The following is a 57,671-nucleotide window of genomic DNA, read 5'->3' on the forward strand; positions in this document are numbered from 1 at the left end:
TTTCCACGTATCGGCCATCATTTCATCAAGCCCTCGGCTAGCCGACCAGCCCAGGTCCTTTTTTGCCTTCGAGGCATCGGCCCAGAAGGCAGGCAAATCACCCTCACGCCTTTCGGCAAACCGATAGGCAATCTTCCGTCCCGTTACACGCTCAAATGCCTGGACGATATCGAGCACTGAATAACCTTGGCCCGTTCCAAGATTGAAGTAGGCGATGCCTGCCACCGACAGGCGGCGCAACGCAGCGACATGACCCTCGGCAAGGTCCATGACATGCAGGTAATCGCGTATGCAGGTGCCGTCATCGGTGGGGTAGTCCTGGCCAAAGATGGCGAGCTCGGGAAGTTTTCCTACCGCAACCTGTGCAATGAAAGGCATCAGGTTATTAGGGATACCCAGCGGGTCCTCACCGATCAGCCCGGAAGGGTGGGCACCGATAGGATTGAAGTAACGAAGCGAAGCGACGGACCAAGAAGCATCGGCCGTACAGATGTCCTCGAGCACCTGTTCGACCATGGCCTTGGAGCGTCCATAGGGGTTAGAGCTGTTACCGCGAGGGTACGTTTCGCGATAGGGTACGGGAGCATTGGCCCCGTAGACGGTGGCGGACGAACTGAATACCAGCTTCTTGACGCCGGCCTTCTGCATGGCCTGGCAAAGACTCAAGGTGCCCTCTACGTTATTCTGGTAGTAGGCGAGCGGTGAGCGGACACTCTCACCTACCGCTTTCAGGCCTGCAAAGTGGATCACCGCGGCAATTTCAAAACGTGTAAATATCCGCTCAAGCTCAGCACTGTCCCTGACATCTCCGCAAACGAAATCTATGGCACCATCCGTCAAGGCTTCAACGCGACGCAACGCTTCTTCCGACGAATTGCAAAGGTTATCCAGAACGACGACTTGGTAACCACCTTCGAGCAGCGCCAGCACGGTGTGTGAGCCGATATAGCCCGCCCCACCCGTCACCAGAATGGTGGGAGAAGTGTCACCTATTTGCATATTAATACCCAGCCTCTCTATTCACCGGCGTAACAGGCTCTCGCCCCGACAACAGCGCCAGTGCATTGGCATGGAAGACCTCGAGTGCACGCTCAAGGTAAAACGGCGTAGTACCCGATACATGCGGGGTGACCAGCACATTTTCGTGTTTCCAAAGTGGCGAGCCTTCAGGTAACGGCTGCCATTCGAAAACGTCCAGAGCGGCTCCCTTCAGGATGCCGCTGTCGAGGGCGTTCAACACGGCGTCGCCGTTCACAACACCACCACGTGAGATGTCGACCAGTACCGCGCCAGGCTTCAGGCGGGAAAGAAAAGCGGCGTCTACCAGACCACGTGTTTCCGGCGTCAAAGGCAAACACACAACCAGATAATCGGAGCGTGAGAGCTCCTGGCCAATATCTTCCATTGCGACAACACGGTCGACATTAGGTACTTCCCGAATATGGCGAAGAGTCCCCACTACCTCCATATCAAACGCCTTCGCTCGCTGGGCCAGCGCCGTACCAACATGTCCCAAACCCAGAATGGTCACACGGCGTCCGGTCAGCTCATTCAGCCAGGTACGCTTCCATTCGGCCCGCTTGGACTGCTCATGAAACCGATTGAACTGCTTAGCGAAGTACAACATGGCACCAATGGCGTACTCACTCATGGGAGCGCCATGAACACCGCTGCTTTTGGTCAGAAAGGCATTGGCCTTATCGAAATCCATTTCCCATATTTTTTCCACACCGGCCGAGAGAAAATGAATCCAGCAAAACCTCTCCAGTTTGTTCAGTGCCGCCGCTAGCCAAGGAAGCGTCGGCGTGATCACGGCATCATAAGAACGAGAGGCGTACACCTCCTGGGCACTCCCGGCAAAATCGATCGTGGCAGCAGGATACCATTCACCCAGTCGCTGAAGGACCAACTCACGCTGATCCTGCAGCACCTCTTCCTTCTGTAAAAAAAGGATACGTTCAAGGGAATCTAACGCCATTTATCTACTCACCTGCTTTCGGCCAAGACGAAACGCCCGCTCGGCCAGGATTTGATGGTTTTCCAGCAGGGCTTCCTGATCGCGAGCACGCCACTGCTGCTCAGCATCAGTCAGTGCAGCAATCTCGCGTGGGAAATCAATCGACTGCAGCAGTTCTGCAGCGGTTGCGGCGCCAGAATGAAATGCACGCGAGAGGATGACCCAGCGAGAATCCAACCGCACATGCTCGCCAATGACGTTTTCCGCCGGCAGCTCGCCCTGACCGATCCTGGCGATGCCACCAATACCCCAGGTAATACCCGCTTGCTCAAGTTGCTCAGATGCGGCGTCGAACAGCCGTCCAGCCATGGGTTCGAACAGAAAGTCCAAGCCCAGGCTCAATGAAAGATCATTCAGCCCGAAATGGACTTCATCTCGCCCCGGGACAAGCAGCGGCAGCCAGTCCGCCAGCCTTACCAGTGCTGGCGCTGTCTCTGCTAGGAAGGTAACCGGCACGCGCTGCCCTACCAGTTCCAGGAATTCAGCGACGTCATGCCGCGAAGTGAACATGGGCAACATGAGACGCTGCGCACCATGGTTAAGCGCAGCCTCGATCTCAGCTGTAGTACCATCATGCAGTGGGTTTATGCGTACCATCAGCTCAGCTTTTCGCAACACCTTGGCAATAGCCTCAATATCCGCCAGGGTATGCGCCGCTTTGTGAGTATCCAGGTGGCCTTGTCGCTGGGCCTTGCCGTTGACCTCCTGGTCCAGGAAGATCCTATCGACGCCATGCTGCTCGATATATTCCGCGACATCAGGGCTGGCGGTGATCATCATACGCTTGATCATTGTTGCTTCATCGCCTCCTCGACATCCTGGTCACTGGGTGCCCTACCCCCGAGACTCTCCCGGTAAGCTCTCCAGTTCAATCCCTCTCCGCCATAGAGGCCGCTGCCCTTGAGTACAACTACCACGGTCCTGAAGATCAGCCGCAGGTCATAGAAAAAATTCTGCTTGCGAACATATTCAGCATCGAAGGCCAACTGCTGCAGCCATCCCAAGCTGCGCCGCCCTTTTACCTGAGCCAGACCGGTCAAGCCAGGCCGAACGTCAAAGCGGATAAGGCAGCCAGGCGGTATCACCTCGATCTGCTCCATCAGTATTGGACGCGGGCCCACAACGCTCATGTCGCCCTTCAGGATATTGATCAGCTGCGGCAACTCATCAATGCTGGTCGCCCGAAGGAAACGTCCGGCCCGGGTGATCCTATTGTCCTCACCGGAGCTCACGACCTGTTCACTGTTTTGGTCAATGCTGTCAGCAGGCCGGTCGATCATGGTACGAAACTTGAAGATCATGAAAGGCTGGCCGTTGAGCCCCGCACGCCGCTGCTTGAACATGACAGGGCCCTGGCTATCGAGCTTCACCCAGAGCGCTACGAGCAGCAGGAGAGGAGCAAGCACCAGCAACGCACAGCCACTGGCAACGATGTCAAAGAGACGCTTGGCGGCCAAATTCATGTGCACTCCTGCTCCACGGCATGGCGTTCAACCGGCCCGGTCAGCAACATGGCTTCCATGATGACGCGGTTGACCTTGCGCACGTCGTAGTATTTCTCTACCAGTTCAACGCTGGCCTCGCCCATCGTGGCCACCATCTCGGGCTCATGAATGAAGCGCTCCATCGCATCAGCCAAGGGCGCACTGGTTCTTGGAGCCACCAGGAACCCATTGATGCCCGGCTCCACCGTTTCTCGGCAGCCAGGTGCATCGCTGGTGATGATAGCGCGCCCCATGCTCATCGCCTCGAGCACAGAACGCGGCGTACCTTCACGATACGAAGGCAGTACAAATACAGAGCATTCGCTGATCCAGGGCCTTACATCCTCCACGCCTCCGACAAACTCGACGGCGCCCTCCCTTTTCCAGCGTTCCAGATCCTGAATGTCACAGGCATGAGGAAGGCTGGGATCGTGCGGGCCCACGGCCACGAACCTGACCTGAGGATACCGCTGCTTCAAAAGGTTGGCGGCTTCGCAGAACTCCGCTATTCCCTTCTCGCCAAGCAGCCTGCCGATAAACAGGAACGTCAGGGGGCCTTGAGGCAACGGCTGGCGAGCGAAGCGCGCCATATCGACGCCGGAACCGTAGGTACGAACGGCTTTTGTCGCCTTAGAAAGAATCCGCTTGTCGGTGAATTCCTTGAGGTCATCGGGATTTTGGAAGAAAACCCTGTCATTACAGGAAAGTCCGGCACGGTAAAGCATGCTGAGAACTCGGCGCAGCCGGCGTGTCCTTGGTGTGTCGGTGGTAAAAAGATGACCAAGGCCTGTAATCATTGAATAAATACGTGGCACCCCAGCCATCTTCGCCGCTAGGCTGCCGTAGATGACGGGCTTGCTGGTATAGCTGAACACTACACTAGGCCTGATTTTTCTGATCAGCTTGTAGAGCTCATGAAGAGTCCTGAGATCATGCATAGGATTTACGCCAGTACGCCCCATGTCGATCGGATAAATGGCAATGCCTAATGCTTCGACATCAGGTAAATAATCCGCAGTAGGGACAGCCGCCCCTACTTCGAGGCCCTGCGCAAGCATTTCACGGATCAGATCACCACGATTAGCCATTAGCGAGCGGGCATTGCCTGCAATAATCAGAACATCCACAATTAAGCTCTCCTTAGCTTGATTTTGAAAGTGTGGAATGTCGACGCTGCGAGAATCAAGAATAAAGCCAGCAGCTTAGTCTTGTGGCGGATGGCCGTACCCACGTTGGTTACACCAATCGCGAAGATGAAGGTCAGTGCGCCAAACATGAATAACATTGCAACACATTCTTCCCTGTTTTTCAACGTATCCCAACCTTTGTAGACACGCCAAGCCATGAACAAGTAAAGCATGGAGGACACTACCCCGAGCAGATGCCTCGGGCTGCGCAAGTCCCAGGGAAAGGGAGAAAAATGAAAGTAGACAATACGTGCGGGAATCAACCATGGCTGCGTATAAGGGTTACCTTGCGCAATGAAGCTAGGATAAGCGGAGCCACCGGTCGCCTCGCGCGAGAAACGCGATTCAATTGCGGAACCAACGCCTCCTTCCCCTTCTCCGCCGACTTCAATACCTTTACCGAGCGAAATACCACCACCAAAGGCCACCATTCCAAGCGAAAGTACAAGCATGGTGGATGATAGCAACACCTTCAGCGCATCATGATAGCTAGCCCGTGTCGTATCCGTCTTGAAAACGGTACGGTAAAGAAAAAATGTGAGGTACGCTGCTACGCCGACAAAAGCACCGATCCAGCCGGGGTGAAACGCCACGGCACCGCCGAAACAGAGGCAAGCCCAGATAATACCTAGGTATGACCTACCAGAGACCCATTTGACGAAAAAGTACAAACCAAGGATAAAAAACATGATTGCCACTTCCTCGCGCATCGCGAGAATGGAATTAAAAGCGGCAAAGGGATACAGAGCTAGCACAAGCGCCACCATGATTCCCGCGCGTTTACCCCACAGCTGATAAGCGATAATGGCAGAAACGGCGACGACCACGTGACCGAAAAGAAAGCTGAATGCCGGCAATATAGAATAAGATACGCCAACCAGTTTTTGAACTACCGCACCAAGCCAAGCATAAAAATGCGAATGAGTCACATCCACTATGTCCATGAGATGAGACCATTCGAACTGAGACCAATAACGTGCCGTATTATTGAAGCGCGACGCATCATCTGTCGCACCTGGTGGACGAAAGATACGAAAGTAATCCAAGAGGAAGAGTACTAGTCGTGTAACATAGGCCAGAACAAGTGGCCAGAGCAGCCAACGATGCAAAACGGCAACCCACAAGCAGTATACAGCCGTAAATGTGAACAAAATATAGACAAATAGCAGTCCGGTCGTCATGGATGCACCATTGGTTCAGAGGCTATGGTAGAGGTCCAGATGCTTGTCTACCGATTTTGAAATCGTATAGATTTCCGAGTTATTGATCGCATTACGATGATAACGCAGCCTGGCAGAATAATCGTTTAACATTTTTTTCAATGCATCCGCATAGGCTTCTACCTCAACGCCAACGACCAGACCATTATCCACTTTCTCGACGATTTCGGAACACCCGCCTACATCGGTGACTAAAACAGGCAAGCCTGTCAAGGTGGCCTCGATCTGTGCAATGGGCAAACCTTCCCACGCTGAGGACATTACAAAGACATCGGCTTCTTTAAGCAGACTCGAGACATTGTCGACATTGCCCAAAAAGTCGAGGCGTTCCGCGATACCAAGCTCGGACGCAAGTTGACGCAATTGAGCGTCTTCTGGGCCGCTACCAGCAAGCAGCAGCCTGTAATTAGCCGAGTCGATTCTGCTCAAGGCATTGAGCAATAATGCCAAATTCTTCTGCTCCGACAAACGTCCGACATAAAGAAGAGTGACCAATGCTCTGTCGGGATAATTCTCTATCGGCACGAGGCGAGCTGCATCCACAGCATTGTCTATGTGGTGAACATCACGCGTGGCCACCTGTTTCAACAATGAGGTGCATGCGTTACAAATTCCTACATAAGCATGGGTCCTGCGATCCAAAAAACGGTATAGAATCGGATTAGCCCTAAGCTTAATGTTATGATGGGTATAGACTCGCTTTACGCGAGGCAAAAAAGCGGAAAAAATTGCCGCGTAATATAAGTGGGAATGAATCAGATCAGGCTTGAAGGCACGCTGAAACTTACGCAGCGCGGCCACGCCCTTTAATGGATTCCGTCTTGCGCGTGCGCCGACGAAACCGAATTCGATACCATTATCGCGCAATTCTGCTAGGAACTTGTCCTCATAAGACTGCTCGCGGCCTGCCTCTTCTGCGCGATCTAGGAAAGCTATGAAAACCCTATGTCCCCGCTTTCTCATCTCGATCGAAATATCTTTTACATAAACTTCTGCTCCACCAGCCGCAGCTGAGGAAATTACGTGCATGATATTCATTTTATAGGGCCTACAGAGAGCACTTACCATAAAGATAGGCGAGCCATTCCTTGAATCGTGATGGCGGCGAATGATGAAAGGCGCGGGTCAGGTGATAAGCCACCTTCTTGCGCTCTTGCCCATCGGCGCGCATGCTCTTAGCCAATCTGAGCTCACAACTTTTCCGCCTTTTTTTCAATTCATGAGGTGAAAAATATTGGTTCTCTTCGGCCTTGTCCAAAAAACGCAACAAATTATTATAAGTTGCCTGATAATTATTGTTACGTGTCAGAGAATTATCTCGGTAATTTCTTATAAAGCCTGGGCCGACATTTCCTTTACAGAGCCAGCCCGCCTTGGCGAGCCTGATGATGACATCAAAGTCTTCATTATGAACTAGCGCTTCGTCGAATCCTCCGATTGCTCGCAGTGCCTCTGTTCTGAACACATAGGTATGAACCCCGCCGGGTATACCACCCTCCTTGCCCACTTGATCCGTGTTGATGAGTCCATCTGCATCCTGATAGGAATGCAGCTTATTCATGGGCATCTTGAGATAGGTGCCATACACGCCAAAGTAGTTAACGGGCAAGGCCTGAAGGACTTCTTCCTTATTGTTTAGATTTTCCGGAAGCAGCTCATCATCAGAGTCAAGAAAGGTGACAAACTCGCTGGTGGTATTTTCTAGGCCAAAGTTTCTGGCAGAGGAAGGCCCACCATTGCGCTTTTTCAGGCAACGCAATGTCACTTCACTCTCGGCCAAAAATTTATCAACGACTTGCTGAGCCACAGAGTTATTGGACCCATCATCCACCACGAGAACGGCAGCGGGCAACAGGCTCTGCTCTAGAGCAGAAGCCACTGCCTTTTCAAGAGTCGCAAGCTCGTCATTGTAGGTCGTAATAATTACTGTGGTTCTTCCATGGGGCCTGATGCTATTCATATATCTTCCATAATATTTTGCATCATTTTTTCAATTCGAATGAAGATGGATGCGGCAGCAGATCGTTAAAATACTCCAACATCAATTTCTTGCTTTCGGCAAAGTCTTCTTCGTTGAGAAAATGACTGTCATTGAAGCAGACAAAATTAGCCCTTTGGGCCTTCATCTGCACAAGCTTCCCCTTGAGCTCTTCGAACGAAGAATAATTAATCAAATGACAGCCCTGGGGCACCTGGGGATAAAACTCACCTTTAGCCAAGGCATGGAATCGGAATATATATTGTGAAAGCGTGTCCTTTGTTCTAAATTTTTTTCCGAGCGTATATTGCACCTTCTCCTGATAGCTTTCCTTTGCATCCACCAGATTACTCTTCAGATAAGGCTGGGGATGATGATGGATTTCAAACAAGGGATAATGCTTAAGCCTAAGAAATAATGCATTAAGAACAAGGTTTTTTAAGCCGTAGCGGAAATTGAGCAGCTTGGAAAATTTCTCTCTAAGCCCCCAGTCGGAGAAAGTTTCCTTCGAAACAACCTGCATCATTTGTTCATGCAAACGATGAGAAAAATCTTGCGCGTGCATCAAAGGAACAATTTTCAGGAAATCGCAGGGCACATCGCTCTTGAAAAAAAAATCTTTAGAAACGGCATTTACTACAAACATGTCATCATTGAAATAGACAAACTTCTCCGATAAGCCTGGAATCCTATCAAAGTTCATCTCGATAGTTCCACTATTGAATACAGGCAAAAATTCCTGATTTTCGAAAATATCCTCATGCTTTACCAAGCGCACCTTGCCAGAGTCAATATTGAGCCAATTCGGATAATGACCAAAAGTAACAAGATGGATATGACGCACCCAAGGCATGAAGGTCTCAATGCCCCGAAAAATGTACATCAAGTTATCCAGGCTCTTGAAACGTTGCAAAGAAGTCTCTTTTTTCTTGGCCATGGAGGGCGCGTAATGGCGATAGAGCGTGAACCATTCTGGATCGTCTCCATCTACCCACGTAATCACGACATCGACAGGGTCATTATCCTTCATTTATCAATCAGGCCTTATGGTTGGCTGGCTCAGTCTTTTCGGAATAGATCTTCATGCTATCCAAACCAATATTGGAATTATACCAATTCTCATAAACTTTTTTATCGAGCAAAACGTCGGTCAGGAAATGTCCGAAAACCTCCTTAAGCTCCGGATTCTTCTGGTAGCGAAATGACTGCAAATATACTCGCATCAAAACGACACGCAGCTGCAAGGAAATATCAAAATTTTTTGACAAAACTCCACGTTTGTCAAGTTCGCATAGGTACTGTCGTAGCATGTCCGCATCGAATTCAAACCTGTTTTTTTCTATTACACACAGGTTCAGGACATCGATAAATACCCACTTCCTTTCCAGCGTGACGCTTTCAAAATCTAAAAACCAAGGCGACCCATCCTGATCCGAAAGCACGTTGTTGTTAACGTTCAGATCGTTATGCATCAAAAGGGCGCGCTGGTTCTTGCCCTGCTTGATTTCTGCAGAAATCAGGAAAGCAACGATTTTGAAGAAATACCAAGGACTATATGAATTCAAGCTGAACGACCACCTCAACACTTTTGCCGTCGAACTTCTGACAAAACGTGTCACGATTCGCTTCAATCCTGAATGGGTAATGGAAATATCGGAAAGATTGAACTCCAGCAAGGCCGACAAAACCCTCTCCTTGCTGACCAGCTCCTTATTCCAGCCTTGTTCCGCTTGGATAAATCGAAGCAGGAGAAAATTTTCATGATCCGTTTTGATAAGCTGAGGGTAACGAAAAGCTGCGAACCGGTTTTCTGGCAACTGCTCATATACCATCATTTCGTTATCGAATGAGGTATCCCCACCCAGAAGCTTTCGCGCAAGTTTTTGATACCAATAGTTCGCTTCAGAGCGCACCTTGAGTATGGTTTTGTTGCCTTCCGAGCTCCTCAGGAAAGCACACTTACCGACTCTTTGAAAACCAATATCGGAGAGAAAGTTCACTATCTTCATGAGGTGCACCATAAAATCAGCGTCGACCGTTCAGTCGCTGTTCAGCATTTTTCCGAGTCTATTGTCTTGATCTGAAAGCATCTGTTCGTACAGCAATACGAGGCGATCGTTGAGATTGTCGAGATGAAACTCCTTTTCGACTTTTTTTCTACCTTCTCGCCCAAAGGCGACACGCTTATCCGGATTTTTCAGGAGTTCTATAAGCTTGTTCGCGAGGCTCTGGCTGTCTTGTTCCGGCACCAAATAGCCTGACACGCCATCTTCTACCAATTCGGGAATCCCGCTGTGGAAGGTCGAAAGCACCGGCATCCCGCTCGCCATGGCTTCCATTAGGGCAACGGGTATTCCCTCTTGGTCCCCGTTGCTGGCTGTCACGCTGGGCAGCAAAAAGATATCGGCATTCTTCAACAGGCTCTGCACCTCGTCGTGGGGGAGAGCGCCATGGAGATTGATACGACTCTCCAAACCCAAGGCCTTCACCTGGTTACCTACTTCTTGCCATAGTGGGCCGTCGCCAATCAACTCATAGGTGAAACTCAAGTCTGGGCTCTGTTTGGCAACCTCCGCCACGGCCTGTACGGCATATTCCAGACCTTTCTTTTCCATGAAGCGAGCGGTGGTAATGAGCCGGAGAGGAGCTTCATGCGAAGCATTGCGCTCACGGTAGGGAAATGCCCGTACATCAATGCCCATATGGTGAACAAACGTGCGTTGAGCAGGTGCTCCCAACTGGAGAAGGCGCTTATGCCAGCGCTTGCTGACTGGAAGAATGGCATCCGCCTCATCAAACACTGCCTTGTAGGGGTGCTTGGTTCCGGTCGCGACCATGGAAAGATCATAGCCATGGAAGGTCACTACCAGATTTTTCACCAATCCTAATTTTTTCAAGTAGGCTCCCAGTATGCCATTGGGACCAAAATGACAGTGCAGGATGTCGATCGGAGCAATATTTGAAGCCAGAGAATAGAGATACGGCAGGTTCAGATTCAAGGCTTTCTGACCGAACCGGAATGCATTGAAGCTTTTGATATATCCCGCCCGGTTAGCTTTGTGCAGTTGAAGATCAAAGAGACCCTGCAACCGCGCAAGGTAGGGTTTCGGGATCTCGGGATGCCAGACCCGCTCTCTCAATGACTCCTCATACACGCCCAGGCTCAGCCAGGCGGCCTCCTCGCCTTTATGGCCGAGAACCTGGACATCAAGGTCGCGGTCCAGCATTCCTGTTACATGGTGCATGACAAAGGTTTGCGATCGCACGGGGAACTCACTTGCCATCACACATACACGCATCCCTTTCCTTTTGTTATCCATAAGCTTCCTTGCGATAAAACAGTTTAGACGATAACTTACGCATCACCTCTTAAGTTATTAATAAAATTCCTTATAAGTCAACTGCTTATAAATTTATCAAACCATGACCCACTGTCAAAATCGAACAGATAATCCATGTAAGCCGTAGCCTCTTTAGCTGACCACATGCCGGCTCTAACTTGCGGCCAATGTTCCGCATCTCTTGAATCCACCACAAACTGGGGAACAATATACTGTGCAGGAAATTCTTTGTATCCCAGTGCTGCCAAGGCTGCGATGCGATGCCTACCCCCGCCGGCCACCAAAAATCGATACTCGTTCCTGTGACGTAGCAGAACTACTCCGATATCTCCACAGTCACGATCGTACCCTCTCTTACGAAGCACTTCATAGATATCAATTAGCCTTTGAAATTCAAACTCGCCCAGGTCATCATTAACCGGGCCAAAAAATTTCAATCCATTTTTTTTCCAGTCCAGTTCTGGATGCCCGTGCTCGAGATTATCTTCACTTGTCCATTGATCGATACGAGCCTTAAGTTCGTCCAGCGTAACCGGCTTCCACGGGGACAGGAAAAGTGCGTAAGGAGGCAGCTCTGCCATTTTTTTAGGAGGCGGGTCCATTCCTATCAATGCTTCGCCTGCATTGTTAGGCTGCCATTTTTTGTAAAATTTTTCCAGAATACTATCTTTATAAACTAACTTATTGTTAGTTTCGTATTCTGCCAATACCGCTACGAAAGGATGCCATCCAACAGGCGAAAATCCCAACCCGCTTTCATCAATGCAATATTCCATGCGGCATCGAAATGCGACGCTTTTTCCTGCTTGCCGCAGGACAAGTGCTTCCAAAGGCCCTTCAACAATATCCGGCGGTAAATATTTTTTCTTATCCGTTTTCTTACTTTTCACTTTTTTTGATAACTTCTTTAGCGCCCTTTCTAAAAAATACATAAAAAAACCACCACGAGCAGTCAAAAACGTTTAGATCAATTTTTTGAGAACAGTCTACGATAACTAGAAAGCTTTTCTCGCGGCACAAAAGCTTTACCTAAGGCAGCCACGGTTAGCCGAGACTGAGGCGCCATAATGAATGCTTTTAGAGCCAGGCGCCTTGCCCCTGCGGCATCGTGCCACTCCGACGACACATGCCGTCGGGCACTCTGCGCGAGGAACAGGTGGGCAACACCATGAGCCTGCATCTCGCGCTTATGCTTCTCGTAGAAGAGTTCCCTGGCTCTCAAGTTGGCTTCGATGTTGCGCGACCGGCGCGCCGAGGCCTCCTGCGTCGTGCTGATATCGCGCAGATCATGGTATCTGACCAAGGGCCGGCCAATGCAGTCCACCTTGTAGTAGCGGCTAATGCGTAGCCAGTAGTCATAGTCCTCGATGGCCGGCAGGGTTTCATCGAAAAAACCCACTCGCGTAATCACGTTGCGCCGGACCATGGCACTTGACCCGCCATGAAGCAGGTTCTTCACCAGCAGCTCACGGTAGAGATCGCCGCGCGCCGCCGCCACCTGTTCGGTCACTTCACCGTTGTCCGTCACCGTCTCGACACCGGTGTAGACCAGGCCCAGCTCCTTTGGAGCTTTTTCAAAAAGCTGGATCTGAGCTTCGAGCTTTTCCGGGAACCACTCATCGTCATCGTCAAGGAAGGCGACCAGCGGGGCTCTTGCCTCTCGCAGACCGCGGTTGCGCGCTGCCGCCACCCCCTGGTTATAAGGCTGGCGAACATAGCGAATGCGTTCGTCGCCAAACTGGCGGATCACTGCAGCCGGATCGTCGCGTGAGCAGTCATCGATGACCAGGACTTCAAAATCCTGACAGGTCTGGTTCACCACACTTGCCAAGCTGCGGCTCAGCAGGTGCGCTCGGTTATAGACAGGAATCACCACACTGACAGCCGGCCGTACGATAGCCGCTACCGGTATCAGCGCCTCGGTTTCTCCCGCGGTCGTTATATCGGGACGTACGCCTTCTGCGTGGCCAAGTCCAGATACGACGACCTCGGGCGCCTGCTGCCCTGCCGCCTCGCGGCCATCTGCCTGAGTGGACTTATGCCGCGCGAGGGAGCGCTGCAGCCGTATCACGCCCCTACGGAGCGCTGAAGGCGTATAGAGGCGCTGCCGCTCCGTGGCCTCCTGCTGGAGCCCGGCATAGGTGCCCCGGGCATCGGCGGCGATCAGCGCAAATGCGCTGGCAAGCGCAGAGTAGTAATGCTCGATGCGACCTTGCTCTTCAAGAATGCGTGCGATCTTGTCGAGGATGCCGATACGGGCCACCAGCCCCTCGTAGGTCATGCGCTTACCGCTTAGCGAAACCTGCCCGGTGGGCAGGCGGCGATAGTAGGCGACGCCGGCAGCTGTCTCGACGAGCGGGATGCCGCACGCCAGCGCACGCATCATCAGATCGCCGTCCTGATTGACCACCGCCTCTTCGTCCCACCCCCCTATGTGGTCAAACGCCTGCTTCGACCACAGGAGGGCACAGGGAGGGTAATACCAGCCGGTCAGCCAGCCGGCCAGGGCATCCTGGTCTGCCCGCCGCTTCGGCCCCGTGGCGGGGCGACTGACCCACGCCTCTCCTTCCTGCTCCAGGCGCTTCCACGGACATGCCGCCACTGCCGCAGGAGACGTAGCCAAGGCCTCGGCCAGCGCCTCAAGGGCATTGGGCCCAAGCACGTCATCGGCATCCAGGAACATGTAGGCGTCGCCTTCGGCCAGCAGGGCACCGAGGTTGCGCGTGCGCGGCGCGTTGCCCGAATGCTCGGCGTAGACCTTAACTCTGCCCTGAGACGTCGCCGCAACACGCCGTGCCTCCGCAAGGCTGTCGTCGGAAGAGCCATCGTCTATCACGATGATTTCCTTCGGCAGGCGAGTCTGCTCCAGCACAGAGCCGATCGTCTGAGCAATGTAGGCTTCGGCATTGTGGCAAGGGATGATGATCGAGATTTCCATATCCGCAGAATCACGCATCGTCGCGAAGCTCATTAGGCCGCAAGGACAGGCGCGGCAGGATCTGGCTTACAGCATCCGTATCGACCTTGAGGTCCTTTTCAAGGGGATGCACATCACCCACGGAGTCGGCCTGGATCAGCCAGTAATTGTGCCCCATGGCCGCTGCAAGGGCGTAGAAATTGGGATTGGGAAAGCCAAGGTCGGCGATCTCGACAATATGCGTGCCCTTCTGGCAGAACATCATGTTGGTCAATCCGGCACCATGCGGTGCCACCAGCACCGCCGTACTCTTCATCAGCTCGACCTGTTCCTCGAAGCTGAGTTCTTCCATGAAGACGCGTTCGAACCCCTCGGCTTCCAGCAGCGGCCAGAGCTGATCCTCATTGATCAGCCGGCGTCGCTCTGCCTTTGCCCGGCTGATGAAAATCTTGCGCTGCGCCGGGGCGGCGTCATCGACACCGTACGCATCGGGTACTTGACGTATCAGCTCGGGCCGGAAGCGGTCGGTTCCCACCACGGTGAGCTGCTCGACCTTGAGCGGGCGCGAGAGATCGAAGGTCTTGAAGCCCTCTGGATCCAAGCCAAGCAGCCGCAACGAACCATCCATTGCCGGCGTACGTTCCATGGGAAGCAGGACGTTGTCCAACATATTGCGCTCGCGCAACAACAGCAGCTTCGGCAAATGGGCGGTCAGCCAATGGGAGTGGTTGTCGTAGACCCGCTCGGTGACCCAGATCGCCTGCTGCATTCGCACCGGCTCAGGCGACTTGCGAAGCACCGCAGCGTGACCGCTGCGAAACTTAATCTCGCGCATTTTCAGGGCGCGCTGGTCGCCATTGAGAATGGCCGGCCATAGGCTGTTCTGCTTGTCCGGACGTTTGTACCAGGTGACAAGGCAGTCGGGGAGAGTGGCGATGAACGTTTCTTGGTTGCGTCGCTGCGGTATGTCGCGAAAGGAGTGTCCCCACCATCCTCTATCGGCCGGCAGGACGTCGTCATTCTTGATGTTGCAAGGCAGGGCGTGACGCGAAACGCTTTCGGGGTGCACGGTTTCATATCGTCCGCCGCCGACCTGGTTGCCATGGCGTGCAAAATAGTCCTGCACGGTTTCATGCACGACACGCTGGTAGCCAAACCAGCGGGGTGGCAGCCCTCTGGCGACGCCGGCTTGAACCATGTCACCAAGTGCGGCCTTGATTGTGGACGCTTGCAGCATGCTCGTCTCCTCTCTGTTCCTTGATAGGCGACAGCGATTGACTATCCCCGACGTTCCCTTTCGAGCTCACCTGTTCTTTACACGACACAACATGCCGTAAACCTGAAGCACATAACCATAGCCAACTACGTTTGGCTTTTCAAAACCACTGAGCTCAGCACTTTTCTGCAGCCCCACACCCACTCCCAGCGAAACACGCATGAGTTTTGCCATTCCCCGTCCTAAATGCTGCGGCCCGCTTGGAGCCAAACCCTGCGCTAGCCCTTAGAAAGCAAGCTGGGCGTTACGGGAGGGATGGCTGGAATTCAGGCCGGCCCTGCTCTCTCACCTGTTCAGGGTCAGGCGTGTTCAGCCATGCGCCTGAAGGTAATGTTGCGTGCTGCCAGCTCATCGTAGGTGCCCTTGTCCACGACGGAGCCATTGGCCATGAGGTAGATACAGTCGCACTGCTTCACGGTGGCCAGCCGGTGCGCAATCATGATGATGGTTTTCTTACCGGAGAAGTCGTGGATGGCATCCATTACCAGTTTCTCGGTAATTCCATCGAGCGCACTGGTCGCTTCGTCCAGCACCAGAACCTCGGCATCGTTGTAGAGGGCACGGGCAATCCCGATTCGCTGGCGCTGGCCACCGGAGAGCTGTACCCCTCGCTCTCCCACTCGGGTGTTCAAGCCATCGGGCAGTTCGGCGACCAGCTCGTCCAGGTGAGCCATGGTGACCGCCTGCTTGACCTTGTCGTCGTCGATGCTCGCCAGCGGGAGACCGAAGGCAACGTTTTCTCGAATGCTGCTGTCGGCCAGAAAGATGGATTGCGGCACGAAGCCCAGCGTATTCTGCCAAGCCCGGCGGTTGTCATCGGTGATAGGTTGCCCATCAACAAGCAGCCGTCCGGTCGAGGGTTCGATCAAACCCAGCAGCAGGTCGATCGCCGTCGACTTGCCGGAACCTGATGCACCGACCAGCCCGATCACCTGATTGGCCGGAATCGTCACGTCGAGGTGGTTCAACGCCGATTCCGCCTTGCCAGGATAGCGGAAGCTCACGTCTTCCAGTCGAATCGCCTCTTTGGGCGTTATGCTAGGTTCGGCCAACGCAGCCCCCGGGGCAGCGCCTGCCTTTACTTCACGGCTGGCGTAGAGGTCATCCCGAATGGCTTCGAAGGCGGCGAGGTTGCCGCGGATAGTGGAAATACTGGTATAGATCTGCTGGAACGCGGGGAGCATCTTGAAACCCGCCAGGGCGTATACCGACAGAATAGGCAGAATGGTGCCAAGGTTCCCCTGGTGCGTCACCAGCAGGTACAGCACAAGGAAAATAATGGCTCCGAACGCCACCAGCTCCATGGCATAGCGCGGCACCTGGCTAAGCGCCTGGGTGGTCCCCTGCGCTCTGGCTGCTCGATGACTTGCCTTTTCAAAACGCTCGGTAAAGCTTGCCTGCCTGCCCAGCAGCAGGGCGTCCTTGACGCCCCCGAAGCCTTCCGACATCAGCTGGAACCGCTGGCGTTGCATGGCGGAAATGGTCTTGCCGTTGGCCACCAGCTTGTGCCGAACCGTGCGGTAGAGCAGGAGGTAGGCGGCCAGGAACACCACGATGCCAGCCAGGGCCACCGCAGGGTTATAGATGAAAATGGAGACCGCCATCAGCGTGGCCATCACCAGCTTGGCATTCATTTGCATGAACGGCTTGATGATACTGCCCGTAACCCGGTTGCATTCGCCGGTGATCTGCTTGGTCAGCTGACTGCTGCTGCCACTCGCATGAAATAGCCACGGCTGGTAAAGATAGAAGGTATATAGCCGGCTGCTCAGCTCCGCGCCTACCCTGGCGCCGTACATGGAGAGGCGCCACACCGTATACATGGAGATCATGGCGCCCAGGGAGAGCATGACCAGCACCCCGATGCCCATCCAGAATAAAAACTGCTCATGGCTTTCCGCACCAGAACGCTGGTAGAGCTGGGCCAGAATGCCGGTGCCTTCCAGCTGCTGCATGTCACCGACAACCGCCATGAACGGACCGATGGAAAGTACGCCCGCTATTTCGGCGAAAGCCATCAACACCGTCAGGATCTGCAATCGGAGGAGTTTCTTACGCTGCTCCAGGGTTAGGAGCCGGTAGAGTTCTTTCAGATTGTGAAGCATAGTGGTTTCGACTTTTTGGGCTTTCCATGACTGAGAACGGAGCATGCTCTGGCGGCTTGCCGCCTTTCCTCGATGGCCGAGGCTCGGCTCATGCTCCGATACTGTTGCTGTGCGTCCCTTCTGACGGAGGAAGGTGGCCGGCAACCCCGGCCACCCCCACCCTATCCAGCCCTCAGCAGTACATCATGCCTTGAAGTATTCGCGATACCAGGCGACGAAGTTGGCCACACCCTCTTTGACCGGTGTGGCCGGCTTGTAGCCCACCGCCTTTTCCAGCGCCTGAGAGTTCGAGAACGTGTTCGGCACGTCGCCCGGCTGCAGCGGCAGCAGCTCCTGAATGGCCTGCTTGTCGAGCGCTTCCTCGATGGCTTCAATGTAGCCGCCGAGCTCGATCGGATTGTCGTTGCCGATGTTGAACAGCCGGAATGGCGCATTGCTGGTGGCCGGGTTGGGCACATCGCTCGACCAGTCCGGGTCCGCCGTCGCCACCTGGTCGCTGGCGCGGATCACCCCTTCCACGATGTCGTCGACATAGGTGAAGTCGCGCGTGTGCTTGCCATGGTTGAAGACCTGGATCGGCTCGCCTTTCAAGATGTTCTGGGTGAACTTGAACAGCGCCATGTCAGGCCGGCCCCAAGGCCCATACACCGTGAAGAAGCGTAAGCCCGTGGTCGGCAACCCGAACAGATGGCTGTAGCTGTGCGCCATCATTTCATTGGCCTTCTTGGTGGCAGCATAAAACTGCAGCGGATGGTTGGCTCCCTCATGCTCCACGAAGGGCATGTGGGTATTGGCACCGTACACGCTGCTGGTGCTGGCATAGGTCAGGTGCGGAGTCTCGGCGTACCGGCAGGCCTCGAGAATGTTCGTGAAGGCAATGATATTGCTCTCCACGTAGCTGTGCGGATTTTCCAGTGAATAGCGCACCCCCGCCTGGGCCGCGAGGTGAATCACGCGGTCGAAACGATGCTGGGCAAACACCCGGTTAACCGCTTCCTGGTCGGCCAGGTTGGCGCGTTCAAAGACGTATTCGCTGCCGCTCTCCTGCGCCGTGCGCTCGAGGATCGCCAGGCGCGCTTCCTTGATGGCCGGGTCGTAGTAGTCGTTGACGCTGTCGAACCCCACCACGCTGTCGCCACGCTCCAGCAGGCGCTTGGCGGTGTGGAAGCCGATAAACCCGGCATTGCCTGTAACCAATATCTTCATGAGATCGTCTTCTTCATCCAACGCGAGGCAAAACGTATCGCCTAGCGATAATTGTAGAAATAGTAGCCGTAGTGACCTGCTGCCGTGGAAGCCCGCTTCTCCATGGCATTGAGGATGGCGCCTTGCACCACCAGGCCGTTGCTTTCGAGGCGCCGTTTGGCCGCCATGATTTCACGTACCGGGTTGGTTTCGAAGCGTGCCACCAGCAGGGTGGTATCGCACTGCTTGCCCACCACGCTGGCATCGGTAACGGCAAGCACCGGCGGCGTATCTACGATGATCAGGTCAAACATCCGGCTGAGCTCTTCCATGGCCTCGGTGAAGCGCGGCTGCATCAGCAGCTCCGAGGGGTTGGGCGGCGCCGTCCCGCGCGTGATCACCCAGTAGTTTTCCATCCCCGTGGGCTGGATGATTTCATCCAGGTCGGCCTGATGGGAGAGGTAGTCAGCCAAGCCGTTTTCGCTACCCTTGCCAAAGGCATGATGGATATGGCCGCGACGAAGGTCAGCATCCACCAGCAGCACGCGCTTGCCGGCCTGGGCCGATACGGCACCAAGGTTGATGCTGACAAAGCTCTTACCAACCCCGGGACTTGGTCCGGTGATCATCAGGCGGTTGTTGCGTCCTTCCAGCATGGCGAAGTGCAGGCTAGTGCGCAGGCCACGCAGCGCTTCCAAGGCGAGATCCGAGGGCTCACGGTCGGCCAGCACCCCCACGACGATATCCTGCGAGGCCCGCTTCTTCTTGCGCTTCACCTTGCGTGCCAGCTTGTTCTGGCCGGTCGACAGCGGAATGGTGGCATAGACCGGCAGGCCGGCGGCCTCGATCTGCTCCGGCGAGTCGACGCCACGCCGCAGCAGCTCGCGCAACAGCACACCGCCAACGGCCAGGATAGCGCCAAGCAGAGTCGCAAGCAGCGTGGTTCGGGCACGATTGGGGGCCACCAGCCCACTGATGGCGGCGCGGTCGATGATCCTCACGTTGCCGATGGTGCCGGCACGGGCAACCTGCAGCTCCTGGATCTTGTTGAGCACGTTGACGTAGATGGCCTGGGTCACCTCGACATCGCGCGTGCGGCGAACCACTTCCTGCTGTGCCGCCGGCAGCTCGTTGACCCGCGCATTCAGCTCGGCGCGATCCTCCTCGATCTGGCGCTTCTGGCGCAGCAGCGCCTGGTAGGAGGGGTGGCTCGGAGTGAACCGCTGGGCCAGCTCCGCCTCCTGGAACTCCAACTCATTCAAGCGGCTTTCGAGCTCGATGTAACGCTGGATGGCCGCCTGGGCTTCGCTGGAGAGGTCCACGCTATCGAGGTTGGCGCGGTACTCGTTGAGCCGCTGCTCGGCGCCTACCAGCTGCTCGCGCAGCTCTGGCGCCTGGTCCTCCAGGAACTGCAGGCTCTGCTCGGCCTGGGCCGACTGGCGCTCCACGTTCTGGGTGAGGAAGGTCTCTGCTACCGCATCCAGCGTGCGTAGGATCTCTTCGCGATCCGCCCCGACCATGGTCATGCGCAGCATGCCGGTTGGCGTACCGCGCCCCCCCGATTCGATCACCTGCAGGCGGCCGCCGATCGAGCGAATCGCCGAGGTGCGTGACTGCTTCATCAACTGAAAGCGGCTGCCGATCGCGGCGTCGAAACTGTCGATGCTCAGCTCGAGGTCACCGTCGAGAAACGCTTCGACCCGACCGATTTCACCGCTTCCTACCGGCTCCTCATTGACGAAGACGCGGTAGCGGTTGTCGATGCTGCGCTCCACCAGAATGCTCTGTCCTCGGCGCGAATCCGCAAGCTCGAAACGGCCGACGTCGAGACTTTCATCACCCCAGACATGGGGGTAACCCACCATGAAGCCGGGGCGGGGAATGCCGCGCCGGAGCACGAAATCACCGATCACCGGGATCTCCACCGGGCGAATGATGACGTCGCGACCCAGGCGGTCCACCACCTGGCCAAGCACCAGCCGCGACTGCAGAATCTGCACCTCGGCCGGCGTGTTGAGGGCCTCGACCCCGAGGACGTTGCCGACGTCGCCGAACGGGCTGACGCTGGAGCGACGCTCGATCTGCACCAGGGCGTCGGCCTGATAGATGGGCGTTGCCAGCATGCCATGCACGATACCCATCAGCATGAAGAGGCCAGTGACGAAAATAATCAGCCACTTGTGATCAAAAAGAACGCCAAAGAGGCGACCTAGATTGATCGTCTCTTCAGCCTGAGGTTGAGTGGTCGGTTTATTGGACATAGGGCTCTACTTCATCAAGGAATTAGACCGCGCAAGTCGCGGCAGGTCGTGCCACCCGTGGGTTCCACTGAGATGTCATTTACATTCTCGACGCCCACGTTTCCGACGCCTGAGCGAGAAGACGGTGTACATGCTCGAAAACCTCCGTGCTCTTGCGATAGGGGTCGGGGATGTCTCGCCCCTCTCCCCCTTCGAGCCATTGGCCGAGGCGCAGCGTCTTGCCGAGCATTTCAGGCCATTGCTTGCCGATCTCGCGGCGCTGGCCATCGCTCATGACCAGGATGAGGTCCGCCTGGCTGAGCAGGTCGGTATCGAGCTGTCGCGCCTTGTGTGCGCCCACCTCGATTCCGTCCGCCTCGGCCAGTGCACGGGCACGGGGTTCCACGTCGCTGCCGACCAGCGCACCCAGGCCGGCGGAGCTGATGTCCCGCCCGGGCAAGCGCTGGCGCAGCATTGCCGCAGCCACCGGGCTGCGACAGATGTTGCCCGTACATACCACCAGGATGTGTTGAAACATACTTAGAGCAGGTCCTCGAGGTTCCGCGACGTGCCCCTGACATCACCCGGCAGCGAGAGTGACGGCAGCAGCAGGCTGATCACGCGGTTCCAGCGGGCCAGCGGAGCGGTGGTCACATAGACGATGTCCTGCGGCTCAAGCTGGAAACGGCTGGCGACGGTGAAGGCGGTCGCATCGGAGACATCCAACTGGTAAACGGTGGCCAGCTTGTCGCTTTCTTCAGGCTGACGGCGCAGCACGAAGATACCCGACGGGCTCGCCGTGGCTTCGTTGATGCCGCCGGCACGGGACAGTGCATCGGTGAGCGAGAGCCGGTCGCGGCCCATCTGCAGGTTGCCAGGCGAGCGCACCTGACCCAGCATGGCGATCCCTTTGTTGGCCGCAGTGGGCACATGCAGCACGTCGCCATCCTGCAACAGGCGGTTCTGGGTCTGGTCACCCTCGCTGAGCAGCGCATAGAGCGAAAGCCGCTCTTCCCGACCGTCACGAATCAGCGTCATGTCATGCCAGAAGGCATCGCCCGAAGGGCCGCCCACCTGGCTGATAGCATCCATGATGGTCATCGGCACGCTGTTGATGGGCAAGGTGCCCGGCGAGCCAACCGCGCCGGTGATGTAGACCTTCTTGGAGTTGAACGCGGCAATCAGCACATCCACTTGGGGGTTGGTCAGGAATTGTGACAGCCCCCCCGCCAGCTGGGCGCGAATCTCGTCGATGGTCTTCCCGGCAACATTGATGCGGCCCAGGAACGGGTAGAAGATCGTGCCGTCCGGACGAACCAGATGGCCAGCTTCGGCCGCGCTTCGTTCCGCCCCGGCAGGTATGGTCAGCTCCGGGTGCTCATAGACGATGATACTCAGGATGTCGCCAGGCCCGACGCGGTACTCGTAACGCTCGATCTGTTCGCGCAAGGCGGTCGGCATGGCGCTGACCCGGGGCGGCGCCTGCTCTTGCCGTGCGATCAGATCAGGCGTGATGGCTTCGATATCAACCAGGTGCGTAATTGAAGGCGTCTCGGTGTCATAATCCATGTGACCACCGGGTGCGAGCGCACAGCCACCCAGCAGTACGGTGGTAAATGCAATCGCCAAGAGACGAGAAGAGTTTTTTGTGTGCATGTGATAATGCCCCTGAACGATGGTTGTCGTTTCGGTCGCCCTTTTCGTGCCCAGTTTCCCAACCTCGTCTGAGCACGCTACCGCCCCGAGGTTTACGGCACATCCCCGAGGCCAGTATGACTGCTTGAATTGGCGTTCTGTGTGGTACTGCCAAGGCTCAGGCGTTACTGGCCTTTCGTTGAATAAATGACCAAATTTTCGTGCAAGGCGTGATGCTCTTCCGGCGCCTCTGCATCGACAGGCTGGTCGCGCCAGGTGAGTCTTGTCGGCGCTTTCGCAAGGCTGCACGCTCCCTTTTCTACACTCCTGGCCACCCCCGTCTCCGCGCCCTTTTCCACCACGCTGAGCGGAACTTCGCCGGCAGGTGCGTAGGCCCTGGCCTGCTGCAGCCATTGGTGATCAACAATGTCGGAATCGGGCTGGTACGCCGTCGGCGCCTCAATTAGGATCTCTCGGATCCCAGGCGCGTCCTGTCGCTGGCAGGCCTTCTCCAGCGCGGTCAGGAAAGGCAAGAGCTCGTCCCAGCTCAGCGAGGCTTCGTTGGCGGTCATGATTCGCGGGTGGCGCGTCTGGCCCACCTTTTCCGTTACCAGCAGCTCTTCGTAGAGCTTCTCGCCCGGCCGCAGGCCGGTGAAAATGATAGGAATATCGCCCTTGCTAGCCTTTTGGGAGCCCGTGGCACCCGGAACAGGCACCTTTTCATCGCCTTCGGCCCACTGCGATTGGGGAAAATGCGGCTCCAGCCCGGTCAGACGCACCATGCGAGTCGCCAGCTCGACGATCTTGACCGGTTTACCCATGTCGAGCACGAATACATCCCCGCCGTTGGCCATGGCGCCAGCCTGGATGACAAGCTGCGCTGCCTCGGGAATCGTCATGAAATAGCGCGTAATATCGGGGTGGGTAACCGTCAGCGGGCCACCGTTTTCAATCTGCTTGCGGAACAGCGGCACCACGGAACCCGAAGAGCCCAACACATTGCCGAACCGCACCATGGCAAAGCGCGTGCCCTTCTGGCACTGAGCCAAGGCCTGGCAGACCAGCTCGGCCATCCGCTTGCTGGCCCCCATGACATTGGTCGGGCGTACCGCCTTGTCGGTGGACACCAGCACAACATCAGCAACGCCCGTCGCAATGGCCGCCTGGGCCACGGCCAACGTGCCGAAGACGTTGTTGCGAATGCCTTCCGCCAGATTGTGCTCCACCATGGGCACGTGCTTGTAAGCCGCAGCGTGATAGATGGTATCGACCTGGAAGGTGCGCAGAATCGTTTCCAGGCGCTCGCGGTTCTGTACCGAGACGAGCAGTGTCCTGAAGGCAACATTGAGCGAATCAAGCTTGGCGATACGCAGCAGATCCTGCTCAATGCGATAAAGCGAAAACTCCGAACTATCCAGCAAGAGAAGCTGTTTGGGTTTCTGTAGGATGATCTGGCGGCACAGCTCGCTGCCGATGGACCCGCCCGCCCCCGTCACCATCACGACCTTGCCCGTCAGGTTGGCCCCCATCAGTGAAGGGTCGGGCGGAATGGGGTCACGCCCCAGCAGATCCTCGACGGCGACATCACGAAGCTCATTGAACTTGGCCTTGCCCGAAACCACATCCGCCATGTCGGGAATGGTTTGCACTGGAATCGAGAGCAGCTCGATGGATTCGATGATTTCCTGACGCCGGGCGCGCGTCGCGTCCGGCACCGCCAGCAACAGCTTCTCGATCCCGTAGGACTTGATCAAGCGGGCCGTATCTGATGGCGAATAAACCTTGAGGCCCTGAACATGGGTTCCAAGCAGCTTGGGAGCAAAGTCGACGAAGCCAACGGGCTCATAGTCACGTCCATGGCGCAGCGACATCACCAGCTGGCGTCCGGCGGCACCCGCTCCGTAGACCAGCACGCGGGTCTTGCGCCTTTGCTGGCCATGCTGATACAGCAGGCGCAGCCCCAGCCTGACCCCCCCGATCGTCATCAAGGCCAGCATGGCATAGATGAAAGGCACGGAGCGCGGCACTGGCAAGGAAAGCAGCGAGCTGACAAGGCCCAGGGTAAGGGCAGAAGCCGCTACCCCCGCGAGAATGGCTTGGAAGGCTTTCAGGCCGAGATAACGAATGATGGCTCGGTAGAACCCCAGCCGAATGAAGAGATAGAGGCTAACCGGCACCATGATCGGCAGCGCCAGCCATACCGACGGATCACCGATAAACGCTAGACTGTCCAACCGCAACAGCATGGCGGTAAGAAAACTCAGGACAATCAAGAAGGTATCGGCAATGATCTGGATTACGCGCTTACGCGAGCGCGGCAGATCAAATAGTGTCTTAAGCAGTGGCGTCATCACAGCTCCCTTGTCTGACTCACCAAACAGTTCCAAGCATTTCCAGACTGGTTAACCAGTGGCAAATCATGGACTACCTGCAAGCTGCCCTAGCAACTGTCCGAAAAGCATCTGACAGCGGCTCTGCCATCATCAGAGTGACATTCGCACTGATGCGTCACAGGCCTCACTTTTCGACGATTCCCTTGCCGTCCCTGACAGTACGCTACTCGTTATACAGACTAACGGCATACAGATACACAAGGTTACAACACATCCCCCTTTTTGCAACCTCGTTTTCTTCACTGCGTAGAAACACTATTTTTTGAGGAGGTGGCCATTGTCCCGCATTCCACCGCGGCGTCAACCGCTGTCATTGATAGGTCGCAATCAATAGCCTAGCCGGCACCATTCTGCAGACAGATCCACGCAACGGATCAGCGAGACAGATCTATCTATTTGTTTTTACATCGCTTTTTCCTGTTTTATTTCTAACGGCAAAAGACCATGATAGGAAAATATAGCCCGCAGAACAAACTTTCAATATTATTACCAACGCAATCACGAAGCATTAAACCAATGCAACAACAAGGATGAGAAATCTAAAAAATCGTGGTGAATCATGCCGATATGATACGGATAAAAACACTCGATCCCCTCGTCTCCGCTGCTCGCAGGCGCACACATTGGTAAAATTGAGTAACATGGCATTATATTTGCCACACCAAGATTCCAATCACCTCCTACCTTCTTTATTACTTACTGGATTGCACTATCGTCCTCCTTGGCTTATATAAAACGTGCCACAGACGGAATCTTGCCATGAAGGCAATAAGAAATAGCTGTCTTTGGGCTGGCTATGTGACAAAGTGTTATCCAGCTGTCGCTTGCCAGCGACTTATGGGTAACACCGATGCGGGGCAATCAGGTCAGAACCCAAATGCAGAAACCAGACCATCAGCATACGGCAGCCTGTTCAGGCTGAGCGTCACGTGACGAAACGTATCCAACATGGTTGAATCCCGAGTAGGGTGCCGACCCGCCTGCTCGATGCGAAAGCCACGAAGCGCCGTCAAGCCCGGCCCACGCTGCAGCCGCCGGCAGCTTTCGACCAACGCCAAGGAGGGAGACCCATGAGTTACGACATCGCGCTCAAGCGCATCTACAGCCCCAGTGAGCCCGATGACGGCGCCCGCGTCCTGGTCGATCGGCTGTGGCCGCGAGGCAAGCAGCGCGAAGCCCTGGCGCTTACCGACTGGTATCGTGACGCCTCTCCCTCCCCCTTGTTGAGACGACAGCTGCATCAGCAGGAGATCAGCAGCGCGGTGTTTACCGTTCGCTACCGCGGAGAACTGCGTGACCACCCCGAGGCTTTATTGCCTCTGATGCGCCACGCACGTCGCGGCAGGCTCACGCTGCTTTCTGCCGAACGCAATCTCGACGACTCCTATCTACCCACCCTGCAGCAAGCGCTGCTCGAAGCGCTCCAAGCCGAAGATACGGCAGACTGCGAGCCTTCGTCACCTCCTTGCCTGGCCCACCTGCTGGCAAGCCAGGGCATGCCTTCCCGATAATTTCATCACGCTCTAGCATGACGCAAACCATGCCGAAACGTGGCGCAAAATCACGCTCCAGGCGGATTGTGGGCGAACCATGACGGGCCTATGTTGAGGGTGCACTCATAAGAGTGCACGTGAATTTACGAGGGCTTCACAATGGAACACAAGACGCTGAAAGGCCAGTGGGTCACCCCCGAACTGACTCGGATGAGCGTGGAAGAGACGCTGGGCGGTACTCAGCCCAACTCCTCCGAAGTACGTTCAGGCAACGAGAACGCTGCCGGAGATCCTAATTTCGGCATGAGCTAAGGCACTTACGCCAAGGCAGCCATACCGGAACGGATCGCCTGACGGTAGCGACCCATCCTCTCGACGGGCGAATGACCGCGCTCGTCGAGAGCTTCATTTCGGCGCTTCGTTTCATTGCATTATTTACATGCTTGGCCAGAGAGGCTTCTTCTATGTTTCGACGTCTGCCCTCATCTCGTAGGCGCTTGGCCATCGAAGCTGCTGCCCTGCTACCCCTTGCCTGGCTCATGGTCAGGGCCGTCCCTTTTCGCTTCTGGCATACCCTGCTCGGCGAGGCCACGTGTGGCGAGAGTGAAGATGCCACACACCGCAGCGCAGCCCGACACCAAGATGACATCACGGCGAAGGAGATCAGCTGGGCGATCAATGCCGTAAACAGGCGCCTGGGCGATGTCTACACCTGCCTCATGAAAGCCATGGCGGCCCAGTGGATGCTCAACCGACGACATATCTCCAGTACCCTGGTACTCGGCACCTGCACCGAACGTGGCGTCGATGGCAAGCTGGTGATCAAGGCGCATGCCTGGCTGCGGGTTGAAGGGAGCACGGTGCTTGGCCAGCACGCCGGCAACTTCACCGCCGTCTCGAGCTATGTGAAGCTGCTCCCGCTGGCCCGGGGCAAACCCTGATGGCGGCGATCTTCGCCAGGCTGCATCTTGATGAAACACCCCTGCCCCCCCGGGCACTAGACCATGGGCTCGCAGTGCTGTCCGAGTATGGCCCGGAGGGCGAAGGTCGCTGGTCTTCGCGTCATGCTGGCCTGGGCTATCGCCATCTCGAGGTCTCTCCCGAGTCCTGCCATGAAGCCCAGCCCGTGCATCACGGCCCGCTGGTGCTGGTGGCCGATGCTCTACTCGATAATCGAGACGAGCTATGCGACCGCCTCGACATTTCAACCGGCCAGCGCACCACCCTGCCAGACAGCCGACTGCTGCTCCAGGCCTACCTGCGCTGGGGCAGCGCCTGCGTGGACCGGCTCCACGGCGATTACGCTTTCGTGCTGTGGGATGACAGGGCCGGACATGTATTTGCCGCACGAGATCCCGCTGGTGCCCGCCCGCTGTTCTATACCTGTCGTCACCAGCGGCTCGTGGTGGCCACGGATATTCGCGCCCTGCTGGCCCAGCCTGACCTCGCCTTTACACCGAACGAGTCGCGCATCGCCGCTTACCTACAGTGGCCGCTGAACCCCACCGAGGACTGTTTCTTCACTGACATAGCGCCGGTGCCGCCCGGTCATACGCTGCTCGCCGATCGAAATGGCGTTAGGCTCAAGCGCTGGTGGGACCCGCGCGACATCAGCGAAGTACGCTTTGCCCGACGCGAGGACTACGCCGACCACTGCCGCGAACTGCTCGAAGCCGCCGTGGCGGATCGCATTCGTACCTCACACCCGGTCGGCAGCCACCTGAGCGGCGGGCTGGATTCCACCGGAGTGACGCTGCTGGCCAGCCGCCGGCTCAAGCAGCGGGGCCGCAGCCTGGACGGCTGCTACACTTGGGCTCCCGCGGTATCTAGCCGTTATCCTCTGCACACCGACCACAGGGATGAACGCCGCCTGATCGCAGCCGTCTGCACGCAGGAAGGCATACCCTGCCTTTATGGCAGCGCGGCAGGTGAGGACTACGTCGACTTCCTGGGCCGCGACATGGCCGTAGAAGGCCACTGCGATCTTTTCGAAGAATTACCCATGATGGCGGCCGCCGCGCAGCGCGGTACCCGCGTCATGCTGTCCGGCTGGGGAGGCGACGAAGCACTGACTTACACCACCCGCGGAGTGGCCGCCTATCTGTTGCGCACGGGCAAATGGCGAACGCTGCTGGGCATGGCACGGCGCCATGCCGGCGGATTGCGCCGCTGGCATCGCTGGTCCCGCTTCCTGTGGCAGGAAGCCTGCCTACCGCTGATGCCCGATGCCCTGTACAGCCGGTTCAGCCCCTACATGAACACCCAGCGGCTCGACTCGGTGGCAGCAAACCACTGGCTGACGCGTTTCTCACACAGCCAGGCCGGACGCGGGCCGGCCTGGCGAGTGCTTGGCGATCCCCGGCGGGTACAGCACGCGCTGCTCGATAACGGCCATCTTGCGGCGCGCATGGCGACTTGGGCGAACTGGGCTGCCCCGCATCGCCTCATCTATCGCTACCCGCTCACGGATCGGCGCGTATTGGAATTTGCCCTGGGACTGCCCCGCGAACTGCTATGGCAAGAGGGCACTCACCGCTGGGTTTATCGGCGAGCCCTGCATGACCTACTGCCTGCCGGACTTGGCAAGTACGACACCGTGAACGAGCGCAAGCGCTACGATCAGTTGGTGGAGTGCCGCCAGCGCCTGGCCGACCAGACTCGTCAAGGCAGGTACCTGGCGCCCTGTCCATGGCTCGACGTTGCACGGCTGAACGAACGACTCGGCGAAGTTCCGCATGCCGACCCAGGCAAAGCGATCGCAGAGTTCATTCCCGTGGAGGCTGCCCTGCGCATTTGGCACCTATGGCAGCACTATGGCGCGACCCGCGGTAGCGTACTACAGCCAGGCTCGCCTCAGGCAAACCACACCATCATCACTACGCAAGGAGTCACCGAATGAAATCTCATAGCTGGATCGTTCGCAGTACAGAACCCCTCGCCTCTCGCGTCGATGACGACTTGGTGCTGTTCAGCGCCAAAAAAGGCATGTATTACGGTACCCAGAGCATTGGCCAGCAGATTTGGGAACATCTCGAGACCGAGATCCAGCTGGCCGATCTATGCGATCGCCTGCAGGCGTCCTTTAACGTGGAGCGAGACACCTGCGAGCGAGAAGTGGTGGCGTTTCTCACCCAGCTTCAGCAGGAGGGGCTGATTACCGTTCGCTGATCCTTGTCTCTGGCCCAGGTGAGGTGTCACCGTTCGCAATCGCGTCCAGCAGGGGGGCCAGCCCCGCCTCGATCTTCTCCAGGTTCCAGGGACGGTAAAAACGGTAGACCGTAATGGCCGATGCCAATGCCGACACCGTACCGAGCAGAGTTGCAGGCGGGTTGAACAGCCGTCCCAGCTCCGCTCGGTAAAGCGCTCCCGAAACGACCTTGAACGCAGCGACGCCCGTCAACCGCTCCAGGCGCGCCGCCTCGCCCGGCTCGGCGCGCTTAAGCTCCACCAGGACCTTCAGCGGCTCCACCACTTCGTCCTGGAAACCGCCATGGGCGTTGAGGTGGTATTTCTCGGCTCGCGTCAGGTCGCGGGTCAACCCGCTCTTGTCGATAGACATTGCGGCGAGTGCATCCTGCCACAGCTTCAGCCTCGGCGGCCCAGGATAGAGAAACGGCTGCGGATCATCGGGCTGGACCACTGCCACGTCGTCGCTGACCAGCGGCCAATCGAAACGGTGATGGAGCCAGGCAGCCATGGTCGACTTGCCCGCTCCCGACTCACCGGTAAATGCCCAGACGCCTGCCGGCGTGCTGACCGCACTGACATGCAGCGGAAGGCACTTACGCTGGTGTAACAGGATGCCCAGCGCGGCGCCCAGCAGATAGAGTCGCACATCACCGGCCGTCACCTGCATGGCGGGGTCTCGCTCGACGCGTCGATCGACAAGGATGCGCCGCCCCCGTTCGATGCGATAGCGGGCCACGCCTTGCACGTGTATCTGGCAGCGCCCTTCGGCAAGCTCAAGATAGGGCCATCGTTCGGTGGCATCCTCAAGCGGCCCAAGTTCGCCCGATGCCAGGATCTCGATATCGGGATCGCTACATGGCGCTGCAGCGGCGAGTTCAGGCAGTTCGAGCTGTGAAGCGATGCACAGACCGTAGCTCTGGTAATAGAAGCGATCGGGGCTGCCGAGGCATTCACCGCGGCGCTCTTCACGCTGGATAGGAGAGGATGGGGTCGGTGTCTCGCTCATGGCCTTCGGGTCCACTCAAGCTGGAGGCGCGGATTGCACCTCCAGTAGTGTAGCCGTTTCAGCCAGTTTCGAGACGCTCGGTGAGCGTTTGAAGCCGAGGACCCGCGAGCTGTATCAGAATACGCGATTCAGGCCGTTCTGAGCCGCCACGCGATACGCTTCCGCCATGGTGGGATAGTTGAAGGTAGTGCTGACGAAATACTTGAGGGTATTGGCGGCGCCCTTCTGCTGCATGACCGCCTGGCCGATATGCACGATCTCCGAGGCCTGGTCGCCAAAGCAATGAATGCCGTAGATCTCGAGCGTATCCTGGTGGAAGAGAATCTTGAGCATGCCAACCGTGTCGCCGGTGATCTGGGCCCGCGCGGTATCCTTGAAGAAGGCCTGGGCCACTTCGTAGGGCACCTTCGCCTCGGTCAGCTCACGTTCGGTACGCCCGAAGGAGCTGATCTCGGGAATGGTATAGATCCCTGTCGGCACCTCATTGACGAAGCGATAGTCCCGGTCGAGCAGCTCGTCGCAGGCATTCAGCCCCTGGTCATAGGCGGCGCTGGCCAGACTCGGCCAGCCGATCACGTCACCGGCGGCATAAATGTGCGGAATGGCCGTGCGGTAATGGTCGTCGACCTGTAGCTGACCGCGCCCGTTGGCCTCAAGGCCGATATTCTCGAGCCCCAGCTCATCGGTATTGCCGGTACGCCCGTTGGCCCACAGGAAAGCATCGGCGCGCAGCTTCTTGCCCGACTTCAGATAGACCACGACGCCGGCTTCATCGCCCTCGACCCGGTCATACTCTTCGTTATGGCGGATCAGTACGCCGTGTTTGCGCAGGTGGTAGGAGAGCGCGTCGGAAATCTCATCATCAAGGAACGAGAGCAGCCGGTCGCGGTTGTTGATCAGGTCGACCTTCACGCCAAGACCAGAGAAGATCGACGCATACTCGCAGCCGATGACTCCGGCCCCGAAGATGACCAAGGTGCGCGGCGTATGCGACAGACTCAGGATGGTGTCGGAATCATAGATACGCGGGTGGCGGAAGTTGATATCGGCCGGCCGATAGGGGCGCGAGCCGGTGGCAATGATCACCTTCTGCGCCACCAGCTCCTCCAGCGCCTCTTGCCGATCCCGCACCAGCAAGGTGTGCTCGTCCTTGAAGCGTGCCACCCCGCTATAGAGATCGATGCGATTGCGGGCATAGAACCGGGTACGCATCTCGACCTGCTGGTCGATGGTGATGCGTGAACGCTCCATCACCTTCGGGAAGGAGAACCAACGCGGTTCGCCGATGTCGCGGAACATGCGGTTGGTATTGAACTGCATGATCTGCTTGACCTGATGGCGCAGCGCCTTGGAGGGTATCGTGCCCCAATGGGTACAATTGCCGCCCAGCACAGGCTGCTTCTCCACGACCGCCACCCGCTTGCCATGCTTGGCAGCATTGATGGCGGCACTTTCCCCGGCAGGGCCGGTGCCGATGACTACCACGTCATAGTTGTGGACTGCCATTGTGTCTCCTTTTCCCGGTAGGGGGCCAGGCCCCTGATGATGTACCAGGCCAGCGCCGGCCAAGCGTGCGCCTCGCTGGCGAGGCGCGCCGGGCACGCCTCCTCCAGCCTCACTCAGCGGCGCGTGGCGTCGTAGCCAAGATCGGCCCCCCGGCTTTCGTCGCTGCTGCGGCGCGCGCTCGCCCGCTTGCGATTCTCTTCCTCGCAGACCTCATCCTTGCCGCCGCAGATGTCGCAGCCTTCCTTGAGCCCGAGTTGGTTGAGCCCGCCGCAGGAGCCGGCAATCGGCTTGCGTCCCAGAATGACGCCGATCGCCATCGCGCCCATGATCAGCAGCATAAAGCCGAGAACAACAAAAAAAGTCGTCATGACATTGCTCCTTGCGGCTAGCGCTCCAGCCAGGGGGCGAGAGCCGCAGTCTGATGAATGGTGATGCCTTGTGAACTCTTGACAACGATGCTGGCGGCAATATCCCTGTCCTCCGCCCACTGCAATACCTGGAACGGCCCGACCTCGATCAGCGTATCGGCCTGCATCCGACCCTCCATGGCGCTCGAAGCGATGACTGCGACCCCCAGAATGAACGGCTGAGAGAAGGTCGGCGTACGGTCCAGCCTTCCCAACCGGTGCAGCATAGCCGCGTCGTCTAGGCGCACATGCATGGGATCTTCCATGCTGGGCAGCGCGGCGTGCGCAAGCGATACTCGCCAGACCCTACCGGGCGGCGCCCCCTGCGAGCGCATCACACCACCCACCTCCACCATCAGATGATGCACGTCCAGCTGCGCCAATTGCTGTGCCAGGCGATCGACGGCAAGCGCGTGGAAGACCTGGTCCCACACCTCAGCCAGCCCTTCCGGCTCGCTTATCTTCCACAGCGGAGCGAAGGCCGACCGACGCACGCCAGCCGCGCTTCTGCGCTCATCTTCCAGCGTTTCCAGTTCACCTTGAATAACGGCCAGCAATGCCAAGGGAGACATGGCATCGAGGTCGGCATACAGGGTGATGTGGTAACCCGTGCCCAGCGCTACTCCCTGCACCTGCTGCTCCTGCAGCGGATTGCGGCAGGCCGTCAGTAGCATCAACGGCAACAGCAGGCTGAACATGAACAGGGCTGGCCCACGTTGGGCCAGCCCCGTCATTCGCCCTGGGGCGACTGAGATCATCCGCCAAAGTCATCCAGCAGGATGTTCTCCGGTTCAACGCCCAGATCAAGCAGCATCTTGATCACGGATGCGTTCATCATGGGCGGCCCACACATGTAGTACTCGCAGTCCTCGGGAGCCGGGTGGTCCTTGAGGTAGTTCTCGTACAGCACGTTGTGGATGAAGCCCGTCGGCCCGGTCCAGTTGTCTTCCGGCAGCGGGTCGGACAGCGCCAGGTGCCAAGAGAAGTTGGGGAACTCCTCGGCCAGCTGGTCGTACTCCTCGTTGTAGAAGGTCTCGCGCCAGGAGCGCGCACCGTACCAGAAGGACATCTTGCGCGAGGACTTGAGACGCTTCAGCTGGTCGAAGATGTGGCTGCGCATCGGGGCCATGCCGGCACCACCGCCGACAAAGACCATTTCCGCATCGGTGTCCTTGGCGAAGAACTCGCCGAAGGGGCCCATCACGGTGACCTTGTCGCCCGGCTTCAGGTTGAAGACGAACGTCGACATCAGGCCCGGCGGATGGTTGGTGCCCGGAGGCGGCGTGGCGATACGGATGTTGAACTTGAGGATGCCCTTCTCTTCCGGGTAGTTCGCCATGGAATAGGCGCGGATGACTTCCTCGTTGTTCTTGTGGGAGATCTTGTACAGATCGAACTTCTCCCAGTCGCCACGATACTCCTCCTGGATATCGAAGTCGGAGAACTTGATATCGTAGGGAGGCGCTACCAGCTGGACGTAGCCGCCGGCACGGAAGTCGACGTTCTCGCCCTCGGGAAGCTTGAGGTTGAGTTCCTTGATGAAGGTCGCGACGTTCGGGTTGGCGATGACCTCGCATTCCCACATCTTGACCCCGAAGACCTCTTCCGGCACTTCGATTTTCATGTCCTGCTTCACCGGGACCTGGCACGACAGGCGCCAGCCGTCCTTCTTCTCGCGCATGGTGAAGTGGGACTCTTCCGTCGGCAGGATGGCCCCGCCGCCCTCTTCCACCCGGCACTTGCACTGCGCGCAGGAGCCGCCGCCACCGCAGGCGGAGGAGAGGAAGATGCCGTTGGCCGCCAGCGTGTTGAGCAGCTTGCCGCCGGCCTGGGTGGTAATGGTGTGGTCCGGATCGCCGTTGACCTCGATCGTCACGTCGCCGGTACTCACAAGCTTGCTGCGGGCGGCCAGGATCACCAGTACGAGGCCGATGACGACCACGGTGAACATGAACACACCGAGCAAGATGACAGCTGTTCCAGTCATGTCGGTTTCCTATTTGCTGTGTGACCTAGTGCCCGGCGGTGCAAGCATCCGCCGGGCATGCGCCTGGCTCAGAGCTGAATGCCCGAAAAGGACATGAAGCCCAGCGACATCAGACCCACGGTGATGAAGGTGATGCCCAGCCCCTGGAGGCCAGCCGGTACGTCGCTGTACTTGAGACGCTCGCGGATCCCCGCCAGGGCGGTGATCGCCAGTGCCCAGCCCACGCCGGAACCCAAGCCGTAGACCACGGACTCGCCGAAGCCGTAATTACGCTCGACCATGAACAGCACGCCACCGAGGATGGCGCAGTTCACGGTGATCAGCGGCAGGAAGACACCCAGCGCGTTGTAGAGAACCGGCACGTACTTGTCGAGGAACATCTCGAGGATCTGCACCAGCGCGGCAATAACGCCGATGTAGCTGAGCAGGCCCAGGAACGACAGGTCGATGTTCTCGGCACCGGCGATGCCGGTCCAGGTCAGCGCCCCTTCGGCCAACAGCGCATTGAAGATGACATTGTTGACGGGCACGGAGATGGTCAGTACCACGATGACCGCGATGCCAAGGCCAAACGCCGCCGACACCTTCTTGGAAACCGCCAGGAAGGTACACATGCCGAGGAAGAACGCCAGGGCAAGGTTTTCGACGAAGACCGAAGCAACGAAAAGGCTAATATAGTGCTCCATGTTACACAGCCTCCTTCGGCTCGGTATTGTGCTTCATCTTGAACTCGTTCTCCTCAACCTGCTCCGGGTGCGCTGCGCGCAGTGCCCAGATGATCAGGCCGATGATGAAGAACGCCGAGGGCGGCAGCAGCATCAGACCGTTGGGCACGTACCAGCCGCCGTCCTGTACCGGGCTCAGGATGGTGAAGCCGAACACACTGCCGGCACCGAACAGCTCGCGGAAGAAGCCAACCACCATCAGGATGAAGCCGTAGCCCAGACCGTTGCCAATGCCGTCGAGGAACGACAGTCCGGGGCTGTTCTGCATGGCGAAGCCTTCGGCACGACCCATGACGATACAGTTGGTAATGATCAGGCCCACGAACACCGACAGCTGCTTGGACATTTCATAGGCGAACGCCTTCAGCACCTGGTCCACCACGATGACCAGCGATGCGATGATGGTCATCTGCACGATGATGCGGATCGAGGAAGGAATGTGGTGCCGGATCAGCGACACGAAGAGGTTGGAGAAGGCCGTCACGAAGATAACGGCCAGCGTCATGACCAGCGATACGCTCATGCTGGTCGTTACCGCCAGCGCGGAACAGATGCCTAGCACCTGTAGCGCGATGGGGTTGTTGTTGAAGATCGGGGTCGTGAGGACGCCCTTGGGAGACACGGCTGACATGGTCAGGCTCCTTACGCTTCAGCTTCGAGTTCGACGTCGGCTTCCTGAGCTTCCTCCGGCTCGATTCCTGCACGGAATCTTGCCAGATACTCACCGAAGCCTTCCGGGCTCAGCCAGAACTGCAGCATGTTGGTCACACCATTGGAGGTCAGGGTAGCACCCGAAAGACCATCCACCTGGTGATCGCCTGTGCCGCTGCCGCGCGCCACACGAATGGCCGGCGCCACGCTCTGCTCGTCGGCAAAGATCTGCTTGCCTTCCCACTGAGCCTGCCAGCGCGGGTTGTTCACCTCGGCGCCAAGCCCCGGGGTTTCGCTGTGCTCGTAGTAGGTGATACCGACGATGGTGTTGCCGTCGCCTTCGATCGACATGTAGCCACGCATCAGCCCCCACAGGCCCTGGCCGCGAATCGGCAGGATGATCTGGTCAGGGCTGTCGGGATTGCCTACCAGGTAGACGGTGGCGAAGTTCTCGACGCGAGTCAGGCCGGCGATATCGCGGTCGCCGGACAGCGTGCGTCCGGTTGCCGGGTCGCGTGCCGCCTGGAAGTGGTCGAAGGTTTCCGGGTTGAACTGGTCGGTATACTCACCGGTGCGCAGATCCACCACGCGCGGCGTGATCTCGGCGAAGGCCTCTTCCACGTTGATGCCACGCTCATAGAGGTTGGCGACGCGAAGAATGTTGGTCTTGCGGTCGAGTTCCACGTTGAGCTGCTGCATCGGGCGCAGCGCCACCGCGGCAGTCGAGACAATGACGGAACACACGATACAGAGTGCGAACGCCACCGTCAGGATCTTCTTGATGGAGTTGTTGCTCTGGGCCATCAGGCAGTCTCCTCGGCCGGCACACCGGTGCGCTGAACGCGGCGCTTGATGTTGGCCTGTATAAAGAAGTGGTCGATCAGCGGAGCAAACAGGTTAGCGAACAGGATCGCCAGCATGATGCCTTCGGGGAACGCCGGGTTCACCACGCGGATCAGCACGGTCATGACGCCGATCAGGGCACCGAAGATCAGCCGCCCCTGGTTGGTCATGGACGCGGACACCGGATCGGTGGCCATGAAGACCATGCCGAAGGCGAAGCCGCCTACCACCAGATGCCAATACCAAGGCATGGCGAACATCGGGTTGGTGTCGGAACCGATCAAGTTGAACAGCGCACTGGTCGCGACCATGCCGAGGAATACCCCGAGCATGATTCGCCAGGAGGCGATCCGGGTCCACAGCAGCACGGCAGCGCCGATGAAGATCGCCAGCGTGGAGACCTCACCCACCGAGCCCGGTACGAAGCCGATGAAGGCATCCCACCAGCTGTACTGGCTGCTCAGGTCGGCCATGCCTTCCTGGAAGGCGATGGAGAGCGGCGTAGCACCGGAATAGCCGTCTGCGGCTACCCACACCTCGTCACCCGAAATTTGTGCCGGGTAGGCGAAGTAGAGGAAGGCACGTCCGGTCAGCGCCGGGTTGAGGAAGTTCTTGCCGGTACCACCGAAGATCTCCTTGCCGATCACCACGCCGAAGGTGATGCCCAGCGCCACCTGCCACAGCGGGATGGTAGCCGGAAGGATCAGCGCGAACAGCACGGAGGTAACGAAGAAACCTTCGTTGACCTCGTGGCCACGCTTGATGGCGAACAGCACTTCCCAGAAGCCCCCGACCACGAACACCACCAGGTAGATCGGCAGGAAGTACGTCGCACCAAGTACCAGGTTGGACCACAGGCTGCCCGGCTCATAGCCGGCCGTCAGGGTCATCACGATGGCTTCGCGCCAGCCGCCCAGGGACGCATAGCCTTCGGCAATGGCCATGTTGGTCTGCCAGCCGGCGTTCCACATGCCGAAGAACATCGCCGGGAAGGTACACAGCCACACGGTGATCATGATGCGCTTGAGATCGACGCCGTCACGCACGTGGGCGGTGGTCTTGGTGACGCTGGGCGGCGAGTAGAAGATCGTATCCACGGCTTCGTACAGCGGATAGAGCTTTTCGTACTTGCCACCCTTGTGGAAATGCGGCTCGAGACTGTCGAGTGTCTGTCGGATACCCATCATCAGGCCTCTTTCTCGATCATGGTGAGATTGTCACGCAGGATGGGACCGTACTCGTACTTGCCCGGGCACACGTAGGTGCACAGCGCCAGGTCCTCTTCATCCAGCTCCAGGCACCCAAGCTGCATGCCCGTCTCGATATCGCCCACGATCAGCGAACGCAGCAGCTGGGTCGGCAGGATATCCAGCGGCATCACCTGCTCGTAGGCCCCCACCGGCACCATCGCGCGCTCCGACCCGTTGGTCGAAGTGTTCGGTGCGTAGTTGCTGAGTCCCTTGAATTTGGACAGGTAGATACCCAGGATTGAGTGACGATTGCTGCCCGGCGAGAGCCAGCCCATGAACTCGCGCTTGTTGCCTTCTTCGAGCAGCGAGACCTGGTTGTGGAACCGGCCCAGGTAGCGCAGGCCGCCCTCGCAGGTGGTGCCGGAGAACACCGAGCCGGAGATCACGCGCGTGTCTTCGGGCTGCAGGATCTCACCGGCGAGCAGCTCTTCGGTGCTGGCACCGATGCGGGTACGCAGCAGGCGCGGCTTCTCGGCCCGCGGACCACCCACGGCGACGATCCGGGACACGTCGATACGGCCCTCGGCGAACAGCTTGCCGAAGGCAATCACGTCCTGGTAGCCGATGTGCCATACCCGCTTGTGCAGGGCGACTGGCGAGAGGTAGTGGATATGGGTACCGACCAGGCCGGCGGGGTGCGGGCCGCCGAAGGTCTCGACCTGAACGCCCTTGACGTTGGCGCCCGGAATCGAAGCATTGGCCGCCGTGCACAGGAAGACCTTGCCCTTGGTCAGCCGCGCCAGCACCTTCAGCCCGTCTTCGAAGGCGCTCGCCTGCTCGCTGATGATCAGTGCCGGATCTGCGCTGAGCGGATGCGTGTCGATGGCGGTGACGAAGATATCGGCAGGGATGCTGTCGATGGCGGGAGTGCGGGAGAAAGGACGGGTGCGCAGCGCCGTCCACAGACCAGAGTCGACGAGCTGATCGACGACGGCCTGACGCTCGAGGCTCTCGAGCTTGTCGCGGCCATGGGCGGTGAAGGCCACCGCCTCTTCGCTCTCGTCTACCTTGATCACCACGGAAAGCAGCTTGCGCTTCTCGCCGCGGTTGATGGCGACGACTTCACCGGCAGCCGGGGCCGTGAAGCGTACGCCTTCGTTCTTCTTGTCGGTGAAAAGGAGTTGGCCCAGTTTCACCTTGTCCCCTTCCCGAACTTCCATAGTCGGCTTCATGCCGATGTAGTCGGTGCCCAGGATGGCCACGTGACGCACGGGACGCGCAGTGTCGATGCGCGGCTCGGGCGCCCCCATGATGGGGAGATCCAGGCCTTTCTTGACTTCGATCATAGTCTCGCCCAGTTGATGGATCGGATAAACGAAGAAAAGGGGTTCGATTGGATTCGAATTCTTGTTAGGTCAGTACGTTACCAGTCAGGCTCGAGCCAGCTCGAACCACCCCGAAAAAATCCACCGCATTATAAAGATAAGTGCGTCCAATGACCACACGGCCAAAGGTGGCCAAACGTCAAAGGACCCCGCTTGGCGCCAGGCGCGACAAGGGTTCAATGGGCGTTGAAACGCGCTCGCCATGGGCCATGGCAAGGAATCGGCGAGACCGGCCCGCAGCGCGGCTGTGGAAGAAAAACAACGGGAGAAATGACGTGCATCATGGCAATCCCGACCTTATGGGTCGGGATTGCCTGCACAAGAGAGCGCGCTTACGCCTGGGCGCGCGGCAGCTTGAGGAAATGCACGTTGGAGATGTGCTGCAGGATGCGCACCACCTGGCAGCTGTAACCGAACTCGTTGTCGTACCACACGTACAGCACGACATGCTTGCCATTGGCAATGGTCGCCTTGGCATCGACGATCCCGGCATGGCGGTTGCCGACGAAGTCCGTCGAGACCACCTCGGGCGAGTCGACGTAGTCGATCTGCTTCTGGTAGGCCGAATCGATCGACATACGGCGCAGGTAGTCGTTCAGGGTCGCTGCATCGGCGTCGCGCCCCAGGGTGAGGTTGAGAATCGCCATGGAAACGTTCGGCGTCGGCACGCGGATGGCGTTGCCGGTCAGCTTGCCGGCCAGCTCCGGCAGCGCCTTGGCCACGGCCTTGGCCGCACCAGTCTCGGTCAGCACCATGTTGAGCGGCGCGCTGCGACCGCGGCGATCGCCCTTGTGGTAGTTGTCGATCAGGTTCTGGTCGTTGGTGTAGGCATGCACCGTCTCCACGTGGCCGACCTCGATGCCGTACTCATCGTTGAGCACCTTGAGCACCGGCACAATGGCGTTGGTGGTACAGGAAGCGGCCGACAGAATGGTGTCGCTCGCTTCGATATCGCCGTGGTTGATGCCGAACACGATGTTCTTGATGTCGCCCTTGCCCGGCGCGGTGAGCAGCGCCTTGGAAACGCCCTTGCACTGCAGGTGCTGGCCTAGCCCAGCCTCGTCGCGCCAGATCCCGGTGTTGTCAACCACCACGGCGTTGTCGATGCCGTAGGCGGTATAGTCGATCTCGCTCGGCGAATCGGCGTAGATCACCTGGATCACGTTACCGTTGGCGGTGATGGTGCGCGCCTCGTAGTCGACGCTGATGGTGCCGTCGAAGGGCCCATGCACGGAGTCGCGACGCAGCAGGCTGGCGCGCTTCTCCAGATCCTTGGCGATATCGCCGCGGCCACGCACGACGATGGCGCGCAGGCGCAGCAGGTTACCGCCGCCCGCCTTCTCGACCAGCACCCGAGCCAGCAGTCGGCCGATGCGGCCGAAGCCGTAGAGCACCACGTCCTTGGACTGGCCGTTGCTGCCGCTTGGGTCGTGCGCATCGACGATCTCGGCGAGCTCTTCGAGCAGGAAGGCCTTGACGTCACCACCGCCGCGCTTCTTGAAGGCCACCCCGAGCTTGCCCACGTCGACATGCGCCGGCCCCAGGTTGAGTTCGGCCATGGCCTTCACCAGCGGGAAGGTATCGCTGACGGAAAGCTCTGTCCCCTCGACCTTTCTGACGAAACGGTGGTCCTTCAGGATGCGAATCACCGAACGGTTGAACAGCGAGCGCCCGTAAAGGGTGGTCACCACGTTGTTGTGGCGATAGAGACTGCCGATCAGCGGAATCATCTGCTCGGCGAGCGCCTGATTGTCGTGCCATTCCTGAAAGACGGTATCGAGGGGTTGTTGACTCACGTGAAGCCTCTCTCATGATCTGAATTCAACGGTCATTATCCCGGTCGGTTCCGGCAGGGGCAATCGCAGTATGGTCGCAGGCGATGTAAGGGGATTACAGAAATTGGGGGTTGACTACAAGCGCACAGCCAGGCTGTTATGTTCCCCTTTCTTGAAAAAAACCCACTGCGACACACGCTCGGGCAGGAGTTCCCGCGCGCCTGGACCCCGTGCGCCTAGACGAAGTCATGACGACGCCATGCCCAATTTTTCGCTGCTCGACCCTCCCCGCCCTTCCGGCGTTCGCGACACGCTCTACTGGCAGCGCCCGGCCGGCGCCGGCATCGCGCTGGCCCTGGCGCGCCTGGCCGACGACGCCCCACTGCTGATCATCACCGCCGACACGGCTGGCGCCCAGCGCCTGGAGAACGACCTCAACGCCTTCGCCCGGGTACCGGTACTGGCCTTCCCCGATTGGGAAACGCTGCCCTACGACAGTTTCTCGCCGCATCAGGAGATCATCTCGGCTCGGCTGCGTACGCTGCGCCGGCTGCAGGACGGCGAGCACGGCATCGTGCTTGTGCCGATCAATACGCTGATGCAGCGCCTGCCGCCGGTGGACTACATTGCCGGGCGCGTTCTGACGCTGGAGGTCGGCATGCGTCTCGATCGCGAGAATTTCCGCGATCGCCTGTCGCGGGCCGGCTATCGGGCCGTGGAAACGGTCTACGAGCCAGGCGAGTACGCCCTGCGCGGCGCACTGATCGACCTGTTCCCCATGGGCAGCGAAGGGCCGCTGCGCATCGACCTGTTCGACGACGAGATCGATACCCTGCGCCGCTTCGACCCTGACACCCAGCGCAGCCAGGACAAGGTCGAGCGGGTCGAACTGCTGCCGGCACATGAGTACTCCCTGGCACGCAGCGCCATCGCCTGCTTCCGCGAAGGGTTCGAGACGCTGTTCGACGTCGACCCGCGGCAGTGCCCGCTCTATGTCGACGCGCTCAAGGGCATCCCCGCCCCCGGGCTCGAGCAGTACCTGCCGCTATTCTTCGAGGAGACAGCGTCGCTGTTCGATCACCTGGCCGAAGGCACCCGGGTGGCCCTGCTACCCGGCCTGTTCGAGGCCGCCGAACACCACTGGGCCGCCATCGAAAGCCGTTACGACAACCTGCGCGTCGATCCCACGCGCCCCCTGCTTCCGCCCCAGCGCGCCTTCTTCCCGGTAGCGGACGTGTTCGCCTCGATCAAGCACTACCCGCGCATCGCCTTGATCGACGAGGAGACCCATCGCCACGCTCTGCGCCCGGCACAGCGTACGCTGCCCAGCGTGGCGATCAATGCGCGCGCCCGGCAGCCCCTGGCCGCCCTTCAGCAATTCCTCGACGCCCAGCCCAGCACCCGGGTGCTGTTCGTGGCGGAATCGCGCGGACGCCGCGAAGCCCTAGAGGAAACCCTGGCCCCGCTCAACCTCGAACTGGCCTATGTGCCCAGCTTCGAAGCCTTCCTTGAGCACGCCGCCCGCATGGCCATCACCGAGGGCGACCTTACCTCCGGGCTGTGGCTGGAGCAGCCCGATCTCGCCGTGATCAGCGAGACAGAGCTGTTCGGCGACGTGGTGCGCCAGAGCCGCCGCCGTGAAAAGGCCACCGACATGGGCGAGCTGGCCATTCGCCACCTCGCCGAGCTGCGCCCCGGCGCGCCGGTGGTCCACCAGACCCATGGCGTGGGGCGCTACCGTGGCTTGGAGCGGCTCGAGGCCGGTGGCCAGGCGGCCGAGTTCGTGGCGCTGGAGTACGCCGACGGCGCCAAGCTCTACGTACCGGTCGACAACCTGCAGCTGATCTCCCGCTACGCCGGCGCCGACGATGAGCTGGCACCGCTGCATCGACTGGGATCCGACCAGTGGGACAAGGCACGCCGCAAGGCCGCCGAAAAGATCCGCGACACCGCCGCCGAGCTGCTCGACGTCTACGCCCGCCGCGAAGCCAAGCCGGGCTTTGCCTGCGCGCCGCCGGACCAGGACTATGCTCGCTTCGCCGCCAGCTTCCCCTTCGAGGAGACCGCCGACCAGCGCGCCGCCATCGCTGCGGTCATCGACGACATGACCGCGCCGCGCCCCATGGATCGCGTGGTATGCGGCGATGTCGGCTTCGGCAAGACAGAGGTCGCCATGCGCGCCGCCTTCCTCGCCGTGCACTCGGGGCGTCAGGTGGTAGTGCTGGTGCCCACCACCCTGCTCGCCCGCCAGCACTACGAGAACTTCCGCGACCGCTTCGCCGATACCGCGGTACAGATCGAGCTGGTCTCGCGCTTCACCGCCGGAAAGGGCCAGGCGGCCTCGCTCAAGCGCATCGAGAGCGGCCAGGCCGATATCGTGATCGGTACCCACAAGCTGCTGTCGAAGTCGATGAAGCTGCCCAGCATGGGCCTTCTGATCATCGACGAGGAACACCGCTTCGGCGTCGCCCAGAAGGAGCGGCTCAAGGAGCTGCGCGCCGAGATCGACATCCTGACCCTCACCGCAACGCCGATCCCGCGTACCCTCAACATGGCCATGAGCGGCATCCGCGACCTCTCGATCATCGCCACGCCGCCGGCACGCCGGCTGTCGGTAAAGACCTTCGTGCAGCAGCGCGACGAATCGATCATCAAGGAAGCCATCCTGCGCGAGATTCTGCGCGGCGGCCAGGTCTACTACCTGCATAACGAGGTCAAGACCATCGAGACCGCGGCCGAGACGATCCGCACCCTGGTGCCGGAGGCGCGCGTGGCGGTGGCCCACGGCCAGCTGCCGGAACGAGCACTGGAACGGGTGATGTCCGACTTCTATCACAAGCGTTACAACGTGCTGGTGTGCTCCACCATCATCGAGACCGGCATCGACGTGCCCAGCGCCAACACCATCATCATCGAGCGGGCCGACAAGTTTGGCCTGGCCCAGCTACACCAGCTGCGCGGCCGCGTGGGGCGCAGCCACCATCAGGCCTACGCCTACCTGCTCGCCCCACCACCGCGAGTGATGAGCAAGGATGCCGTCAAGCGCCTGGAGGCCATCGCAGCCGCAGACGACCTCGGCGCCGGCTTCACCCTGGCCAGCCACGACATGGAGATCCGCGGCGCCGGCGAACTGCTCGGCGAGGAGCAGAGCGGCCAGATGGAGGCCATCGGCTATACCCTCTACATGGAAATGCTCGACCGCGCCGTGGCCGCCATTCGTGCCGGCAAGACCCCCAACATCGAAACCCCGCTGAACGAAGGGGTCGAGGTCAGCCTCAACCTGCCGGCCCTGATCCCAGACGACTACCTGCCCGATGTGCAGCAGCGCCTGGTGATGTACAAGCGCATTGCCAGCGCCGCCGACGAAGCCGAGCTCAAGGAGCTGCAGGTGGAGATGATCGACCGCTTCGGCCTGCTGCCGGGGCCGGTCAAGACCCTGATACGCCAGACGCGACTGCGCCAGCGCGCCGAGCGGCTGGGCATCGCCCGTCTGGAGGCCGGCCCGGCCAAGGGCCGTGTCATCTTCGCCCCGCAGACCAGCGTCGACCCTCTCACGCTGGTCTCACTGATCCAGCGCCAATCGCAGCGCTATCGCCTCGACGGCAGCGACACCCTGCGCTTCGAGGCCGACATGGAACGCCCCGAGTCGCGCTTCGAGGCGGTGGAAGGCCTCCTCGACGAACTCAACCGCAAGCAGCACGCCGCCTAGGCGACATCATCACCGGGCGACGGTAAAGACTCCCCCCGCCGCCCGGAACGCTATAATATCGGCAGGTGTCTCAACCGCAGCCTGGACACTTAACGCGCCTCTCCCAAGGAGCGGCGCATGACCGTCTTCGACGCCACATCGCCGTCGAGGACTCTCATGATGGGTACAAGACGTAGATGAACATCCCTACACTGGCCAAGCGATATGGTTATGGTGCCGCCCTGCTCGGTCTCGCCGCTCTGCTGGCGACTTCCGCGATCGCCGAGGAGAGGCAGCTGCCCCGCGGCCATTTCTTCCTTCCCGAAGAAGGCAACGTCATCGGTGAGATCTATACCACCACCGTGGAAGAAGGCGACACCCTGATCGACATCGGGCGCCGTCATAACGCCGGCTATGAAGAGATGCGCATGGCCAACCCCGATGTGAGCATCTGGGCGCCCCGCCCCGGTACCGAGGTGGTGATCCCGGCCAAGCACATCCTGCCGGATGCGCCGCGCGAAGGCATCGTGGTCAACCTTTCCGAACTGCGCCTCTACTACTACTCCCGGCCCGGCATCGTCGAGACCTACCCGATCAGCATCGGTCGCGACGGCTTCGCCACCCCGGTAGGCGTGACCCGCACCACCATCAAGGTGAAGGATCCGCACTGGTCGCCGCCCCGCTCCATGCGCGAGGAAGCCGCCGCCCGCGGCGAGCCGCCGCCCGCGGTGGTACCGCCTGGTCCCGACAACCCGCTGGGCCGTCATGCGATCCTGCTCGGCCTGCCAAGCTACCTGATCCACGGCACCAACAGGCCCGAAGGCGTCGGCATGCGCGCCAGTCGCGGCTGCATCCGCATGTACCCCGAGGATATCGAGTCGCTCTACGAGCGCGTGCCGAGCGGCACCCAGGTCAACATCATCGACCAGCCGTTCAAGGCCGCCTGGTCGGCCGACGGCATCCTCTATGCCCAATCTTTCCCTCAGTTGGAGGAGAACCAGGGCAACTTCGAACCGATCATCAACGCCATGGAAGTGGTGGCCAGCACCTTCGGAGAGACGCATCCGCCGATCGACTACGCCCAGCTACGTCGCGTGGTCGAGCAGCCCAACGGCATGCTGGTGTCGCTGCTGCAGGTTGCCGAGGAAGAGACCGCACCAGCGGCCGAGCCCCAGCTAGAAGGCCTGTTCAATGAACTGGAGATCAGCCAGCACCATGGGCTGTTCTCCGAGCTGGAAGTCAGCCAGCTGTAGAAACGGCACCGCCCGAAACGAGAAAACCCCGCCAAGGCGGGGTTTTCTCTTTCTGCAGTACCGCCACTGCCTGGGGCAGCGCCGGCGCCACAAGCAGAATTACTTCTGCATGGAGCGCTGGAACATGCGGTTCATTTCGTCACGGTTCTGCTCGGACATCTGCAGAGCCGCCTGGGCGTCACGCTGCGCCTGGTTGGCAGTGTTCTGAGCCTGAGTGGCGATGCTGCGAGCTTCTGCAGCGTCGGCCTGGGCAGATTCAGCAGTCTGACGGACTTCGTCCAGAGCAGCGTTGCTGGCACAACCGGCCAGGATGGCCAGAGAAGCAGCGGCGGCGGTCAGCTTCAGGGTGGTCTTCAGAGTCATGGTGTTCTCCTTGAGTCTTCCTTGGTACTGCACATGGTTAAGTACAGCGGCGTTAATGAAGCCTGAGCTTACAGGCTATCCTGCAGAGTGCAGGATTCTTGCAGCGTATGCTGCCAAGCACAGGAATCAAACGCTGTTTTATAATACCCAACGGCGCTTGTCCATAGCTCGAAATGTCCCTTGCGTATCTTGAGCCTAGCGGATGACGACGCGAGTGCCAATGTCGATCAGCTCGGTGAGCCTCTCGATCTGCGTGTCGGTCACCGCTACACACCCTTGGGTCCAGTGGTAGCTGGCATGCACCGCGGGGTCCCCCTTACCGACCCCATGGATCCCGATGAAGCCCCCCAGCACGGTCTGCTGCGGCGGGTACCCATGGCGCCGATAATAGGCGAAATAATCTGCGTAATCTCGCTCGGTGTAAAGCCCTGATTCCAGGGCCATGCGCGCGTGCGATGGCGTAGGATAATCCAGGCCGATGAAGATGTGCCAGTCGCTCGCCATATTGAAGCGATTGACGCGAAACTCCCCTTTTGGCGTCACGTTTCCGCCTTGAACCCGTTCAAGGCTGGCCCCCGAGCGACCCAGCGAAATGGGGAAGAAGCGCTCGACAAGCAGGTTGCCTCGGTAGACGCTCAGGGAAGCGTCGCGGTCCTCCACCAGCACCCAGAGTTCGTCATCGTGACGAGGCAGGTGGGCCCTGGAGAGCACGGTCTCGATCAGATTCGCCTGCGCCTTGCCACCCGCCAGCAGCAGCAGGGGCGCAGCCAGGGCGAGTTGACCAAAGCGGCGTCGTGAAACGGGTTTCATCGGCACCTCGCTCGGTGAGAGACGAACAGCTGACATCAGGGCGCTTTATATCCTATCCACCCGTGGCTGTCAGTCGAAATACTAGCGCAGCTGAACACAACGTGGCACTCCCGGACCTGCCATGACCAGCATCAATGGCCTTCGCCACTGAAAACGCTAATCTTAAAGCTGGTTTCGCCACCCGGTTTGCGTTGGATCAAGGAGCACGCCTCATGGCTTTACCCCGCGGTAATGACATTCCTCACCGTTCAGCGCAGCACCCTGCCGGAGAGCGGGATCCCGATTTCACCGCCTGGGCCAAGGGCTATGGCCAAGTCGTGCACAGCCCCGTGACCCAGGCCGCCATCGCCGGCCTGCTCGAGCGGCATGCCTCGTCCGCGGCCGCCCGGAAGCGCTGGCTGGCCAAGCTGCATGCCGCCGATCGGCTGACCAACATGGGCATGTGGCTGGTGGCGCACATGACCTATGCGCAGCGGGTCCGCCTGGATGGCGCCGCACTGGCCCAGGCTGACTTCAAGCCCACGCCGGAAGGCCACACTGGCGGTGCGCTCAACATGGTACCTGCCTACGTCGGCTACCTGCTGGCCAACAGCCTGACCGAGATGACGCGCAGCTGGCTAATGGGGCAAGGGCACTGCGTGGCCGCCATCGACGCCACCAACGTGCTGGTAGACAACATGACGCCTGCCCATGCCGAGCGCTACGGCCTCGACGAGGCGGGCCTGACCCGCCTGGTGAACGATTTCTATCATTGCGGCGTGGGCCCTAGCGGCCAGCCGCTCTCGCCGCTGGGCAGCCATGTCAATGCCCATACCGCCGGCGGCCTGAGCGAGGGCGGCTACCTCGGCTTCGCCGGACTGCAATACGGGCACATGCCGCTGCCCGGCCAGCGGCTGGTGGCGTTCCTGAGCGACGGCGCCTTCGAAGAGCAGCGCGGCAGCGACTGGATGCCGCGCTGGTGGCGCGCCGAGGACAGCGGCCCCGTGGTGCCCATCATGATCGCCAACGGGCGAAGGATCGATCAGCGCACCACCATGAGCCAGGCCGGGGGCACCCACTGGTTCGAAGAACACCTCATCCTCAACGGCTTCGCCCCCTTGACCATCGACGGCCGTGATCCGGCAGCCTTTGCCTGGGCCATCATCAGCGCAGAGGAAGAGCTGGCGGCGCAAGCCGAGGCGGTGCGCGAGGGCCATGGGCACTACCCGCTGCGCCTGCCCTACGTGATTGCCGAGACCGTCAAGGGCTACGGCTTCCCCGGCGCCGGCACCAATGCCGCCCACAACCTGCCACTGGGACAGAACCCGGCCGATGACGCCGCTGCCCGCAAGCGCTTCAACGCCGGAGCCGCCGCGCTGTTCGTGCCCACCGATGAGCTTCGCGCGGCGCTGGCCGAGCTGAACGACCATGCCCTGAGCGGCCGGCCCAAGGAGCGAGAGCATCCCCTGGCCGTCGCCTCGGTGGCCCTGCCCGTCCTGCCGACGCCCGGCGACTACGCCATCGGGGAGACGCTCTCCCCCATGGCCGCCATCGATTCGCTGTTCTGCCAGCTGGTGGAGGCCAACCCGCAGCTGCGCGTGCGCGTGGGCAACCCCGACGAGATGCGCAGCAACCGACTGAATCGCACCCTCGATCGGCTCAAGCACCGCGTCACCGACCCGGAGCCCGAGGTAGCGGAAGCCCTCGACGGGGCGGTGATCACTGCCTTGAACGAAGAAGCCGTGGTCAGCGCCGCCCTGGCCAACAAGCAGGGCCTGAACCTGGTGGCTTCCTATGAGGCCTTCGCGGTCAAAATGCTGGGCGCCATGCGCCAGGAGATCCTCTTCGCCCGCCACCAGCGCGAGGCCGGCAGCGAACCTGGCTGGCTCTCGGTGCCGGTACTGGCAAGTTCCCATACCTGGGAAAACGGCAAGAACGAGCAGTCCCACCAGGACCCCACCCTGTGCGAAGCCTGGCTAGGCGAGATGGACGATGTGGCGCCCACCCTGTTCCCGGTGGATGCGCCCAGCGCCTGCCAGGCGCTGCTGTCGCTCTACCGTAGCCGCGGCAGAGTCGGTGTCATGGTGGTGCCCAAGAACGCCCTGCCCGTGGTTCTCGACGCGGCGCAGGCTCAGGCACTGGCCGATGACGGTATCCTCTGTCTCACTGCGTCCGGCCAGGCCGCGGTACAGCTGTTTGCCGTAGGCGCCTACCAGCTAGTGGAAATGCAAAAAGCCTTGCAACGCCTGCAGCGCGCCAATGTCGCCGCCAGCCTGTTCGTCATTCAGGAGCCCGGCAAGCTGCGCCTGGCCCGTGATGAGCGCGAAGCCGAGGTCACCCTCAGCCAGTGCCGCCTAAGCGCCTTGGTACCGTCGGTAGGCCCGCGGGTCTTTCTCAGCCACTGCCGTCCGGAGGCGCTGATCGGCGTACTGCGAGCGCTCGATAGCGGCGAACAGTCGCGCTTCCTCGGCTACCGCAACCGCGGCGGCACCCTGGACACCTTCGGCATGCTGTTCGCCAATCGTGCGACCTGGGCCCACGTGCTGGAAGCCGTAAGTGAAGTGGCCGGGGTCGACCTCGATAGCCTGCTCGACGAGGCGGAGCAGCAGGCGCTGTGCGGGGAGGGCGACCCGAACCTCCTGCGCCGGCACGCTTGACGTCCTCCTCCAACTTACGCCAGGCGCCGTGAAACGACGGCGCCCCGCAGGACAGACCTGCGGGGCGCCGTTGGCCAGGCGGGAGAATAAGGCTACGCCTGTCGCTCCACGGTGAAGATGCTCTGCAGCTTGTGCTTCTTGCCGTAGATGTGCACCGTCGTCTCATCGAACGGGAAGTGGTCGCGGTACTCGCTGGCGTTGTTGAAACGTGGCTTATGGGCATTGATCATCGCCGCCGCGAGACGCTCGCGGTTGGCATGCCCGGAGAGACCCACGGCATACCAGAGCTCCTCGCCGGGCTGCAAGAAGGCCTGCCACCTGTCGTGATCCTGATGATGTTCAAGCCCGTAGCGGGCGCTGCGATGCTCACCGACATAGAGCAGCTCTTGGACATCCATGTCGTCGGTTTCCGGATCCTTGGCTGCACGAAAGACACAATAGATGCCCGATTCATCCGGTGCATCGTGCAACTGGTCGCGGGTCCAGTAGCCCAGCATCTTGGGTGAGAGAAGTTGTTCCGACATGGTGCCTCCTTAATAATCTTCGAGACGCTGCATATCGCGGGCGATGCGTCGCACCTCGGCCTCGTGACCGGCCGACAGCGACTCGAAGAAGGCCCTTTCGTCGTTGCCGCCAGCGGTCTCGGCCCGGTGCGCGTACATGTCCTGCAAGGTGCGATGAGCCGTCAGCGCCATGGCCAGCACGCTCTGCACACTCTCACCATCGACATCTTTCGGCAAACGTTCAAGTACCGGCGCATGCGGGAAGTCGTTAGGGTCGTCGAACCAGGTCGTCAGTACCGCGGTGTGGTCGCTGCCGTCGTCGAGGTAGCCCAGCAGGTCTCCCTGGAGCTTGCGCTCACGCTCGGCCAGGTAGTCGAGGGCCATCCTCACCCTGTCGTTGACGCCGCTCTGCGCCATGCGAGCATACTCCTCGGCCAGGCGCGCATGGTAGTCCGCCGCCCAGTCAACCAGTTCCTTCACTTGATGAAAGCGCATCGCCTCTTCCCCCATGGTCATGCCCGGTTTGTGTCACCGGTTGCTTCTTTCATCCTAGCCAAAGCCCTTGCCAGGTACTTGATGCATATCAACTCTAGGCGATCTATACAGTCTCCGTGTGCCCAGGCTGCGCCTGGCTGAACGGAACCCGCATCAATAGCGAATAGAGCACCGGCACCACGCACAGCGTGATCAGCGAGGCGGCCAGCAGGCCGAAGATGATAGCGATGGCCATGGGCGCCCACAGCAGCCCACCGCCCAGCCACAGCGGCAGCAGCCCCCCGCTGGTGGTCAGCGTCGACATCACCACCGGGCGCAGGCGGCGCTGGCCGGCTTCGAGAATCGCCTGCTGAGGCGTGCGGCCCTCGCGGATCTCCAGGTCGATACGATCGACGAGCACGATGGCGTTGTTGATCACGATGCCCGCCAGCGAGACCACCCCAAGGAAGGTCATGATGCCGAAGTGCGAGCCGGTGACGAGCAGGCCGAAGATCACCCCGATCAGCGACAGCGGGATGGTGGCGAGGATGATCAGCGGACGGCGCAGCGAGTTGAACTGCATCACCAGCAGCAGCAGGATCACCAGGCCGCCGATGGGCATGTTGTCGACGATCGAGCGCGTAGCGATCAGCGACGACTCCACTTCGCCGCCGAAGGCGTAACGATAGCCTTCGGGCCAGTGCGCCTGGCGCGCCTCGAGCCAGGGCTGCAGCGCGCTGGCGGCGGCCGCGGCGGTTACCCCCTCGACCAGCTCCGCTTCCACGCTGATGGTGCGATAGCGATCCCTTCGCAGGATCCGCGCCGGGCCCCACTCGAGCACGACTTCAGCCACCTGCGCCAGGGGCACGCCCTCGCCGCCGCCGGCCGGCATTACCGTCAGGCCCTCCAGTGCCTCCAGGCTGCGCTGCTCGCCGCCCTGCTGGCGCAGCTGGATCGGCACCAGCGCATCGCCATCGCGGAATACGCCGACGGAGTAGCCCGACAGCGCCGCCTGAAGGCTCAGCGCCACGTCGCGTTCAGTGATGCCCGCACGCAGGGCTCGCGCCGGGTCGACCTCGATGCGTAGCCGCTTGATCCACTCGCCCCAGTCGTCGCGCACGTTGCGCGTGCCCGCCAGCGCGGCGGTCTGCTCACGCACCTCCGCGGCGATTTCGCGCAGCACGTGCTCGTCATGGCCGGAGAGGCGTATCGCCAACGGCACGGTGACCGGCGGTCCGAAGCTGGTCGCCTCCACGCTGGCATTCAGGTCGGGAAAGGTATCACCGAGCCAGGCGTCTAGCTTGGCAATCACGCCGTTGACCGCCTGCCAGCGGTTGGCCTGCAGCAGCAGGAAGGCATATTCCGGGCTAGGTGGCTCCGGCGCGTGGTTGATGATATAGCGCTCGCCGCCGAAGCCGATGAAGCTGCCCCAGTGGGTGATGCCGTCACGAACCCAGGCACCGCTGGTATCCTGCTCGGCCATCAACTGTGCCTGCAGGTAGGCCTCGATCGCCTCGACCGTCTCCCGGGTGCGTTCGATGGGCGCGGAATAGGGCAGCCTCAACTCGACCGTGACGATGGTGCGCTCCGCCTGGGGAAAGAAGATCTTCGGCAGCTGCCCGAAGCCGACGAAGGCCAGGCCGAGCAGGCCCAGGGCCACCAGCAGGGTCAGCGCCCGCTGCCGCAGCAGCAGGAGCAGCAGCCGCCGATAACGGGCGTAGACCGCGGCGCCCAGCCGCTCGCTGCGCGACGTCGCGGGCTTCGCCTCTTCGGATGACGCCTGCGGCGCAGCGGGAGAATCGGGGCAGGCCTTGGCGGCCGGGTGCGCCTTGATGAAGGCCACGCACAGCAGCGGAATCATGGTCAGCGACAGCAGCCACGAAGAAAGCAGCGTGATGGTGACCACCTGGAACAGCGAGCGGGTGTACTCCCCCACGTCCGACACGGCGAGAAACTGCGGCAGGAAGGCCGCCGCGGTGGTCAGCGAGGCGGTCAGCAGGGGGAAGCGCAGCTGCCGGGCGCTTTCCAGCGCCGCCTCGCGCACGCTCTTGCCCTCGCGCACCGAGACTTGGATCGACTCGACCATCACGATGGCGTTGTCGACCAGCATGCCCAGCGCGATGATCAGCGCGCCGAGCGACACCTGGTGCAGGCCGATGTCGAATAACCCCATGAAGGCCAGACAGGCCAGGATCGAGGCCGGTACCAGGCTGGCCACGATCAGCCCGGTACGCAGGCCGAGGAACAGCAGCATCACCACGCAGACCAGCACCACCGCCTGCAGCAGATTGACCAGAAATTCGTTGATGCGGGCGTTGACGCGCTCCGGCTGGTTGGCCAGTACCTCGACCTCCAGCCCGATCGGTAAACGCTGCTCGAGCCGCTTGAGGGTCGCCTGCACCTGCTCGCCCAGGTCGAGGATGTTGCCACCCTCGCGCATGGCCACGCCCAGCGCCAGGCCCTGCACGCCGCTGGCATGATAGCGGGTCATCGGCGGGTCGGCGTAACCGTGGCGTACGTCCAGCAGCGAGCCCAGCGGCACCAACGCCCCATCGGGCAGCGGTACCAGCACTGTCCGGATATCTTCAAGCCGCTCGAAGTTGCCGGTCGGCTCCAGCACCATGCGCTCATGGTCGGTGCGCACCGCGCCGCCCGGCAGCACGATGTTGCGCGCCGCCAGCAGCTCCGCCAGGCCGTGCGGAGACACACCCAGCTCCGCCAGGCGCGCCTCGCTGTAGTCGAGGAAGATGCGCTCCTCGGCATAGCCGTGGATGGATACCTTGGCCACGTCCGCCAGGCGCAGCAGGCGATCGCGCACGTCGTCGGCCACCTCCTTGAGCTCGGCCTGGGAGTAGCCCTCGCCGGTCAGCGACAGCAGGATCCCAAACACGTCGCCAAACTCGTCGTTGATGATCGGCGCCAGCGCCTCGCTCGGCAGCGCCTGCCGCTTGTCGTTGATCTTGCGCCGCAGCTTCTCCCAGCCGGCCTGCACGTCGCGCACGTCCGGCCTCAGCTCCACGCGGATGATCGACACCCCGGCCCGCGACGTGCTCTCCACATAGTCGAGCTCGGGCATCTCCATGATCGCGGTTTCGAGCGGGTCGGTGATCAGCTGTTCGACCCGCTCCGGCGTGGCGCCCGGCATGTAGGTGACCACCTGCGCCACGCGCACGGTGACGGCCGGGTCCTCGGCGCGGGAAATGCTGAAATAGCTGAGGAAGGCACCCAGCATCACCACCATCAGCCCGGCGATGGTGAACCGGTTGTAGCGCAGCGCGGCTTCGGTCAGGGTCACGGCGAATTCTCCCTCGGAACGTCTTGCAACCGCACCCGCTGGCCTTCCTGGATACGGCTCATTCCGGCAATCACCAGCGCCATGCCGGCCACCAGGCCCTGGCTGACCTGGAGCGTATCACCGTGACGTTCGCCGAGCGTGACATCGACGCGGCGAATGACGGCCTCGCGGCCGTTGCCGTTGGGCACCTCCGCCGTGGGCTCGGCAACGAAGACGAAGGTGCCGCGCGCGTCACGCTGCACCGCCAGCATGGGCACCCAGATCGCCGCCTCGGCCGCGCGCTGCCTGGGCAGACTCAGTTCCGCCGCCATGCCAGGGCGCAGCGAGGCAAGCTCCGCCTCCCCCAGCCCCTCCAGCGACACACGCAGCGGCCAGGTCGCCTGGCGGGAGTCCACCGGTACGCCGATTTCACGGACGCGCCCGGTCAGTTCCAACGCATGCAGCGGTAGGCGTACCGTCACCTCATCGCCCGGCGCCAGGCGATCGAGCATGTCTTCCGATAAAGATGCCCGTACCTCCAGGCCCTCACCGCAGGCGAGTACCAGCAGTGGCTGTCCTGCCGCCAGGTTCTCGCCGCTCTCCGCCAGGCGCTGGGCCACGCGGCACGCTCCCGGCGACTCCAGCTGCGCGAAGTCGAGCTGGCGCTGTGCCAACGCCAGCGCATCGCCAGCACTGCGGCGCTGCGAACGGGCGGCCTCGACCTGGGCACGGGCGGCATCGAGCTCGCGTGCCGCCACACTGCCGGCCTCGTAGAGCCGCCGGGCGCGTTGCCACTCCGACTCGGCGTTGGCGGCACCCGCTTCGGCCGCAGCCAGCGCCGCCGCCGCGCGGTCGCGCTGCAAGACCAGATCGGCAGCATCCAGGCTGGCCAAGCGCTGCCCCGGTGACACCAGGTCGCCGGTGACCACGTGCAGCGCATCCAGGCGCCCAGCCACGCGGAAGCTGACGCGGCGGTTGGCCATCGCCTCAAGCCGCCCTGGGATCTCACGCTGCACCTGCATCACGCTCTCCTCCACTAACAGCGTGCGCACCGGGCGCAGCGGCTCCTCCTCGACCGGCGGTGCCTCGCAGCCGGAGAGCCACGGCAGCCACGCCAGCAGGAACACCCAGCGCCAGCGGCGATGCCGAGGAAGAGGCAGCGACGGTTGTCTCGATATGCAGCTCATGGCGCCGACTCCTGTTTTCCGGTAAGAGGCAGGACGCCGACATGGCCGACCAGTCGCTCGCGGTCCTGCGCATCGAGCGGCCCGGGCACCACGCCCAGCCCGCGCTGCAGGTGGACCAAGGCCTGCAGGTACTGCCAGCGCGCCTCGACCGCAGCCAGCCCCGCCTGGCGCGCCAGGGTACGGGCGTCGAGCAGCGCGACCTGCTCCAGGCTGCCTTGGCGCCAGGCGGTCTCGGCCAACGCCAACGCTTCGTCGGCGTGGGCCTGCGCCTCGGCGCGCAGACCAATGCGCCGCCAGGCCGCTGCAAGCTCCACCGTGGCGGCACGCAGGCGAGTTTCCAGCCCCTGGCGCGCCCCGGCATCCTCAAGCCGCAGCTGCTCCAGCTGTGCCGCACTGCGATCGCGGGCAATGCTGCGCCGCCCACCCGCATAGAGCGGCAGGCGGGCCGACAGCCCCAGGCTCCATTCGTCGCGCCCCGTCTCGGGGAAGCGCACCCCCTGTTGCTCCAGCATGGCAACCCCCTGCTGCAACTGCGGCCCGCCGCCCGCTTCCCAGGGAGCCTTGTCACCCTCGCCGCCGCGGCCAATCTCGGTGGTGTAGCGCGCCTCAAGCCCGAGCTCGGGCAGCCAGAGGGCGCGCCTGCGCGACTCGAGCTCGCGCGAGGCCGCCTCGCGCAGGTGGCCTAGGGCAGCAAGCTCATGGGATTGCGCCAGCGCCGTCGCCAGCAGCGCCTCCTGCCAGGCGACCAGGCTAGCCTGGCTCTCCACTACGCGCAGAAAGCGGGTATCGCTGCCCAGCCATTCGGGCCGGTCGAGCTGAGGCGGGTGCGGCACCAAGGGCGCCATGGCATCGCGACCCAGGCCGCGATTGAGCGCCAGGCGCAGCTGCGCCTGGTCGGCGGCGACCTGTTCCAACCGCTCGCGAGCCTGGGCCAGCTCGGCCTCGAAGCGCACCAGCTCACCGCGCCCGACCGCTCCGATCGCCTGGCGGCGTGCCGCGTGGTCGCGCTGAGCGCGGGCCAGCTCGAGGTCGGCGTCGAGCACCTGCCGCTGGGCGTCGAGCCGCAGCAGCAGCAGGAAGTCACTGGCCACCGCGAGCGCTAGGTCGAGGGTCTCAGCTTCCAATTCCTGGCGGCGGGCAAGGTGAAGGCTGGCGTTGATGGCCACGGCGGCCATGGCCGGCTCGGAGAAGATCAGCTGCTCCAGCACGGCGCCGGCCGTGGCCCGCCGCTGCGGCGACTGACCAAGCGCGGCACGCGCCCGCTCCTCGTCGATCAGGCGCCCCGTCGCTTCCAGGTAAAGATTGGGGCGCCAGCGTGACGCCGCCTGGTCCCGCTCGAAAGCATTCACTTCGACCGCCTGGCGCGACGCGGCCAGGCCGAGGTTGTCGGCCAACGCCAGCGCCACGGCCTGGTCGAGGGCCATATCGCCCGCCGTTGCCGCCCGCGCCTCGTCGACCAGCCGGGCATGGCTGAGCAGATCGAAGGGAGGGTTCCAGCCGAGCACTGCCGCAGTAGACAGGTTGAGCCAGGCGCGCCCCAGCGTGGGCCGCGCCTCCATCGGCTCGGGGGCTCGCCCTGCCAGCACGTCGTCCAGGCGCAGTGCCAGCTGGCGGTGAAAGGTGTCGACATCCAGCGCGTTCGGTAGCGACAGCAAGGCACCACGCTCCACCTGTCCGGCATCGGTTAGCGCCAGGGCGGCGATGCGCGCCTCGCTGAGCATCCGAAACAGACGGCGCTGGGCCTCGTCGTCGTGCAACGGCAGCGCCAGGACCAGCACCGCCTCGAGCCCGGCCAGGCGTGACGGCAAAGGCATCTCGCCAGCATCGAGCGTGACCGTGGTCAGCCGCAGTCCCTGGCGGGTGGCCGCCTCCTGCAGCACCTCGCTCAGCGTTTCGGCGGCGGGGCTGGGGCCCAGCACCGCCACCTGGCGGGCCTCGGCCAGGGCAGCGTGGCGCAGCGGATCGTCGGCAAGAATCAGGCGCGGTTCGTCCAGACGCACCCAGCCGGGCAGATTAACGCCTTGGCCGCGCGGGGCTGCCAGAAGGCGCGGCGCCTCGCGGCCAGGGGCCAGGCGCTGCAGCTCGCGCCCCAGCGGGACAAAGTCGGCCTGGCCGCCAGGCAGCAGCGTGGGGTCAAGCGACAGACTGGCCGACCAGGCGGCGGGAACCAGCGCGACTGTCACCGCCACGGCGATGAGCGATCGCCGCCATGCGTTGTGATTCATGGGTTTGCCGTATCAGCGAAGCGGGGGATGTTGCGCGAGTGTAAACAACTGTTTAAAAAAAACCAGCGACAAAGCGCCACTGCAGCCGTCAGCCAGGTCGTCGATGAGCGGCATAGCGGCGCG

General features: G+C 60.5%; 47 protein-coding genes (1 of these 47 running past the window's edge). 8 read left to right on the plus strand and 39 right to left on the minus strand.

Annotation, left to right across the window (positions count from 1 at the left end; all coding sequences use genetic code 11):
- From galE to ACT7B3_RS10870, 21 genes are all read right to left on the minus strand, one after another.
- Positions 1–999, minus strand: partial view of a UDP-glucose 4-epimerase GalE gene (gene galE, locus ACT7B3_RS10770; RefSeq protein WP_445157944.1) — the 5' portion only. 36 nt of this gene lie to the left of the window's left edge; the window shows 999 of its 1,035 coding nt (coding positions 1–999); its start codon is at positions 997–999; the stop codon falls past the left edge of the window.
- A gap of 1 nt (position 1,000) precedes the next feature.
- Positions 1,001–1,978, minus strand: coding sequence for a D-2-hydroxyacid dehydrogenase (locus ACT7B3_RS10775; protein WP_445157945.1), 978 nt, complete (start codon positions 1,976–1,978; stop codon positions 1,001–1,003).
- Entirely contained in the window at positions 1,979–2,809 is an 831-nt protein-coding gene (locus ACT7B3_RS10780) for an aldolase/citrate lyase family protein (RefSeq protein WP_444677380.1), read from the minus strand.
- A complete protein-coding gene (locus ACT7B3_RS10785; protein ID WP_445157946.1) occupies positions 2,806–3,480 on the minus strand; it encodes a sugar transferase in 675 nt (224 codons plus the stop codon). The genes ACT7B3_RS10780 and ACT7B3_RS10785 overlap by 4 nt, the downstream gene beginning before the upstream one ends.
- The gene (locus ACT7B3_RS10790; RefSeq protein WP_445157947.1) at positions 3,477–4,628 is read right to left on the minus strand and encodes a glycosyltransferase family 4 protein; all 1,152 of its coding nucleotides are present in this window, start codon (positions 4,626–4,628) and stop codon (positions 3,477–3,479) included. The genes ACT7B3_RS10785 and ACT7B3_RS10790 overlap by 4 nt, the downstream gene beginning before the upstream one ends.
- 2 nt (positions 4,629–4,630) lie before the next feature.
- Positions 4,631–5,869: an ArnT family glycosyltransferase gene (locus ACT7B3_RS10795; RefSeq protein WP_444677377.1), complete on the minus strand. Its 1,239-nt coding sequence runs from the start codon at positions 5,867–5,869 to the stop codon at positions 4,631–4,633.
- 15 nt (positions 5,870–5,884) lie between these two features.
- Positions 5,885–6,946: a glycosyltransferase gene (locus ACT7B3_RS10800; RefSeq protein ID WP_445157948.1), complete on the minus strand. Its 1,062-nt coding sequence runs from the start codon at positions 6,944–6,946 to the stop codon at positions 5,885–5,887.
- 10 nt (positions 6,947–6,956) lie between these two features.
- Positions 6,957–7,868: a glycosyltransferase family 2 protein gene (locus ACT7B3_RS10805; protein ID WP_444677375.1), complete on the minus strand. Its 912-nt coding sequence runs from the start codon at positions 7,866–7,868 to the stop codon at positions 6,957–6,959.
- 22 nt (positions 7,869–7,890) lie between these two features.
- Positions 7,891–8,916 carry a Stealth CR1 domain-containing protein gene (locus ACT7B3_RS10810; protein ID WP_445157949.1) on the minus strand — a complete coding sequence of 342 codons (1,026 nt, stop codon included), beginning with the start codon at positions 8,914–8,916 and terminating at the stop codon, positions 7,891–7,893.
- 7 nt (positions 8,917–8,923) lie between these two features.
- Positions 8,924–9,895, minus strand: a complete 972-nt coding sequence (locus ACT7B3_RS10815) for a hypothetical protein (RefSeq protein ID WP_445157950.1) — start codon at positions 9,893–9,895, stop codon at positions 8,924–8,926.
- A gap of 30 nt (positions 9,896–9,925) precedes the next feature.
- Positions 9,926–11,113, minus strand: a complete 1,188-nt coding sequence (locus ACT7B3_RS10820) for a glycosyltransferase (RefSeq protein ID WP_445157951.1) — start codon at positions 11,111–11,113, stop codon at positions 9,926–9,928.
- Between the two features lie 170 nt (positions 11,114–11,283).
- Entirely contained in the window at positions 11,284–12,159 is an 876-nt protein-coding gene (locus ACT7B3_RS10825) for a hypothetical protein (protein WP_445157952.1), read from the minus strand.
- Positions 12,160–12,194: 35 nt separating this feature from the next.
- Positions 12,195–14,183 carry a glycosyltransferase family 2 protein gene (locus tag ACT7B3_RS10830; RefSeq protein WP_445157953.1) on the minus strand — a complete coding sequence of 663 codons (1,989 nt, stop codon included), beginning with the start codon at positions 14,181–14,183 and terminating at the stop codon, positions 12,195–12,197.
- Positions 14,176–15,381 carry a glycosyltransferase family 61 protein gene (locus ACT7B3_RS10835; RefSeq protein ID WP_444677366.1) on the minus strand — a complete coding sequence of 402 codons (1,206 nt, stop codon included), beginning with the start codon at positions 15,379–15,381 and terminating at the stop codon, positions 14,176–14,178. The genes ACT7B3_RS10830 and ACT7B3_RS10835 overlap by 8 nt, the downstream gene beginning before the upstream one ends.
- A 66-nt stretch (positions 15,382–15,447) precedes the next feature.
- Positions 15,448–15,594, minus strand: coding sequence for a hypothetical protein (locus ACT7B3_RS10840; RefSeq protein WP_445157954.1), 147 nt, complete (start codon positions 15,592–15,594; stop codon positions 15,448–15,450).
- A 125-nt stretch (positions 15,595–15,719) separates the two neighbouring features.
- Positions 15,720–17,525, minus strand: a complete 1,806-nt coding sequence (locus tag ACT7B3_RS10845; protein WP_444677365.1) for an ABC transporter ATP-binding protein — start codon at positions 17,523–17,525, stop codon at positions 15,720–15,722.
- Positions 17,526–17,708: 183 nt separating this feature from the next.
- Positions 17,709–18,731, minus strand: a complete 1,023-nt coding sequence (locus ACT7B3_RS10850; RefSeq protein ID WP_444677364.1) for an NAD-dependent epimerase — start codon at positions 18,729–18,731, stop codon at positions 17,709–17,711.
- Positions 18,732–18,772: 41 nt separating this feature from the next.
- The gene (locus tag ACT7B3_RS10855; protein WP_445157955.1) at positions 18,773–20,971 is read right to left on the minus strand and encodes a polysaccharide biosynthesis tyrosine autokinase; all 2,199 of its coding nucleotides are present in this window, start codon (positions 20,969–20,971) and stop codon (positions 18,773–18,775) included.
- Positions 20,972–21,050: 79 nt separating this feature from the next.
- Positions 21,051–21,488 carry a low molecular weight protein-tyrosine-phosphatase gene (locus ACT7B3_RS10860; RefSeq protein ID WP_445157956.1) on the minus strand — a complete coding sequence of 146 codons (438 nt, stop codon included), beginning with the start codon at positions 21,486–21,488 and terminating at the stop codon, positions 21,051–21,053.
- A gap of 2 nt (positions 21,489–21,490) precedes the next feature.
- Positions 21,491–22,606, minus strand: coding sequence for a polysaccharide export protein (locus tag ACT7B3_RS10865; RefSeq protein WP_445157957.1), 1,116 nt, complete (start codon positions 22,604–22,606; stop codon positions 21,491–21,493).
- A gap of 164 nt (positions 22,607–22,770) precedes the next feature.
- Positions 22,771–24,936 carry a polysaccharide biosynthesis protein gene (locus tag ACT7B3_RS10870; protein ID WP_445157958.1) on the minus strand — a complete coding sequence of 722 codons (2,166 nt, stop codon included), beginning with the start codon at positions 24,934–24,936 and terminating at the stop codon, positions 22,771–22,773.
- Positions 24,937–26,048: 1,112 nt separating this feature from the next.
- Here ACT7B3_RS10870 and ACT7B3_RS10875 point away from each other — a divergent pair.
- From ACT7B3_RS10875 to ACT7B3_RS10895, 5 genes are all read left to right on the plus strand, one after another.
- Positions 26,049–26,489, plus strand: a complete 441-nt coding sequence (locus ACT7B3_RS10875) for a DUF488 domain-containing protein (protein WP_445157959.1) — start codon at positions 26,049–26,051, stop codon at positions 26,487–26,489.
- Between the two features lie 141 nt (positions 26,490–26,630).
- Positions 26,631–26,783 (plus strand): hypothetical protein, encoded by a 153-nt coding sequence (locus ACT7B3_RS10880; protein ID WP_444677357.1) that lies wholly within the window; start codon positions 26,631–26,633, stop codon positions 26,781–26,783.
- 71 nt (positions 26,784–26,854) lie between these two features.
- Positions 26,855–27,412 (plus strand): lasso peptide biosynthesis B2 protein, encoded by a 558-nt coding sequence (locus ACT7B3_RS10885; RefSeq protein WP_444677356.1) that lies wholly within the window; start codon positions 26,855–26,857, stop codon positions 27,410–27,412.
- Positions 27,412–29,370, plus strand: coding sequence for an asparagine synthase-related protein (locus ACT7B3_RS10890; RefSeq protein ID WP_445157960.1), 1,959 nt, complete (start codon positions 27,412–27,414; stop codon positions 29,368–29,370). Before ACT7B3_RS10885 ends, ACT7B3_RS10890 begins: the two co-directional genes overlap by 1 nt.
- A complete protein-coding gene (locus ACT7B3_RS10895; protein ID WP_444677353.1) occupies positions 29,367–29,639 on the plus strand; it encodes a PqqD family peptide modification chaperone in 273 nt (90 codons plus the stop codon). The genes ACT7B3_RS10890 and ACT7B3_RS10895 overlap by 4 nt, the downstream gene beginning before the upstream one ends.
- Here ACT7B3_RS10895 and ACT7B3_RS10900 read toward each other — a convergent pair.
- The 11 genes from ACT7B3_RS10900 to ACT7B3_RS10950 form a co-directional block, all read right to left on the minus strand.
- Complete coding sequence (locus ACT7B3_RS10900; RefSeq protein WP_445157961.1) at positions 29,626–30,666, minus strand: hypothetical protein; 1,041 nt, start codon at positions 30,664–30,666, stop codon at positions 29,626–29,628. The genes ACT7B3_RS10895 and ACT7B3_RS10900 overlap by 14 nt on opposite strands.
- 114 nt (positions 30,667–30,780) lie before the next feature.
- The gene (gene sthA, locus ACT7B3_RS10905) at positions 30,781–32,172 is read right to left on the minus strand and encodes a Si-specific NAD(P)(+) transhydrogenase (protein ID WP_444677351.1); all 1,392 of its coding nucleotides are present in this window, start codon (positions 32,170–32,172) and stop codon (positions 30,781–30,783) included.
- A gap of 113 nt (positions 32,173–32,285) precedes the next feature.
- On the minus strand, positions 32,286–32,540 hold the full coding sequence (nqrM, locus tag ACT7B3_RS10910; RefSeq protein WP_445157962.1) for a (Na+)-NQR maturation NqrM: 255 nt from the start codon (positions 32,538–32,540) through the stop codon (positions 32,286–32,288).
- 17 nt (positions 32,541–32,557) lie between these two features.
- Positions 32,558–33,277: a hypothetical protein gene (locus tag ACT7B3_RS10915; RefSeq protein ID WP_445157963.1), complete on the minus strand. Its 720-nt coding sequence runs from the start codon at positions 33,275–33,277 to the stop codon at positions 32,558–32,560.
- Positions 33,278–33,333: 56 nt separating this feature from the next.
- Entirely contained in the window at positions 33,334–34,566 is a 1,233-nt protein-coding gene (gene nqrF / locus ACT7B3_RS10920) for an NADH:ubiquinone reductase (Na(+)-transporting) subunit F (RefSeq protein ID WP_444677350.1), read from the minus strand.
- A gap of 68 nt (positions 34,567–34,634) precedes the next feature.
- Positions 34,635–35,252, minus strand: a complete 618-nt coding sequence (gene nqrE, locus ACT7B3_RS10925) for an NADH:ubiquinone reductase (Na(+)-transporting) subunit E (protein ID WP_444677349.1) — start codon at positions 35,250–35,252, stop codon at positions 34,635–34,637.
- Position 35,253: 1 nt separating this feature from the next.
- Positions 35,254–35,922, minus strand: a complete 669-nt coding sequence (locus ACT7B3_RS10930) for an NADH:ubiquinone reductase (Na(+)-transporting) subunit D (protein WP_444677348.1) — start codon at positions 35,920–35,922, stop codon at positions 35,254–35,256.
- Positions 35,923–35,933: 11 nt separating this feature from the next.
- Positions 35,934–36,746, minus strand: a complete 813-nt coding sequence (locus ACT7B3_RS10935) for a Na(+)-translocating NADH-quinone reductase subunit C (RefSeq protein WP_444677347.1) — start codon at positions 36,744–36,746, stop codon at positions 35,934–35,936.
- Complete coding sequence (locus ACT7B3_RS10940; protein ID WP_444677346.1) at positions 36,746–37,972, minus strand: NADH:ubiquinone reductase (Na(+)-transporting) subunit B; 1,227 nt, start codon at positions 37,970–37,972, stop codon at positions 36,746–36,748. The genes ACT7B3_RS10935 and ACT7B3_RS10940 overlap by 1 nt, the downstream gene beginning before the upstream one ends.
- Positions 37,972–39,321, minus strand: a complete 1,350-nt coding sequence (locus ACT7B3_RS10945; protein ID WP_445157964.1) for a Na(+)-translocating NADH-quinone reductase subunit A — start codon at positions 39,319–39,321, stop codon at positions 37,972–37,974. The genes ACT7B3_RS10940 and ACT7B3_RS10945 overlap by 1 nt, the downstream gene beginning before the upstream one ends.
- A gap of 371 nt (positions 39,322–39,692) precedes the next feature.
- The gene (locus ACT7B3_RS10950) at positions 39,693–41,156 is read right to left on the minus strand and encodes a glyceraldehyde-3-phosphate dehydrogenase (RefSeq protein ID WP_444677344.1); all 1,464 of its coding nucleotides are present in this window, start codon (positions 41,154–41,156) and stop codon (positions 39,693–39,695) included.
- 238 nt (positions 41,157–41,394) lie between these two features.
- Here ACT7B3_RS10950 and mfd point away from each other — a divergent pair, with 238 nt between their 5' ends.
- Entirely contained in the window at positions 41,395–44,844 is a 3,450-nt protein-coding gene (mfd, locus tag ACT7B3_RS10955; protein WP_445157965.1) for a transcription-repair coupling factor, read from the plus strand.
- A 176-nt stretch (positions 44,845–45,020) separates the two neighbouring features.
- Positions 45,021–46,076, plus strand: a complete 1,056-nt coding sequence (locus ACT7B3_RS10960; protein WP_445157966.1) for a L,D-transpeptidase family protein — start codon at positions 45,021–45,023, stop codon at positions 46,074–46,076.
- A gap of 99 nt (positions 46,077–46,175) precedes the next feature.
- Here the strand turns inward: ACT7B3_RS10960 and ACT7B3_RS10965 are convergent, their stop codons facing one another.
- A complete protein-coding gene (locus ACT7B3_RS10965; RefSeq protein ID WP_444677341.1) occupies positions 46,176–46,439 on the minus strand; it encodes an Lpp/OprI family alanine-zipper lipoprotein in 264 nt (87 codons plus the stop codon).
- 195 nt (positions 46,440–46,634) lie between these two features.
- On the minus strand, positions 46,635–47,249 hold the full coding sequence (locus ACT7B3_RS10970; RefSeq protein WP_445157967.1) for a L,D-transpeptidase family protein: 615 nt from the start codon (positions 47,247–47,249) through the stop codon (positions 46,635–46,637).
- 212 nt (positions 47,250–47,461) lie between these two features.
- On the opposite strand from ACT7B3_RS10970, the gene ACT7B3_RS10975 reads away from it, so the two are divergent.
- On the plus strand, positions 47,462–49,885 hold the full coding sequence (locus ACT7B3_RS10975) for a xylulose 5-phosphate 3-epimerase (protein ID WP_445157968.1): 2,424 nt from the start codon (positions 47,462–47,464) through the stop codon (positions 49,883–49,885).
- A gap of 92 nt (positions 49,886–49,977) precedes the next feature.
- Here ACT7B3_RS10975 and ACT7B3_RS10980 read toward each other — a convergent pair whose 3' ends face one another.
- The 5 genes from ACT7B3_RS10980 to ACT7B3_RS11000 form a co-directional block, all read right to left on the minus strand.
- Entirely contained in the window at positions 49,978–50,409 is a 432-nt protein-coding gene (locus ACT7B3_RS10980; RefSeq protein ID WP_445157969.1) for a hypothetical protein, read from the minus strand.
- A 9-nt stretch (positions 50,410–50,418) separates the two neighbouring features.
- Positions 50,419–50,883 carry a 2-hydroxyacyl-CoA dehydratase gene (locus ACT7B3_RS10985; RefSeq protein ID WP_445157970.1) on the minus strand — a complete coding sequence of 155 codons (465 nt, stop codon included), beginning with the start codon at positions 50,881–50,883 and terminating at the stop codon, positions 50,419–50,421.
- A 103-nt stretch (positions 50,884–50,986) separates the two neighbouring features.
- A complete protein-coding gene (locus ACT7B3_RS10990) occupies positions 50,987–54,157 on the minus strand; it encodes an efflux RND transporter permease subunit (protein WP_445157971.1) in 3,171 nt (1,056 codons plus the stop codon).
- Entirely contained in the window at positions 54,154–55,323 is a 1,170-nt protein-coding gene (locus ACT7B3_RS10995; protein WP_445157972.1) for an efflux RND transporter periplasmic adaptor subunit, read from the minus strand. The genes ACT7B3_RS10990 and ACT7B3_RS10995 overlap by 4 nt, the downstream gene beginning before the upstream one ends.
- Positions 55,320–57,548: a TolC family protein gene (locus ACT7B3_RS11000; protein ID WP_445157973.1), complete on the minus strand. Its 2,229-nt coding sequence runs from the start codon at positions 57,546–57,548 to the stop codon at positions 55,320–55,322. The genes ACT7B3_RS10995 and ACT7B3_RS11000 overlap by 4 nt, the downstream gene beginning before the upstream one ends.
- Between the last annotated feature and the right edge of the window lie 123 nt (positions 57,549–57,671).

The organism is Halomonas sp. E14, from assembly GCF_052568415.1.

What these genes read in the sequence shown, in the direction of transcription:
- ACT7B3_RS10775 (WP_445157945.1), bottom strand. Translation starts at nt 1,978, where the DNA reads ATGGCGTTAGATTCCCTTGAACGTATCCTTTTTTTACAGAAGGAAGAG.
- ACT7B3_RS10780 (WP_444677380.1), bottom strand. Translation starts at nt 2,809, where the DNA reads ATGATCAAGCGTATGATGATCACCGCCAGCCCTGATGTCGCGGAATAT.
- ACT7B3_RS10785 (WP_445157946.1), bottom strand. Translation starts at nt 3,480, where the DNA reads ATGAATTTGGCCGCCAAGCGTCTCTTTGACATCGTTGCCAGTGGCTGT.
- ACT7B3_RS10795 (WP_444677377.1), bottom strand. Translation starts at nt 5,869, where the DNA reads ATGACGACCGGACTGCTATTTGTCTATATTTTGTTCACATTTACGGCT.
- ACT7B3_RS10800 (WP_445157948.1), bottom strand. Translation starts at nt 6,946, where the DNA reads ATGAATATCATGCACGTAATTTCCTCAGCTGCGGCTGGTGGAGCAGAA.
- ACT7B3_RS10805 (WP_444677375.1), bottom strand. Translation starts at nt 7,868, where the DNA reads ATGAATAGCATCAGGCCCCATGGAAGAACCACAGTAATTATTACGACC.
- ACT7B3_RS10810 (WP_445157949.1), bottom strand. Translation starts at nt 8,916, where the DNA reads ATGAAGGATAATGACCCTGTCGATGTCGTGATTACGTGGGTAGATGGA.
- ACT7B3_RS10815 (WP_445157950.1), bottom strand. Translation starts at nt 9,895, where the DNA reads ATGAAGATAGTGAACTTTCTCTCCGATATTGGTTTTCAAAGAGTCGGT.
- ACT7B3_RS10820 (WP_445157951.1), bottom strand. Translation starts at nt 11,113, where the DNA reads ATGCTGGACCGCGACCTTGATGTCCAGGTTCTCGGCCATAAAGGCGAG.
- ACT7B3_RS10825 (WP_445157952.1), bottom strand. Translation starts at nt 12,159, where the DNA reads ATGTATTTTTTAGAAAGGGCGCTAAAGAAGTTATCAAAAAAAGTGAAA.
- ACT7B3_RS10830 (WP_445157953.1), bottom strand. Translation starts at nt 14,183, where the DNA reads ATGCGTGATTCTGCGGATATGGAAATCTCGATCATCATCCCTTGCCAC.
- ACT7B3_RS10835 (WP_444677366.1), bottom strand. Translation starts at nt 15,381, where the DNA reads ATGCTGCAAGCGTCCACAATCAAGGCCGCACTTGGTGACATGGTTCAA.
- ACT7B3_RS10840 (WP_445157954.1), bottom strand. Translation starts at nt 15,594, where the DNA reads ATGGCAAAACTCATGCGTGTTTCGCTGGGAGTGGGTGTGGGGCTGCAG.
- ACT7B3_RS10845 (WP_444677365.1), bottom strand. Translation starts at nt 17,525, where the DNA reads ATGCTTCACAATCTGAAAGAACTCTACCGGCTCCTAACCCTGGAGCAG.
- ACT7B3_RS10850 (WP_444677364.1), bottom strand. Translation starts at nt 18,731, where the DNA reads ATGAAGATATTGGTTACAGGCAATGCCGGGTTTATCGGCTTCCACACC.
- ACT7B3_RS10855 (WP_445157955.1), bottom strand. Translation starts at nt 20,971, where the DNA reads ATGTCCAATAAACCGACCACTCAACCTCAGGCTGAAGAGACGATCAAT.
- ACT7B3_RS10860 (WP_445157956.1), bottom strand. Translation starts at nt 21,488, where the DNA reads ATGTTTCAACACATCCTGGTGGTATGTACGGGCAACATCTGTCGCAGC.
- ACT7B3_RS10865 (WP_445157957.1), bottom strand. Translation starts at nt 22,606, where the DNA reads ATGCACACAAAAAACTCTTCTCGTCTCTTGGCGATTGCATTTACCACC.
- ACT7B3_RS10870 (WP_445157958.1), bottom strand. Translation starts at nt 24,936, where the DNA reads ATGACGCCACTGCTTAAGACACTATTTGATCTGCCGCGCTCGCGTAAG.
- ACT7B3_RS10875 (WP_445157959.1), top strand. Translation starts at nt 26,049, where the DNA reads ATGAGTTACGACATCGCGCTCAAGCGCATCTACAGCCCCAGTGAGCCC.
- ACT7B3_RS10880 (WP_444677357.1), top strand. Translation starts at nt 26,631, where the DNA reads ATGGAACACAAGACGCTGAAAGGCCAGTGGGTCACCCCCGAACTGACT.
- ACT7B3_RS10885 (WP_444677356.1), top strand. Translation starts at nt 26,855, where the DNA reads ATGACCGCGCTCGTCGAGAGCTTCATTTCGGCGCTTCGTTTCATTGCA.
- ACT7B3_RS10890 (WP_445157960.1), top strand. Translation starts at nt 27,412, where the DNA reads ATGGCGGCGATCTTCGCCAGGCTGCATCTTGATGAAACACCCCTGCCC.
- ACT7B3_RS10895 (WP_444677353.1), top strand. Translation starts at nt 29,367, where the DNA reads ATGAAATCTCATAGCTGGATCGTTCGCAGTACAGAACCCCTCGCCTCT.
- ACT7B3_RS10900 (WP_445157961.1), bottom strand. Translation starts at nt 30,666, where the DNA reads ATGAGCGAGACACCGACCCCATCCTCTCCTATCCAGCGTGAAGAGCGC.
- sthA (WP_444677351.1), bottom strand. Translation starts at nt 32,172, where the DNA reads ATGGCAGTCCACAACTATGACGTGGTAGTCATCGGCACCGGCCCTGCC.
- nqrM (WP_445157962.1), bottom strand. Translation starts at nt 32,540, where the DNA reads ATGACGACTTTTTTTGTTGTTCTCGGCTTTATGCTGCTGATCATGGGC.
- ACT7B3_RS10915 (WP_445157963.1), bottom strand. Translation starts at nt 33,277, where the DNA reads ATGTTCAGCCTGCTGTTGCCGTTGATGCTACTGACGGCCTGCCGCAAT.
- nqrF (WP_444677350.1), bottom strand. Translation starts at nt 34,566, where the DNA reads ATGACTGGAACAGCTGTCATCTTGCTCGGTGTGTTCATGTTCACCGTG.
- nqrE (WP_444677349.1), bottom strand. Translation starts at nt 35,252, where the DNA reads ATGGAGCACTATATTAGCCTTTTCGTTGCTTCGGTCTTCGTCGAAAAC.
- ACT7B3_RS10930 (WP_444677348.1), bottom strand. Translation starts at nt 35,922, where the DNA reads ATGTCAGCCGTGTCTCCCAAGGGCGTCCTCACGACCCCGATCTTCAAC.
- ACT7B3_RS10935 (WP_444677347.1), bottom strand. Translation starts at nt 36,746, where the DNA reads ATGGCCCAGAGCAACAACTCCATCAAGAAGATCCTGACGGTGGCGTTC.
- ACT7B3_RS10940 (WP_444677346.1), bottom strand. Translation starts at nt 37,972, where the DNA reads ATGATGGGTATCCGACAGACACTCGACAGTCTCGAGCCGCATTTCCAC.
- ACT7B3_RS10945 (WP_445157964.1), bottom strand. Translation starts at nt 39,321, where the DNA reads ATGATCGAAGTCAAGAAAGGCCTGGATCTCCCCATCATGGGGGCGCCC.
- mfd (WP_445157965.1), top strand. Translation starts at nt 41,395, where the DNA reads ATGCCCAATTTTTCGCTGCTCGACCCTCCCCGCCCTTCCGGCGTTCGC.
- ACT7B3_RS10960 (WP_445157966.1), top strand. Translation starts at nt 45,021, where the DNA reads ATGAACATCCCTACACTGGCCAAGCGATATGGTTATGGTGCCGCCCTG.
- ACT7B3_RS10965 (WP_444677341.1), bottom strand. Translation starts at nt 46,439, where the DNA reads ATGACTCTGAAGACCACCCTGAAGCTGACCGCCGCCGCTGCTTCTCTG.
- ACT7B3_RS10970 (WP_445157967.1), bottom strand. Translation starts at nt 47,249, where the DNA reads ATGAAACCCGTTTCACGACGCCGCTTTGGTCAACTCGCCCTGGCTGCG.
- ACT7B3_RS10975 (WP_445157968.1), top strand. Translation starts at nt 47,462, where the DNA reads ATGGCTTTACCCCGCGGTAATGACATTCCTCACCGTTCAGCGCAGCAC.
- ACT7B3_RS10980 (WP_445157969.1), bottom strand. Translation starts at nt 50,409, where the DNA reads ATGTCGGAACAACTTCTCTCACCCAAGATGCTGGGCTACTGGACCCGC.
- ACT7B3_RS10985 (WP_445157970.1), bottom strand. Translation starts at nt 50,883, where the DNA reads ATGCGCTTTCATCAAGTGAAGGAACTGGTTGACTGGGCGGCGGACTAC.
- ACT7B3_RS10995 (WP_445157972.1), bottom strand. Translation starts at nt 55,323, where the DNA reads ATGAGCTGCATATCGAGACAACCGTCGCTGCCTCTTCCTCGGCATCGC.
- ACT7B3_RS11000 (WP_445157973.1), bottom strand. Translation starts at nt 57,548, where the DNA reads ATGAATCACAACGCATGGCGGCGATCGCTCATCGCCGTGGCGGTGACA.